The sequence below is a fragment of the Kineococcus deserti genome, assembly GCF_050871945.1.
Taxonomy (GTDB): domain Bacteria; phylum Actinomycetota; class Actinomycetes; order Actinomycetales; family Kineococcaceae; genus Kineococcus.
In genome coordinates this window covers 339,995-397,280 of record NZ_JBJLSI010000001.1, presented here as the reverse complement: position 1 = coordinate 397,280, position 57,286 = coordinate 339,995, and the positions used below count along the sequence as shown (strand labels likewise).

At 73.3% G+C, this 57,286-nt stretch carries 54 protein-coding genes and 2 tRNA genes (1 of these 56 only partly in view); 23 read left to right on the top strand and 33 right to left on the bottom strand.

Annotated features, from left to right (window positions below):
- Positions 1-99: 99 nt before the first annotated feature.
- Together ACRYR2_RS01975 and ACRYR2_RS01970 are read right to left on the bottom strand one after the other, a co-directional pair.
- On the bottom strand, positions 100-1,491 hold the full coding sequence (locus tag ACRYR2_RS01975; RefSeq protein ID WP_432561124.1) for a PhoH family protein: 1,392 nt from the start codon (positions 1,489-1,491) through the stop codon (positions 100-102).
- Positions 1,492-1,904: 413 nt separating this feature from the next.
- The gene (locus ACRYR2_RS01970) at positions 1,905-2,666 is read right to left on the bottom strand and encodes an isoprenyl transferase (RefSeq protein WP_432561123.1); all 762 of its coding nucleotides are present in this window, start codon (positions 2,664-2,666) and stop codon (positions 1,905-1,907) included.
- A 160-nt stretch (positions 2,667-2,826) separates the two neighbouring features.
- On the opposite strand from ACRYR2_RS01970, the gene ACRYR2_RS01965 reads away from it, so the two are divergent.
- Positions 2,827-4,155, top strand: a complete 1,329-nt coding sequence (locus tag ACRYR2_RS01965; RefSeq protein ID WP_432561122.1) for an extracellular solute-binding protein — start codon at positions 2,827-2,829, stop codon at positions 4,153-4,155.
- Positions 4,156-4,208: 53 nt separating this feature from the next.
- On the top strand, positions 4,209-4,889 hold the full coding sequence (gene trhA / locus ACRYR2_RS01960; protein ID WP_432561121.1) for a PAQR family membrane homeostasis protein TrhA: 681 nt from the start codon (positions 4,209-4,211) through the stop codon (positions 4,887-4,889).
- On the opposite strand, the gene ACRYR2_RS01955 is transcribed toward trhA, so the two are convergent.
- Positions 4,860-6,944, bottom strand: coding sequence for a thioredoxin domain-containing protein (locus tag ACRYR2_RS01955; RefSeq protein ID WP_432561120.1), 2,085 nt, complete (start codon positions 6,942-6,944; stop codon positions 4,860-4,862). The genes trhA and ACRYR2_RS01955 overlap by 30 nt on opposite strands.
- Before the next feature lie 55 nt (positions 6,945-6,999).
- Between ACRYR2_RS01955 and ACRYR2_RS01950 the strand changes: the two genes are divergently transcribed.
- Complete coding sequence (locus tag ACRYR2_RS01950; RefSeq protein WP_432561119.1) at positions 7,000-7,917, top strand: Gfo/Idh/MocA family protein; 918 nt, start codon at positions 7,000-7,002, stop codon at positions 7,915-7,917.
- Here ACRYR2_RS01950 and ACRYR2_RS01945 read toward each other — a convergent pair.
- Both ACRYR2_RS01945 and mca read right to left on the bottom strand, forming a co-directional pair.
- On the bottom strand, positions 7,908-8,159 hold the full coding sequence (locus tag ACRYR2_RS01945; protein ID WP_432561118.1) for a hypothetical protein: 252 nt from the start codon (positions 8,157-8,159) through the stop codon (positions 7,908-7,910). The genes ACRYR2_RS01950 and ACRYR2_RS01945 overlap by 10 nt on opposite strands.
- Complete coding sequence (mca, locus tag ACRYR2_RS01940; protein ID WP_432561117.1) at positions 8,156-9,046, bottom strand: mycothiol conjugate amidase Mca; 891 nt, start codon at positions 9,044-9,046, stop codon at positions 8,156-8,158. The genes ACRYR2_RS01945 and mca overlap by 4 nt, the downstream gene beginning before the upstream one ends.
- 127 nt (positions 9,047-9,173) lie before the next feature.
- Here mca and ACRYR2_RS01935 point away from each other — a divergent pair, with 127 nt between their 5' ends.
- Entirely contained in the window at positions 9,174-9,611 is a 438-nt protein-coding gene (locus ACRYR2_RS01935; protein WP_432561116.1) for a DUF4307 domain-containing protein, read from the top strand.
- A gap of 126 nt (positions 9,612-9,737) precedes the next feature.
- Positions 9,738-10,235, top strand: a complete 498-nt coding sequence (greA, locus tag ACRYR2_RS01930; protein ID WP_432561115.1) for a transcription elongation factor GreA — start codon at positions 9,738-9,740, stop codon at positions 10,233-10,235.
- Between the two features lie 157 nt (positions 10,236-10,392).
- On the opposite strand, the gene ACRYR2_RS01925 is transcribed toward greA, so the two are convergent.
- Entirely contained in the window at positions 10,393-11,583 is a 1,191-nt protein-coding gene (locus ACRYR2_RS01925; RefSeq protein ID WP_432561114.1) for an AI-2E family transporter, read from the bottom strand.
- A 98-nt stretch (positions 11,584-11,681) separates the two neighbouring features.
- Between ACRYR2_RS01925 and ACRYR2_RS01920 the strand changes: the two genes are divergently transcribed.
- Positions 11,682-13,109 (top strand): sigma 54-interacting transcriptional regulator, encoded by a 1,428-nt coding sequence (locus tag ACRYR2_RS01920; RefSeq protein WP_432561113.1) that lies wholly within the window; start codon positions 11,682-11,684, stop codon positions 13,107-13,109.
- A gap of 117 nt (positions 13,110-13,226) precedes the next feature.
- Here ACRYR2_RS01920 and ACRYR2_RS01915 read toward each other — a convergent pair whose 3' ends face one another.
- Positions 13,227-14,708 carry a CoA-acylating methylmalonate-semialdehyde dehydrogenase gene (locus ACRYR2_RS01915; protein ID WP_432561146.1) on the bottom strand — a complete coding sequence of 494 codons (1,482 nt, stop codon included), beginning with the start codon at positions 14,706-14,708 and terminating at the stop codon, positions 13,227-13,229.
- A gap of 234 nt (positions 14,709-14,942) precedes the next feature.
- Between ACRYR2_RS01915 and ACRYR2_RS01910 the strand changes: the two genes are divergently transcribed.
- Both ACRYR2_RS01910 and ACRYR2_RS01905 read left to right on the top strand, forming a co-directional pair.
- Positions 14,943-16,955: a vWA domain-containing protein gene (locus ACRYR2_RS01910; RefSeq protein ID WP_432561112.1), complete on the top strand. Its 2,013-nt coding sequence runs from the start codon at positions 14,943-14,945 to the stop codon at positions 16,953-16,955.
- Positions 16,956-17,016: 61 nt separating this feature from the next.
- Positions 17,017-18,303, top strand: coding sequence for an MFS transporter (locus tag ACRYR2_RS01905; RefSeq protein ID WP_432561111.1), 1,287 nt, complete (start codon positions 17,017-17,019; stop codon positions 18,301-18,303).
- A gap of 35 nt (positions 18,304-18,338) precedes the next feature.
- Here the strand turns inward: ACRYR2_RS01905 and ACRYR2_RS01900 are convergent, their stop codons facing one another.
- On the bottom strand, positions 18,339-19,520 hold the full coding sequence (locus ACRYR2_RS01900; RefSeq protein ID WP_432561110.1) for a cystathionine gamma-synthase: 1,182 nt from the start codon (positions 19,518-19,520) through the stop codon (positions 18,339-18,341).
- Positions 19,521-19,624: 104 nt separating this feature from the next.
- On the opposite strand from ACRYR2_RS01900, the gene msrA reads away from it, so the two are divergent.
- From msrA to ACRYR2_RS01875, 5 genes are all read left to right on the top strand, one after another.
- On the top strand, positions 19,625-20,266 hold the full coding sequence (msrA, locus tag ACRYR2_RS01895) for a peptide-methionine (S)-S-oxide reductase MsrA (RefSeq protein WP_432561145.1): 642 nt from the start codon (positions 19,625-19,627) through the stop codon (positions 20,264-20,266).
- Between the two features lie 256 nt (positions 20,267-20,522).
- On the top strand, positions 20,523-21,272 hold the full coding sequence (locus ACRYR2_RS01890) for a sigma factor-like helix-turn-helix DNA-binding protein (RefSeq protein WP_432561109.1): 750 nt from the start codon (positions 20,523-20,525) through the stop codon (positions 21,270-21,272).
- Between the two features lie 27 nt (positions 21,273-21,299).
- Complete coding sequence (locus tag ACRYR2_RS01885) at positions 21,300-22,526, top strand: ATP-binding protein (RefSeq protein WP_432561108.1); 1,227 nt, start codon at positions 21,300-21,302, stop codon at positions 22,524-22,526.
- Complete coding sequence (locus tag ACRYR2_RS01880) at positions 22,523-23,605, top strand: hypothetical protein (RefSeq protein WP_432561107.1); 1,083 nt, start codon at positions 22,523-22,525, stop codon at positions 23,603-23,605. The genes ACRYR2_RS01885 and ACRYR2_RS01880 overlap by 4 nt, the downstream gene beginning before the upstream one ends.
- Before the next feature lie 70 nt (positions 23,606-23,675).
- The gene (locus tag ACRYR2_RS01875) at positions 23,676-23,966 is read left to right on the top strand and encodes a hypothetical protein (RefSeq protein ID WP_432561106.1); all 291 of its coding nucleotides are present in this window, start codon (positions 23,676-23,678) and stop codon (positions 23,964-23,966) included.
- 17 nt (positions 23,967-23,983) lie between these two features.
- Here the strand turns inward: ACRYR2_RS01875 and ACRYR2_RS01870 are convergent, their stop codons facing one another.
- Both ACRYR2_RS01870 and ACRYR2_RS01865 read right to left on the bottom strand, forming a co-directional pair.
- Entirely contained in the window at positions 23,984-25,183 is a 1,200-nt protein-coding gene (locus tag ACRYR2_RS01870) for a dihydrodipicolinate synthase family protein (protein ID WP_432561105.1), read from the bottom strand.
- The gene (locus ACRYR2_RS01865) at positions 25,180-26,328 is read right to left on the bottom strand and encodes a Gfo/Idh/MocA family protein (protein ID WP_432561104.1); all 1,149 of its coding nucleotides are present in this window, start codon (positions 26,326-26,328) and stop codon (positions 25,180-25,182) included. Before ACRYR2_RS01865 ends, ACRYR2_RS01870 begins: the two co-directional genes overlap by 4 nt.
- 81 nt (positions 26,329-26,409) lie before the next feature.
- Here ACRYR2_RS01865 and ACRYR2_RS01860 point away from each other — a divergent pair, with 81 nt between their 5' ends.
- From ACRYR2_RS01860 to ACRYR2_RS01845, 4 genes are all read left to right on the top strand, one after another.
- The gene (locus tag ACRYR2_RS01860; RefSeq protein WP_432561103.1) at positions 26,410-27,162 is read left to right on the top strand and encodes a sugar phosphate isomerase/epimerase family protein; all 753 of its coding nucleotides are present in this window, start codon (positions 26,410-26,412) and stop codon (positions 27,160-27,162) included.
- A 114-nt stretch (positions 27,163-27,276) separates the two neighbouring features.
- Entirely contained in the window at positions 27,277-28,305 is a 1,029-nt protein-coding gene (locus ACRYR2_RS01855) for an efflux RND transporter periplasmic adaptor subunit (protein ID WP_432561102.1), read from the top strand.
- Positions 28,305-29,033 (top strand): ABC transporter ATP-binding protein, encoded by a 729-nt coding sequence (locus ACRYR2_RS01850; protein WP_432561101.1) that lies wholly within the window; start codon positions 28,305-28,307, stop codon positions 29,031-29,033. Before ACRYR2_RS01855 ends, ACRYR2_RS01850 begins: the two co-directional genes overlap by 1 nt.
- A complete protein-coding gene (locus ACRYR2_RS01845; protein WP_432561100.1) occupies positions 29,030-30,262 on the top strand; it encodes an ABC transporter permease in 1,233 nt (410 codons plus the stop codon). The genes ACRYR2_RS01850 and ACRYR2_RS01845 overlap by 4 nt, the downstream gene beginning before the upstream one ends.
- Before the next feature lie 49 nt (positions 30,263-30,311).
- Here the strand turns inward: ACRYR2_RS01845 and ACRYR2_RS01840 are convergent, their stop codons facing one another.
- From ACRYR2_RS01840 to ACRYR2_RS01805, 8 genes are all read right to left on the bottom strand, one after another.
- Positions 30,312-31,676 (bottom strand): cystathionine beta-synthase, encoded by a 1,365-nt coding sequence (locus ACRYR2_RS01840; protein ID WP_432561099.1) that lies wholly within the window; start codon positions 31,674-31,676, stop codon positions 30,312-30,314.
- Between the two features lie 130 nt (positions 31,677-31,806).
- The gene (locus ACRYR2_RS01835; RefSeq protein WP_432561098.1) at positions 31,807-32,214 is read right to left on the bottom strand and encodes a Uma2 family endonuclease; all 408 of its coding nucleotides are present in this window, start codon (positions 32,212-32,214) and stop codon (positions 31,807-31,809) included.
- A gap of 99 nt (positions 32,215-32,313) precedes the next feature.
- Positions 32,314-32,661, bottom strand: coding sequence for a hypothetical protein (locus ACRYR2_RS01830; RefSeq protein WP_432561097.1), 348 nt, complete (start codon positions 32,659-32,661; stop codon positions 32,314-32,316).
- A gap of 21 nt (positions 32,662-32,682) precedes the next feature.
- Positions 32,683-33,513 carry a Bax inhibitor-1/YccA family protein gene (locus ACRYR2_RS01825; RefSeq protein WP_432561096.1) on the bottom strand — a complete coding sequence of 277 codons (831 nt, stop codon included), beginning with the start codon at positions 33,511-33,513 and terminating at the stop codon, positions 32,683-32,685.
- A 94-nt stretch (positions 33,514-33,607) separates the two neighbouring features.
- Positions 33,608-33,691: transfer RNA gene (locus tag ACRYR2_RS01820), tRNA-Leu, on the bottom strand.
- 17 nt (positions 33,692-33,708) lie between these two features.
- Positions 33,709-35,040: an NAD(P)/FAD-dependent oxidoreductase gene (locus ACRYR2_RS01815; protein WP_432561095.1), complete on the bottom strand. Its 1,332-nt coding sequence runs from the start codon at positions 35,038-35,040 to the stop codon at positions 33,709-33,711.
- Between the two features lie 10 nt (positions 35,041-35,050).
- A complete protein-coding gene (locus ACRYR2_RS01810; protein ID WP_432561094.1) occupies positions 35,051-35,890 on the bottom strand; it encodes a uracil-DNA glycosylase in 840 nt (279 codons plus the stop codon).
- The gene (locus ACRYR2_RS01805) at positions 35,850-36,293 is read right to left on the bottom strand and encodes an SRPBCC family protein (protein ID WP_432561093.1); all 444 of its coding nucleotides are present in this window, start codon (positions 36,291-36,293) and stop codon (positions 35,850-35,852) included. The genes ACRYR2_RS01810 and ACRYR2_RS01805 overlap by 41 nt, the downstream gene beginning before the upstream one ends.
- Before the next feature lie 17 nt (positions 36,294-36,310).
- Between ACRYR2_RS01805 and ACRYR2_RS01800 the strand changes: the two genes are divergently transcribed.
- A complete protein-coding gene (locus ACRYR2_RS01800; protein ID WP_432561092.1) occupies positions 36,311-36,694 on the top strand; it encodes an MmcQ/YjbR family DNA-binding protein in 384 nt (127 codons plus the stop codon).
- Between the two features lie 90 nt (positions 36,695-36,784).
- On the opposite strand, the gene ACRYR2_RS01795 is transcribed toward ACRYR2_RS01800, so the two are convergent.
- Genes ACRYR2_RS01795 through eno form a run of 4 tightly spaced genes read right to left on the bottom strand, consistent with a single transcriptional unit; the run spans position 36,785 to position 40,222 of the window.
- Positions 36,785-37,729, bottom strand: coding sequence for a Ppx/GppA phosphatase family protein (locus ACRYR2_RS01795; protein ID WP_432561091.1), 945 nt, complete (start codon positions 37,727-37,729; stop codon positions 36,785-36,787).
- On the bottom strand, positions 37,726-38,256 hold the full coding sequence (locus ACRYR2_RS01790) for a DUF501 domain-containing protein (protein ID WP_432561090.1): 531 nt from the start codon (positions 38,254-38,256) through the stop codon (positions 37,726-37,728). The genes ACRYR2_RS01795 and ACRYR2_RS01790 overlap by 4 nt, the downstream gene beginning before the upstream one ends.
- 10 nt (positions 38,257-38,266) lie before the next feature.
- On the bottom strand, positions 38,267-38,890 hold the full coding sequence (locus tag ACRYR2_RS01785; RefSeq protein WP_432561089.1) for an FtsB family cell division protein: 624 nt from the start codon (positions 38,888-38,890) through the stop codon (positions 38,267-38,269).
- Positions 38,891-38,926: 36 nt separating this feature from the next.
- Entirely contained in the window at positions 38,927-40,222 is a 1,296-nt protein-coding gene (eno, locus tag ACRYR2_RS01780) for a phosphopyruvate hydratase (RefSeq protein ID WP_432561088.1), read from the bottom strand.
- 145 nt (positions 40,223-40,367) lie between these two features.
- Between eno and ACRYR2_RS01775 the strand changes: the two genes are divergently transcribed.
- On the top strand, positions 40,368-40,637 hold the full coding sequence (locus ACRYR2_RS01775) for a hypothetical protein (RefSeq protein ID WP_432561087.1): 270 nt from the start codon (positions 40,368-40,370) through the stop codon (positions 40,635-40,637).
- On the opposite strand, the gene ACRYR2_RS01770 is transcribed toward ACRYR2_RS01775, so the two are convergent.
- The 4 genes from ACRYR2_RS01770 to mfd all read right to left on the bottom strand — a co-directional run bounded on the left by ACRYR2_RS01770 (position 40,634) and on the right by mfd (position 47,184).
- Positions 40,634-41,581, bottom strand: a complete 948-nt coding sequence (locus ACRYR2_RS01770) for an ROK family protein (RefSeq protein ID WP_432561086.1) — start codon at positions 41,579-41,581, stop codon at positions 40,634-40,636. The two genes, ACRYR2_RS01775 and ACRYR2_RS01770, sit on opposite strands and share 4 nt — an antisense overlap.
- Before the next feature lie 10 nt (positions 41,582-41,591).
- On the bottom strand, positions 41,592-42,275 hold the full coding sequence (locus ACRYR2_RS01765; RefSeq protein ID WP_432561085.1) for a nucleoside triphosphate pyrophosphohydrolase: 684 nt from the start codon (positions 42,273-42,275) through the stop codon (positions 41,592-41,594).
- A gap of 164 nt (positions 42,276-42,439) precedes the next feature.
- A complete protein-coding gene (locus ACRYR2_RS01760) occupies positions 42,440-43,315 on the bottom strand; it encodes a glycosyltransferase family 4 protein (RefSeq protein ID WP_432561084.1) in 876 nt (291 codons plus the stop codon).
- Between the two features lie 281 nt (positions 43,316-43,596).
- Positions 43,597-47,184 (bottom strand): transcription-repair coupling factor, encoded by a 3,588-nt coding sequence (gene mfd / locus ACRYR2_RS01755; RefSeq protein ID WP_432561083.1) that lies wholly within the window; start codon positions 47,182-47,184, stop codon positions 43,597-43,599.
- Positions 47,185-47,299: 115 nt separating this feature from the next.
- Here mfd and ACRYR2_RS01750 point away from each other — a divergent pair, with 115 nt between their 5' ends.
- Together ACRYR2_RS01750 and ACRYR2_RS01745 are read left to right on the top strand one after the other, a co-directional pair.
- A complete protein-coding gene (locus ACRYR2_RS01750; RefSeq protein ID WP_432561082.1) occupies positions 47,300-49,117 on the top strand; it encodes a DUF4012 domain-containing protein in 1,818 nt (605 codons plus the stop codon).
- Between the two features lie 153 nt (positions 49,118-49,270).
- Positions 49,271-49,618 (top strand): hypothetical protein, encoded by a 348-nt coding sequence (locus ACRYR2_RS01745; protein WP_432561081.1) that lies wholly within the window; start codon positions 49,271-49,273, stop codon positions 49,616-49,618.
- Between the two features lie 363 nt (positions 49,619-49,981).
- On the opposite strand, the gene pth is transcribed toward ACRYR2_RS01745, so the two are convergent.
- From pth to ACRYR2_RS01720, 5 genes are all read right to left on the bottom strand, one after another.
- A complete protein-coding gene (gene pth / locus ACRYR2_RS01740; protein WP_432561080.1) occupies positions 49,982-50,578 on the bottom strand; it encodes an aminoacyl-tRNA hydrolase in 597 nt (198 codons plus the stop codon).
- 32 nt (positions 50,579-50,610) lie between these two features.
- Positions 50,611-51,240, bottom strand: coding sequence for a 50S ribosomal protein L25/general stress protein Ctc (locus tag ACRYR2_RS01735; RefSeq protein ID WP_432561079.1), 630 nt, complete (start codon positions 51,238-51,240; stop codon positions 50,611-50,613).
- Between the two features lie 233 nt (positions 51,241-51,473).
- On the bottom strand, positions 51,474-52,451 hold the full coding sequence (locus ACRYR2_RS01730; RefSeq protein ID WP_432561078.1) for a ribose-phosphate diphosphokinase: 978 nt from the start codon (positions 52,449-52,451) through the stop codon (positions 51,474-51,476).
- Positions 52,448-53,929 (bottom strand): bifunctional UDP-N-acetylglucosamine diphosphorylase/glucosamine-1-phosphate N-acetyltransferase GlmU, encoded by a 1,482-nt coding sequence (gene glmU, locus ACRYR2_RS01725; RefSeq protein ID WP_432561077.1) that lies wholly within the window; start codon positions 53,927-53,929, stop codon positions 52,448-52,450. Before glmU ends, ACRYR2_RS01730 begins: the two co-directional genes overlap by 4 nt.
- Positions 53,930-54,059: 130 nt before the next feature.
- A tRNA-Gln gene (locus tag ACRYR2_RS01720) sits at positions 54,060-54,131 on the bottom strand.
- A 96-nt stretch (positions 54,132-54,227) separates the two neighbouring features.
- Here ACRYR2_RS01720 and ACRYR2_RS01715 point away from each other — a divergent pair.
- Positions 54,228-54,857, top strand: a complete 630-nt coding sequence (locus ACRYR2_RS01715) for a TetR/AcrR family transcriptional regulator (protein ID WP_432561144.1) — start codon at positions 54,228-54,230, stop codon at positions 54,855-54,857.
- A gap of 56 nt (positions 54,858-54,913) precedes the next feature.
- On the top strand, positions 54,914-55,435 hold the full coding sequence (locus ACRYR2_RS01710; RefSeq protein WP_432561143.1) for a MarR family winged helix-turn-helix transcriptional regulator: 522 nt from the start codon (positions 54,914-54,916) through the stop codon (positions 55,433-55,435).
- 11 nt (positions 55,436-55,446) lie between these two features.
- On the opposite strand, the gene ACRYR2_RS01705 is transcribed toward ACRYR2_RS01710, so the two are convergent.
- Positions 55,447-56,892 (bottom strand): sugar transferase, encoded by a 1,446-nt coding sequence (locus ACRYR2_RS01705; protein WP_432561142.1) that lies wholly within the window; start codon positions 56,890-56,892, stop codon positions 55,447-55,449.
- 368 nt (positions 56,893-57,260) lie between these two features.
- Positions 57,261-57,286: the 3' end of an ABC-F family ATP-binding cassette domain-containing protein gene (locus ACRYR2_RS01700; protein ID WP_432561076.1), read on the bottom strand. 1,786 nt of this gene lie beyond the right edge of the window; only the last 26 of its 1,812 coding nucleotides appear in the window; its start codon lies off the right edge, out of view — the gene reads right to left on this strand; it ends in the stop codon at positions 57,261-57,263.

The window sequence follows — 57,286 nt, the reverse complement described above, 5'->3', positions numbered from 1 at the left end:
CGTCCGGGCGAGGGCCGGGGTTTCGACGCAGCGGCCGCGTGGAAGGTTCCGGACACCACGAGGACGCTGTGCCCGGAACCACCTCTCACACCCGTCCCGTCAGCCCCCGAAGTCGGACAGCAGTTCGGTGACGAGGGCCGCGACGGGCGAGCGCTCGGACCTGGTCAACGTCACGTGCGCGAACAACGGGTGCCCCTTGAGCGCCTCGACCACCGCCGCGACGCCGTCGTGCCGGCCGACCCGCAGGTTGTCCCGCTGGGCCACGTCGTGGGTCAGGACCACCTTGGAGTTCTGCCCGATCCGCGACAGCACCGTCAGCAGCACGTTGCGCTCCAGCGACTGCGCCTCGTCGACGACGACGTAGGAGTCGTGCAGGGAGCGGCCGCGGATGTGGGTCAGCGGGAGCACCTCGAGCATCCCGCGGTCCACGACCTCCTCCAGGACGTGCGGGGAGACCAGCGCCTCGAGGGTGTCGAAGACGGCCTGCCCCCAGGGCCCCATCTTCTCGGCCTCGGTGCCCGGCAGGTACCCCAGCTCCTGCCCGCCGACGGCGTACAGCGGGCGGAAGACGACGACCTTGCGGTGCTCACGGCGTTCCATGACGGCCTCCAGGCCGGCGGCGAGCGCGAGCGCGGACTTGCCCGTCCCGGCCCGGCCCCCGAGGGAGACGATGCTCACGGTCGCGTCGAGCAGGGCGTCCAGGGCGATCCGCTGCTCGGCCGAGCGTCCCCGGACCCCGAACGCCTCGCGGTCGCCCTTGATGAGCCGCAGCTGCTTGTCGGCCGTGACGCGGCCCAGCGCGTGCCCGCGCGGGGAGGACAGCACGACCCCGGTGTTGGCCGGCAGGTCGCGCACCTCGGCCGACTCCAGCGTTCCGGTGTCGTAGAGGCCGCCGACCTCCTCGGCCGTGACGGTCAGCTCCACCACACCCGTCCAGCCGGAGTCCGGGGCCAGCTCGGCGCGGTACTCGTCGGCGGTCAGCCCGACGGCGGACGCCTTGACGCGCAGCGGGACGTCCTTGGACACGACGGTGACGTCGAGCCCCTCGTCGGCGAGGTTGCGGGCGACGGCCAGGATCCGGGTGTCGCCGGCCGTGGCCAGCGGCCCGTTGCGCAGCGCCGACGGCAGCGTGGAGACCTCGGAGTGGTTCAGCTCCACGCGCAGCGTGCCGCCCTGCTCGCCGATGGGCATCGGGGCGTCGAGGCGGCCGTGCTGCACGCGCAGGTCGTCGAGCCGGCGCAGCGCCTCCCGGGCGAAGTAGCCCAGTTCGGGGTGGTGCCGCTTGCCCTCCAGCTCGCTGACGACGACCAGCGGCAGCACCACGTCGTGCTCGGCGAAGCGGAAGAGGGCGCCGGGATCGGACAGCAGGACGGAGGTGTCCAGGACGAAGGTCCGGCGGGCCGGACCGGGAGGTACCGCACCCGCACGTGCGGGGGTCGCGGGGGCGTTCGTCGGGGTGTTCGGCGCGGCGGGGTTGGGGCTGGTGACCACGGACGTCTCCCGTTCTCGGGAGCCCGGTGCGCGTCCGCGCCCGGACCCCCCTCAGCAGCGGCGGACCGGGACCTCAGGTCACCCTGCGGGCGACCCGGAGCCGGGTCTGCCTGCTGCGCTGGACAGCTCGCACGGTGACCTCCCGAGCGGGCGGCGGACGCCTCCCGTCTGCCTTCGACGCTAGCGGCACAACTGCTGTGACGGTTGATGAACACGCGATCCGGGGTGATCAGTGCGTGACATCCGGGTGACGCGGTGACGACGCGTTCCCGGCGCCCTTCCCCGTGTCACCGTCCGGGGCCGGTCGGGTTCGAGCGCGCTGTCACCGCGTGCCCGGTCATCGCGCGCGAGGTCACCGCGCGCCCGGTCATCGCGCGCGAGGTCACCGCGCGCCCGGACCCGGCAGCGCACCCTCAGGCGCCGAAGCGCCGCTCCCGTGCGGCGTACGACCGCAGCGCGCGCAGGAAGTCCACCTTCCGGAAGTCCGGCCACAGCACCTCGGTGAAGAAGAACTCCGAGTGCGCGCTCTGCCACAGCAGGAACCCCGACAGCCGCTGCTCCCCCGAGGTGCGGATGACGAGGTCGGGGTCGGGCTGGCCCTTGGTGTAGAGGTGGTCGGCGATGTGCTCGACGTCGACGACCTCGGCGAGGTCGGCCATCGAGGTGCCGAGCGCGGCGTGCTCGCGCAGCAGCGAGCGGACGGCGTTGGCGATCTCCTGCCGGCCGCCGTAGCCGATGGCGACGTTGACGACCCCGGTCGTGATCCCGGCCGTCTCCTCCGCCAGTTCACGCAGCCGCGACGCGCTGGCCTCGGGCAGCAGGTCCAGGGCCCCCACGGGGTGCACCTTCCACTGCTTCGTCGCGGCGACGCGGGCCACGGCGTCCTCGACGATCAGGATGAGCGGTTCGAGCTCGTCGGCGGGGCGGTTGAGGTTGTCGGTCGACAGCAGGTAGAGCGTGACGACCTCGATGCCCTCGTCGGCGCACCAGCCCATGACCTCGACGACCTTGTCGGCGCCGGCCCGGTGGCCGTGGGAGCTGGGGGCGCCGAACGCCTTGGCCCAGCGCCGGTTGCCGTCCAGGATGATGCCCACGTGGCGGGGCAGCACGTCCGGGTCCAGCGACCGTTCCAGCCGCCGCCCGTACGCGCCGTAGAGGAGTTCGCGGAGGCCCATCGGCGCTCACGGTATACCCGTCCGGACGACACCCCGCGCGGATCCTTGACCGGGTCCCGGCCCCGTCCCTACCGTCGGCTCACCGACGACGCCGTCGGTCCCCCGGCACCGTCCGGGGGTCTGCGCAGCCGCACGGTCGCGGCTCGTCCCGGAGGATGACATGCCCAGCAGCACCTCGCGTCGCTCCCTGCTCACCCTCGCCCTGGCGGCTCCCCTCGCTGGGGCGGCGCTGAGCGCCTGCGGCAGCGGCGGCCCCGGCCAGGCGTCCGGGGACGGCTCCGGTGCGACCATCTGGATCCTGACCGGCCCCCCCGGGGAGAAGATCCGCACCGACGCCGTCAACGCGTTCAACGACGCCAACCCCGACGAGGCGCTCACGATCGCCACCTACCAGAACGACGCGTACAAGCAGAAGGTGCGCACCGCCATCGGCGCCAACCAGGGCCCGACCGTCATCTGGACCTGGGGCGGCGGGGGTCTGCGCGACTACGTCAAGAACGGCCAGGTGGAGGACCTGACCTCCTTCTTCGAGGAGAACGCCGAGCTGAAGGACAAGCTGTTCGCCAGCGCCTTCGGGGCGGCCACCGTCGACGGCAAGATCTACGCCGTCCCGTGCGAGAACGTGTCGCCGATCGTCATGTTCTACAACAAGCGGGTCTTCGAGAAGGTCGGCGCGCAGATCCCCACCACGTGGGACGAGATGATGGCGCTCGTGCCCGTCTTCAACGCGGCCGGCATCGCCCCGTTCTCCCTGGGCGGGCAGTCGCGGTGGACGAACATGATGTGGCTGGAGTTCCTCTACGACCGCATCGGCGGCGCGGAGCTGTTCCAGTCGATCTACGAGGGCACCCCCGACGCCTGGTCGCACCCGGACTCGATCGACGCCCTGACCAAGGTGCAGGACCTCGTGCGCGCCGACGGGTTCGTCAACGGCTTCGCCTCCATCACCGCCGACTCCAACGCCGACCAGGCGCTGCTGCACACCGACCGGGCCGCGATGATGCTGCACGGCGCCTGGACCTACGGGGCCATGAAGGAGGAGGGCGGCGACTTCGTGACCGGCGGCCACCTGGCCTGGTCGACGTTCCCCACCGTCACCGGCGGCAAGGGCGACCCGACCGACACCGTCGGCAACCCCTCCTCCTACTGGGCGCTGTCCTCCAAGGCCGGCGAGGAGGCCAAGGCCGCGGCGAGGAAGTACCTCGCCGAGGGGCTGGTCACCGACGCGACGACCCAGGCGTGGGTGGACGCGGGCTCGGTCCCGATCGTCAACGGCAGCGACAGCATGTTCGCCGGCTCCGAGGACGAGGAGTGGCAGCAGTTCGTCTACGACACCGCCTCGGGCGCGGCGACCTTCCAGCAGTCCTGGGACCAGGCGCTGTCCCCGACCGAGGCCGAGGCGCTGCTGGACAACATCGAGAAGCTCTTCGGCCTGGCGATCACGCCGGAGGAGTTCGCCGCGAACATGAACGCCGCCATGGGGTCCTGAAGCACGTACGGTGACGGGTCCGGCCGCACAGCCGGACCCGTTACCGTCGCTGGGTGCACGCAGATCTTCCCCAGGAGGCCGCGGCCGTCCTCGACGCCGTCAAACCCCGGCTCCGGGGCTGGCTGCACGCCGGGACCTTCCCCGCGGCGCTCGTCGCGGGGACGGTGCTGGTCCTGCTGGCCCCCACGACCGCCTCGCGGGTGGCCTGCCTGGTGTTCGCGCTGAGCGCGGCGCTGCTGTTCGGCACGTCCGCGGTCTACCACCGCGGGACCTGGTCGCCGCGGTGGGCCGCGGTCCTGCGCCGGTGGGACCACAGCAACATCTTCCTGATCATCGCCGGCACGTACACGCCGCTGGCGGTGGCGACGCTGCCCGCTGCCGAGGCCCGGTTCCTGCTGACCCTGGTCTGGGCCGGCGCGCTGGCCGGGGTGGCCTTCCGGCTGCTCTGGCTCGGCGCACCCCGCTGGTTGTACACCCCGGTGTACGTCGCGCTGGGCTGGGTCGCGGTCGGCTACCTGGACGACTTCGCCGACGGCGGCGGGCTCGCCGTGGCCGTCCTGGTGGGCCTGGGCGGGCTCCTGTACTCCCTGGGCGCCGTGGCGTACGGCACGAAGCGCCCCAACCCCAGCCCGCGGTGGTTCGGCTTCCACGAGGTGTTCCACGCCTTCACGGTGCTGGGGTTCGCCGCTCACTACGCCGCCATCTCACTGGCGACGTACGCCCTCGCGGCCTGACACCGCACCCACGACCGCACCCACGGCCCGGGCCAGCTCCTGCGGGTCGGTCCGGGGCACGTCGCACACCTGCCCCCGGCACACGTACGCCGCCGCGCGGCCGTCGACGAGCCCGCGGTGGGCCAGCAGCTCGGGGACGTCCTCGCCCGGCAGGCCGCGTGTCACGACCAGCCCCGGCGCCGTCCCGGCCAGCGCGACCCGGTGCAGCGCAGCCGTTCCGGCGTCCCCCGCCGCACCGACGACGGCGACCTCGCGCGGACCGTCCGCGAGCGCCTCGGCGACCGCGAGGCCCCAGCCGGCGAAGCGCGGGGACGCGGCCGCCACGGCTCCGGCCACCCCCAGGGCGCGCACCGCGGCGTCGCGGAACCCGGCCTCGCCGGTCAGGGACCCCAGCGTCAGCAGCACTCCCGCCGCGGCGGAGTTCCCCGACGGGGTCGCCCCGTCGGAGGGGTCGCTCGGCGAGCCGGCACCGGCGCGCGCGGCCGACAGCGCCGGGTCGACGTCGGCGACGTCCACGAACCCGTCGGCGGCGGTGAACCGGTCGAGGACCTCCCGGCCGAGGTCGAGCGCCTCGTCGAACCACGACCGCTCCCCCGTCGCCGCGTGCAGGACCAGCAGCCCCTCGGCGAGGTCGGCGAGGTCCTCCAGGACGGCGGCCGGGGCGCCGACGGTCCCGTCGCGCGAGACCCGCCGCCAGCTCCCTCCGACCCGGTGCACGTCGAGCAGGAAGCGGGCCGCCTCGTGCGCGGCGAGCAGCAGGTCGGGCCGGGCCAGCACGGCACCGGCCTCGGCCAGCGCCGCGATCGCCAGCCCGTTCCAGGCCAGCACGACCTTGTCGTCGCGGGCCGGTTGCGGACGGTCGGCGCGGGCGGCGGCCAGCCGTTCACGCACCCGTTCCCAGCGCTCGACCTCCTCGCCGAGGTCCCGGGTCAGCCGGGCCGTGGAGGTGCCGTGCTCGAACGTGCCCGTCTCGGTCACCCCCAGCAGCTGCGCGGCCCACGGGCCGTCGTCGATCCCGAGGACCTCGACGAGGTCACCCGGTGTCCACACGTAGGTGGCGCCTTCGACCGCACGGAGGTGCCCCTCGGCGTCGAGGACCGGGGTGTCGGCGTCGAGGGAGGCCGCGAAGGCGCCTTGCGGGGTGCGCAGGTCGCGCAGCAGGAACTCGCAGGTGTGCTCGGCGACCCGGCGGTGCTCGACGTCCCCGCCGGCGCGGTAGGAGTGCAGGTACACCCGGGCCAGCAACGCGTTGTCGTAGAGCATCTTCTCGAAGTGCGGCACGACCCAGCCGGCGTCGACGGCGTACCGGGCGAAGCCTCCGCCGACCTGGTCGGCCATCCCCGAGCGCGCCATCGCCGTCAGCGTCCGGTCCACCAGCCCGGCCGCCACGGCCGAGCCGGTGCGCGCGGCGTGCCGCAGCAGGAACTCGCACACCATCGACGGCGGGAACTTCGGTGCCCCGCCGAACCCGCCGTGCACGGTGTCCTCCTCGGCCGCGAGCTGGTCCACGGCCGCGGTCAGCTCCTCGGCCCCGGGCACCGACCCCGCCGCCGGAGACATCGACCCCAGCGCCGCGGCGATCCGGCCGCTGGAGTCCAGCACCTGCCCGCGCCGCTCCCGCCACGCCTCGCTGACCGCGGCCAGCACCTGCCGGAAGGAGGGCAGCTGCGGGTGCGGGCGGTCCGGGAAGTAGGTGCCGGCGTAGAAGATCTGCCCGTCGGGGGTGCAGAACGTCGTCATCGGCCAGCCGCCCTGGCCGGTCAGGGCCGTGGTGGCGGCCATGTGGACGGCGTCGACGTCGGGCCGTTCCTCCCGGTCGACCTTGACGTTGACGAACCAGGCGTTCATCTCCGCGGCCGTGGCCGGGTCCTCGAAGGACTCGTGGGCCATGACGTGGCACCAGTGGCAGGCGGCGTACCCGGTCGAGACGAGCACCGGGACGTCGCGCTCGCGCGCCTCGGCGAACGCGGCGGGGCCCCACTCCTGCCAGTCGACGGGGTTGTCGGCGTGCTGGAGCAGGTACGGGCTGGTCGAGCGGGACAGTCGATTGGCCACGGACCTCACGGTGTCACGGGCTGCGTCCCGCGGCACCCGCCGGGATCATCGGGGCATGAGGTTCGGAGTTCTGGGCACCGGTCACTGGGCCCGCACCACGCACGGCACGGCGCTGGCCGAGCACCCCGAGGTCGAGCTCGTCGGCTTCTGGGGCCGGGACGCGGGGAACGCGCAGCGGGCGGCCGACGAGTGCGGCGGCACGGCGTTCACCGACGTCGACGACCTGCTGGCCGAGGTCGACGCGGTGGCGGTCGCGCTGCCACCGGACGTCCAGGCCGACCTCGCCGTCCGCGCCGCGCAGCGCGGCCGGCACCTGCTGCTGGACAAGCCGCTGGCGACGACCCTCGAGAACGCCGACGCGGTGGTCCGCGCCGTGCAGGAGAACGGTGTCGCCTCGATCGTCTACCTGACCTACCTGTTCCAGCCCGACATCACCGACTGGCTGGGCCGGATGCGCGACCTGGCGACCGAGCACGGCCCGTGGGAGGGCGGGGTGTTCCGCTGGGCGGGCACGATCGACGCGCCGGGGAACCCCTACGGGAACTCCCCGTGGCGCCGGCAGCGGGGCGGGCTGTGGGACAGCGGACCGCACGCGCTGTCGATCCTGCGGCCGGTGTTCGGCGACGTCGAGCGGGTCAGCGCCGGCCGCGGCCCGCGCGACGCCGTGGTCGCCGCCTTCGAGCACGCCTCCGGTGCGGGCACGTCGCTGTCCGTGACCGCCACCGCCCCCGAGGGCACGGGCGGGTCGTTCGCGACGATCTGGGGGCCCGGCGGCCGGCACGACCTGCCCCGGTTCACCGGCACGGCGCAGGAGGGTTTCCGCCGTGCGGTGGACCGGCTGCGGGACGCGGCGCGCACCGGGCGCCCGGACGCGCTCGACGTCGTGGACGCCCGGGAGACCGTCGCGGTCCTGGCCGCCGTCGAGGAACACCTCGCGCGGCCGGACCGGGCGACGGCCGTGGCTCACTCCTGAGGCGGTTCGTCCTTCGACGGCCGTTGCGGCGCAGCCGTTCCGGCCTTCTCCTCGGCCTCGGTGCGGGCGCGGTGGTTCACCTTCTGGATGCGCCGCGCCATGCTCCGGGCCAGGAAGTACACGGCGATCGCCGAGAGGAACAGCACGACGAACCCGGCCAGCCCGGGGGTGACCAGGTCCGCGTCGACCTCCGGCGTCGCCGTGGGCGACGGCGTCGCGGCCAGCAGGAACGCGGTGATCACGCCGTGCCCCGCAGACCGGCGAACAGGTCGTCCTCGGGGGTCGTCGTGGGCACGTGGCTGATGGCCAGGTGGAAGTCCTCGGTCGGCCACAGCTCACGCTGCATGTCCAGCGGCACCCCGAAGAACCAGCCGTCGGGGTCGATCTGCGTCGCGTGCGCCAGCAGCGCCTTGTCGCGGGTCTCGAAGAACTCCCCGCACTCCACGCGCGTGGTGATCTCCAGCTCCTTGCGCCGGGTCCCGTCGGGGTCCTCCTCGACGATGCGCTTCATCCAGTCCGCGAACGGCGACTCCTCGCCGCGAGCGAGGAACGCCTCGTGGAAGGTGCGCATCCGGTCGCGCGAGAAGCTGGCGTGGTAGTAGAGCTTGGAGGTCCGCCAGGCCTCGCCGGCCTGCGGGAACTGCTCGGCGTCGGCCGCGGCGTGGAAGGCCGCGAAGGACACCTTGTGGGTCATGATGTGGTCCGGGTGCGGGTACCCGCCGGACTCGTCGTACGTCGTCATGACGTGCGGGCGGAACTCGCGCACGACGTGGACGAGCGCGTTGACGGTGAACTCCTCGGGCGTCAGCGCGAAGCAGCCCTTCGGCAGCGGCGGCAGCGGGTCGCCCTCGGGCAGGCCGGAGTCGACGTACCCCAGCCACCGGTGCTGGACCCCGAGGATGCGCGCGGCCTCGGCCATCTCGTGCCGGCGGTACTCACCCATGTCGCGCAGCAGGGACGCGTTGTCCTTCAGCCGCGGGTTCAGCACGTCACCGCGTTCGCCGCCGGTGCAGGACACGACGAGCACCTCGACGCCCTCGGCCACGTACCTGGCCATCGACGCCGCACCCTTGCTGGACTCGTCGTCCGGGTGGGCGTGCACGGCCATCAGCCGCAACGTCTCCGCCACGGTGGCTCCTCTCACAGACGGTCGCGTCACCACCCCGACAGCTGGGGTGGGACGATCGGGGTCCATCCTCGCCGATCCGCGGCGCGCTCGGCGCACCGCCCTCGCCCACCCGCAGGAGCCACCCGCCGTGACCGACCGCCAGACGCCCGGTGAAGTTCCCGCTGACGTGCTGGCCGCGCGCTACGGCAGGCGCCCCGCCCGCGTCGGGCGTCCCTGGTACCGGCGGCCGGTGCCGCTGGCGGCGGCGGTCCTGGGGGCGCTGCTGGTCCTGGCCTACGGCGTCTGGCTGGCGGTCGACCAGAGCCGCGGGCCCGCCTACACCGAGATCAGCCACCGGATCGTGGACGACCGGACCGCCGAGATCCGGTTCAGCGTGACCCGCGGGGCGGGCGTGGCGGTGCGCTGCCAGGTCCACGCCCTGGACGACGGGTCGGCCGAGGTGGGTCTGCTGCAGGTCGACATCCCCGCCTCCGACGACACCGAGGTGCAGGAGTCGGTGCAGGTCAGGACGACGTCGAGGGCCGTCACGGTCGGGGTCGAGTCGTGTTCAGCGGTGGAGCCCTGAGCCGATCGGAGCTAGCCTGGCGCTTTCGAGTCGCTCGCTCCCGCGGTCGCGGGGCCGGGCGACTCGGTTTTTTGCGCCGGGAGGGCAGGAGGCCCGCCCGGAGAAGGCAGTGACAGGGAGCAGACCGTGAGCGAGACGACCACCGGCAGCGTGACGTGGCTGACGCAGGATGCCTACGACCGGCTCAAGGCCGAGTACGAGCACCTCTCCGGTGAAGGCCGCACGGAACTCGCCAAGCGCATCGAGCAGGCGCGCGAGGAGGGTGACCTCAAGGAGAACGCCGGCTACCACGCGGCCAAGGAGGAGCAGGGCAAGCAGGAGCTGCGCATCCGTCAGCTGCGCCAGCTGCTCGAGACCGCCCAGGTCGGCGAGGCACCCGCCTCGACCGCGGGCGAGGTGTCCCTGGGGCACGTGGTGACCGTCGAGCTCGCCGGTGACGAGATGACGTTCCTGCTGGGCAGCCGCGAGATGGGCGACGCCGCCGGCCTGGACGTCTACTCCGAGAAGTCCCCGCTGGGCTCGGCCATCCTCGGCAGGAAGCCCGGCGACGAGGTGACGTACACCGCGCCGAACGGCCGGGAGTTCCCGGTCAAGGTCGTGGACACCAAGCCGTACTCCGGCTGAGGCGCGCCTTTCGAGCGCGCGGTGACCTCGCGCGCGATCATCGGGCGCGACGTCACCGCGTGCCCACTCCCGCCGTCGCCGCGGTTCGAGCGCGATGTCACCACGTGCGCGGTGATCGCGCGCGAGGTCACCGCGCGCCCTCCCGCGGGCCGGCGCCTCACCGCTTGACGTCCGCCTCCCCGCGCTCGGCGTGCTCGGTCGCGTCGTTGGGTCGAGGGGTGTCGGGCGCCAGCGGGGCGTCGGAGGCCTCGATCTCGGCGACCTCCTCGGTCGGGCGACCGCCTCGGGCCAGCGCCCCGATGCCCGTCTTTAGCACCGCCACCAGCGGCACGGCGAACAGCGCGCCGACGATCCCGAAGACCGTCGCCCCACCGGCGACGGCGAGGATCACGGCCAGCGGGTGGACGGCGACGGCGCGGCCCATGAGGAACGGCTGCAGCAGGTGGCTCTCCACCTGCTGCACGAGGATCACGACCCCGAGCATGATCAGCGCGGTCACGAAGTCGTGCGCCACGAGCGCCACCAGCACCGCGACGGTGCCGGACAGCAGCGCCCCGACGATGGGGATGAACGCGCCGAGGAAGACGACCAGGCCCAGCGACGTCGCCAGCGGCACCTGCAGGATCGCCGCCCCGATCGCCACCCCCAGGCCGTCGACGAACGCGACTGCGATGGTCGCCCGCATGTAGTGGGTGAGGGTGACCCAGGACTGCCGGGAGGCGTCGTCCACCGGCTCCCGGGCGGGCTCGGGCAGCAGGTGCAGCAGCCAGGACCAGATCCGGCGGCCTTCGAGCAGGAAGAAGAAGGACGCGAACAGCGCGATGAAGAATCCGGCGACGACGTGCCCGGCGGTGGACACGACGCCCGTCGCACCGGCGATCAGCGTGTCGCGGTTCTCCGCGACGGCCTGCTCGGCCTGCTGGATGTAGTCCGAGATCGCCGTCGACGTCAGGTTCAGCGGCCCCTCCGACAGCCAGGTCTCGACCTCGGTGACGCCCTGGGTGGCCGACCGCTGCAGTTCGGGCCACTCGTTGGCGGCCTGGGTGCCGACGATGCCCACGAGGCCGGAGACGATGCCCGCGGTGAGCAGCATGGACAGCAGGACCCCGACCGCCTGCGGCACGCGCAGGCGGTGCGAGAAGTTCGCCAGCGGGGCCAGCAGCGCCGTGACGAGCAGGGCGACCAGGACGGGGATGACGATCTCGCTGACGAAGCTCAGCCCGTAGGCGAGCACGACGACCCCGGCCAGCACGACCAGGAACCGCCACGACCAGGACGCCGCCAACCGCAGGGCGGGACTGACGTAGGGCTGGTGGGGGTGGGACGCCGGGGACGGGGGGCGGGGCATGCGCTCATCCTGCCCCCGCCGTCTCGAGGCGGCGCGCGCGGGAAACCGGCCACCGAACCCCGTCGCCAACCGGACCGACGGGACGTAGGTTCGGGCGGGTGAGCATCAGCCAGACTCCCGCGCTCCCCCTCGAAGCCCCCGCCGACCTCCCCCGCACCCTCGGCGCGCTGCGCGCCTCCGGCCACCGGCACGTGTCGGTGAAGGAGGAGCTGCGCGCCAACCTCGTCGCCCGCATGCGCGCCGGTCAGGACCGCTTCCCCGGCGTCGTCGGCTACGAGGACACCGTCGCCCCCGAACTGGAGCGGGCCCTGCTCGCCGGCCACGACGTGGTCCTGCTCGGCGAACGAGGTCAGGGCAAGACCCGGTTGCTGCGTTCGCTCGTGGGCCTGCTCGACGAGTGGACGCCCGTCATCGAGGGGTCGGAGCTCAACGAGCACCCCTACGCCCCGCTGACCCCGGCCTCCCGCCGCCGGGTCGCCGCCGAGGGTGAGGACCTGCCCGTGGCCTGGTTGCACCGGTCGTTGCGCTACGGCGAGAAGCTGGCCACGCCCGACACCTCCGTCGGCGACCTCATCGGCGACGTCGACCCCGTCAAGGTCGCCGAGGGCCGGGCGCTGGGCGACCCCGAGACCATCCACTTCGGCCTGGTCCCGCGCACCAACCGCGGCGTCTTCGCCATCAACGAGCTGCCCGACCTGGCCGAGCGGATCCAGGTCTCGCTGCTGAACGTGCTGGAGGAGCGCGACATCCAGGTCCGCGGCTACCAGCTGCGGCTGCCGCTGGACCTGCTGCTGGTGGCCAGTGCGAACCCCGAGGACTACACCAACCGCGGGCGCATCATCACCCCGCTCAAGGACCGGTTCGGCGCGGAGGTGCGCACGCACTACCCGCTGGAGGTCTCGCTCGAGGTCGACCTCGTCCGGCAGGAGGCCGCCACGGTCGCCGAGGTGCCCGGGCACCTGCTCGAGGTCCTGGCCCGGTTCACCCGCGCCGTGCGGGAGTCCCCGGCCGTCGACCCCGCCTCCGGGGTGTCGGCGCGGTTCGCGATCGCGGCCGCCGAGACGGTCTCGGCCGCAGCGCTGCGCCGGCACGCCCTGTCGGGGGAACGGACCGAACCGGTCGCCCGCGTCGGCGACCTGCACACCGTCGTCAGCGTGCTCGGCGGCAAGGTGGAGTTCGAGCAGGGCGAGGAGGGCCGGGAGATCGAGGTCCTGGAACACCTGCTGCGCACCGCGATCGCCGAGACGTACCGGTCGCTGCTGGGTGGTGCCGAACTGTCCGGGTTCTCCGAACTGGTCACCGACGGCCGCACCATCGAGACCGGGGACCTGGTGCCCGCCGAACGGCTGCTGGAGCAGGTCGGCAAGGTCCACGGGTTGTCGCAGGTGCTGGAGCGGCTGGGCCTGGAGGACGCCACCCCGGGCCGGGCGGCCAGCGGGGTGGAGTTCGTGCTGGAGTCCCTGCACCTGACCCGCCGGCTGGACAAGCTCGTCCTCGACGACGGCCGGACGGTCTACGGCAGCTGAGGGGTCCCGGCTGGGCGCCACGCGGCGGGAACCCGGCGGGCAGCACGCCGCCCCGCACCGTGGTCGGTGCGGGGCGGCGTGTCCGGACCTCGTTGTCCGTGCGGTCGTGCCCTGCGGTCAGTCGTTCTGCGGGAAGCCCAGGTTCAGGCCGCCGTGGGAGGGGTCCAGCCACCGCTCGGTGACGACCTTGCCGCGGGTGAAGAAGTGCACGCCCTCCACGCCGTGGGCGTGGGTGTCACCGAACAGCGACTGCTTCCAGCCGCCGAAGGAGTAGTAGGCCACCGGCACCGGCACCGGCACGTTGATGCCGATCATGCCGACCTGCACCTCGTTGCGGAACTTGCGCGCCGCGCCGCCGTCGTTGGTGAAGATCGCCACGCCGTTGCCGTACTTGTTGCTGTTGATGAGGTCCATGCCCTCGTCGTAACCGGCCACGCGCACGACCGACAGCACCGGGCCGAAGATCTCGTCGGTGTAGATCGACATGTCGGTGCCGACCTTGTCGAACAGCGTGGGGCCCAGCCAGAACCCGTCGGCGTCGCCGTCCGGGACGACCTCGCGGCCGTCGATGACGAGTTCGGCGCCCTCGCTCACGCCGGCGTCGACGTAGCCGGTGACCTTGTCGCGGTGGGCACCGGTGACCAGCGGGCCCATGTCGCAGCCGCGGCGGCCGTCACCGGTGCGCAGGGTGGCGACGCGCTCCTTGATCTTGGCGATGAGCTCGTCGGCGACCGAGTCGACCGCCACCAGCGCCGAGACGGCCATGCAGCGCTCACCGGCGGAGCCGAAACCGGCGTTGACGGCGGCGTCGGCGGCCAGGTCCAGGTCGGCGTCGGGCAGGACCAGCATGTGGTTCTTGGCCCCGCCCAGGGCCTGCACGCGCTTGCCGTGCTGGGTGCCGGTCTCGTACACGTACCGCGCGATCGGGGTGGACCCCACGAACGAGACCGAGGCGACGTCGGGGTGGGTCAACAGCCCGTCGACGGCGACCTTGTCGCCGTGCAGGACGTTGAACACCCCGTCGGGCAGGCCGGCGTCCTTCCACAGCTGGGCGATGAAGTTCGCCGCCGAGGGGTCCTTCTCGCTGGGCTTGAGGACCACGGTGTTGCCGGCGGCGATGGCGATGGGGAAGAACCACATCGGGACCATGGCCGGGAAGTTGAAGGGGGAGATGATCGAGACCACACCCAGCGGCTGGCGCACGGAGTAGACGTCGATCTTGGTGGAGGCGTTCTCGGTGAACGCGCCCTTGACCAGGTGGTTGATGCCGCAGGCCAGTTCCACGACCTCCTGGCCGCGGGAGACCTCACCCAGGGCGTCCGAGAGGACCTTGCCGTGCTCGGCGGTGATGATCTCGGCCAGTTCGCCCTTGCGCTCGTTGAGCAGCTCGCGGAACTTGAACAGGACCGTGGTGCGGCGGGCCAGGGAGGTGTCGCGCCACTTCGGGAAGGCGGCCTTGGCCGCACCCACGGCGGCCTCGACGTCGGCCGGCGAGGCCAGGGCGACGGTCTTGGTGCGCTTGCCCGTCGCGGGGTCGTACACGTCCGCCGCCCGGTCGCCGGACCCCGACGTCGGCGCACCGGCGATCCAGTGCTGCACGACGGGCAGGTCTACGGCACCAGCGTCTGCGGTGGTGCTGGCGGTGGTGGTGGTCACGAATGCCCTCCTCGGACGTCATCGGCGGGACGACTCCCGCCGGGTAGTCGAACGCGGCCATCATGCCACCCCACCGACCCCCTTTGTCCAGACAAACTGTCATGGATCTCCCGTCAAGTCCGACGGGCCGGCGAGAAGGCCGTGGCGTCCCGGCGGGTCCGGACGTAGCGTGCCGACGTGGCACGGGATGCGTGGAGCAGGCGACGCGGCGGGCGGTACCGGTACGGCGAGTGGGCCGGCGGCCCCGATCCGCTGGCCCCGCCGTACGACGTGCGCGCGGCCCTGGACCGGGTCGGGCACGAGGTCCTGTCCGGCGGCTCGCTGCGTGAGGCGCTGCGCGACCTGCTGCGCCGCGGCCCCGACGGCCGCTCCGGACTGGAGGACCTGCGCGCCCGGGCCGCGCGGATGCGTCGCGAGGCCGCCCGCCGCGGCGACCTCGACGGCTCCCTGACCACGGCGCGCGCCCGGCTCGACCAGGCGCTGGCCGCCGAACGCGAGGAGCTCGCCGGCCGCGACGGCGACGACGCCCGGTTCGCCGAGGCGCGCCTGGATGCCCTCCCCCGCTCCACGGCGCAGGCCGTGCGCGACCTCGAGGACTACCAGTGGGCCTCGTCGGAAGCCCGGCAGCAGTACCAGCAGATCCTCGACGGCCTGCGCGACGACGTCGTCGGCCAGCAGTTCCGCGGCATGAAGCAGGCGCTGCAGAACGGCAGCCCCGAGACGATGCAGGCGCTCAAGGAGATGATGAGCGACCTCAACGACCTGCTCGCCAAGAAGGCCCGGGGTGAGGACACCCCCGAGGACTTCGCCGAGTTCATGGCCGAGCACGGCGACACCCTGGGCGAGGAGGGCGTCGAGAACCTCGACGACCTGGTCGACGCCCTGGCCCGCCGGGCCGCCGCGGCCTCGCGGCTGATGCGTTCGCTGTCGCCGCAGCAGCGCGAGGAACTGGCCTCGCTCATGGCGCAGGCCCTGGGCGGGGATGTGGACCTGCAGGCGCAGATGGCGCAGCTCAACGACAACCTGCGCGCCCTGCGGCCGGACCTGGACTTCTCCCGCGGCGAGCGCGTCCGCGGCCAGGGCGAACCCCTCGGTTACGGCGAGGCCGCCGACGCCCTGCAGGACATCTCCGAACTCGACGACCTGCTCGACTCCCTCGGTCAGGAGCACCCGGGCGCGACGCTGGACGACGTCGACGTCGACGCCCTCGAACGTCAGCTCGGCCGGGGCGCGGCCGACGACCTGCGGCGCCTGCGGGAACTGGAACGGGAACTGCAACGGCAGGGCTGGCTGTCCCGCTCCGCAGGTGGACTCACCCTGTCCCCCAAGGCGTTGCGGCGTCTGGGGCAGACGGCGCTGCGCGAGGTGCTGGGCCGGCTGGACACCGGTGGACGCGGCGACCACGAGAACACCGACGCCGGCGCCGGCGGCGAACCGACCGGGGCGACGCGGCGCTGGCAGTTCGGCGACGAACAGCCCCTGGACGTCGTGCGCACCGTGTCGAACGCGTTGAAGCGCGGGGCCGCGTCGGGTGGCGCCGTGAAGCTGTCCTGGGAGGACTTCGAGGTCGTCGAGACCGAACGCCGGGCCGGCGCGGCCGTCGCGCTGTGCGTGGACCTGTCCTTCTCGATGGCCGCCGAGGGGCGCTGGGGGCCGATGAAGGAGACGGCCCTGGCCCTGTCGCACCTCATCTCGACCAAGTTCCCCTACGACGAACTGCAGATCATCGGGTTCGGTCTGCACGCCCAGCCGATGAGCGTGGGGGAACTGGCCGAGGTCGAACCCGACTTCGTGCAGGGCACCAACCTGCAGCACGCCCTGAGCATCGCCCGCCGGCACCTGCGCAAGCACCCCGACGCCGAACCCGTCGTCCTCGTCATCACCGACGGCGAGCCGACGGCGCACCTGGTCGAGGGCCGCGACGCCACCGAGTCGTTCTTCCAGTGGCCCCCGACGGCCGAGACGATCCGCGCCACCGTCCACGAGGTGGACCTGCTGACGCGCTTCGGTGCGACGATCAACCTGTTCATGCTGGGTGAGGACCCCGGGTTGCGGCGGTTCGTCGACGCCGTCGCCCGCCGCAACGGCGGCCGCGTGCTCTCCCCCAGCCCCGACCGGCTGGGCCAGTACGTCGTCGACGACTACCTGCGCTCGCGCGCCGGCCGCGGCTCGTCCCGCCGCGCCTCCTGAGGGCGCCCGCGCCCCCGGAAAACCGTGGCCGCGGCACGCACGGCTGTGCCACGGTGACGACGTGTTCGCGCGGGTCGTCGAGGTCGTCCTCCCCCGCCGCCTCGGCACCGGGTTCCGCTGGTTCATCGCCTCCAGCTGGGCGAGCAACCTCGGCGACGGGCTGGCCCTGGCGGCCGGTCCGCTGCTGGTCGCCTCCCTGACCGACGACGCGTTCCCCGTGGCGCTGGCCGCCCTCGCCGCGTGGCTGCCGCCGCTGCTGTTCGGGCTGAGCGCCGGGGTGCTGTCGGACCGGGTGGACCGGCGGCTCGTGGTCGTGACGGTCGACCTCGTGCGCGCCGTCGTGCTGGTGGCGCTGGCGGCGGTCGTGCTGACCGGGCACGCGACGATCCCGCTGGTGCTGGCCGCGTTGTTCCTGCTGGCCACGGCCGAGGTCTTCGCCGACAACACCGCCGGCACGCTGCTGCCGGTGCTGGTGGCCCGCGACGACCTCGCCGTCGGGAACGCGCGCGTCCAGACGGGTTTCATCACGGTCAACCAGCTCGCCGGTCCCCCGCTGGGTGCCGCGCTGTTCACGGTGGGCGCCGCGACACCGTTCGCCGCCCAGGCCGGGTTGTGCGCGCTGGCGGCGGTCTTCGTCGGCCGGCTCCGGCTGCCCGCCCCCGACGCCCCGAGGACGCCCACGACCCCGTGGCACGACGTGCTGGAGGGGATCCGCTGGACCGCCCACCACGCCGCGGTCCGGGTGCTGGTCGTGACGATCTTCGTCTTCAACATCACGTTCGGCGCGGCGTTCTCGATCCTCGTCCTGTACGCCACGCAGCGGCTGGGGCTCGGCGCGGTCGGCTACGGCCTGGTGACCACGACGAGCGCGGTCGGCGGGATCGTGGGCGTGCTCGCGTACGGGTGGATCACCCGGCACGTCAGCCTCGGCAACCTGATGCGGATCGGGCTGGTCGTCGAGACGCTGACCCACCTCGCGCTGGCGCTGATCACGTCCCCGTACGCGGCGCTGCCGGTGTTCCTGGTGTTCGGCGCGCACGCGTTCGTCTGGGGCACGACGTCGATCACCGTGCGCCAGCGCGCCGTCCCGCACGCCCTGCAGGGCCGGGTCGGCGCCGTGAACACCGTCGGCACCTACGCCGGCCTGGCGCTGGGCAGCGGGATCGGCGGCGTGCTCGCCCAGCACCACGGTGTGACGGCGCCGTTCTGGTTCGCCTTCGCCGGCTCAACCGTGTTCGTCGTGCTGGTCTGGCACGCCCTGCGTCACGTCGCGCACGCCGACGAGGCGCCCTCCGTCGCCGCCATCCCGCGGAAACAACAGTCTCCGTCCTCGGAGACGGCCTCCTGAGGACGGAGACTGTTGTTTCCGCGGGGATCCGGGACTCAGCCCAGCGCCTGCGCCAGGTCCGCGACGAGGTCGTCGGCGTCCTCGATCCCGACGGACAGGCGCACCAGGTCGTCCGGCACCTCCAGCAGCGACCCCGCGACCGAGGCGTGGGTCATCTTCCCCGGGTGCTCCACGAGCGACTCGACGCCACCGAGCGACTCCCCCAGGGTGAACAGCTCGGTCGCCTTGCACACGGCCAGCGCGTCGTCGACCGAGGCCGTGCGGAAGGAGATCATCCCGCCGAAGCGCTTCATCTGCTTCGCCGCGACGTCGTGGTTGCGGTGCTCGGGCAGGCCCGGGTAGAGGATCTTCGTCACCCGCGGGTGCGACTGCAGGAACTCCACGACCCGCTCGGCGTTGTCGCAGTGGCGTTCCATGCGGACGGCGAGGGTCTTCAGGCCGCGCTGCACCAGCCAGGAGTCGAAGGGCCCGGCGATCGCGCCCATGGAGTTCTGGTGGAAGCCGATGCGCTCGGCGAGGGAGTTCCCGCGGCCGTCGTCGCCCTCGCGCACGACGACCGCGCCGCCGACGACGTCGGAGTGCCCGCCGGCGTACTTCGTCGTGGAGCTGACGACGAGGTCGGCGCCGAGGGTCAGCGGGGTCTGCAGGTACGGGGTGGCGAAGGTGTTGTCGACGACGAGCAGGGCGCCGGCGGCGTGGGCGACCTCGGCGAGGGCAGCGATGTCGGCGATGGTGAGCAGCGGGTTGGTGGGGGTCTCGACCCAGAGCAGCCGGGTCGTGCCGGGCCGGATCGCGGCGCGGACGGCGTCGACGTCGGCGAGATCGACGGGGGTGTGCTCGACGCCCCAGGGCTCGACGACGCGCTTCACGAGGCGGTAGGTGCCGCCGTAGGCGTCGTTGGGGACGACGACGTGGTCGCCGGGCCGGAGCAGGGCCCGCAGGATCGCGTCCTCGGCGGCGAGGCCGGAGGCGAAGGCGAACCCGGCGTCGCCCTGTTCGAGGGAGGCGAGCTGGGCCTCCAGGGAGGCGCGGGTGGGGTTGCCGGAGCGGGAGTACTCGTAGCCGGCGCCGAGGCCGGTCCGCAGCGCACCGACGCCGTCCTGCTTGTAGGTGGAGACCTGGTAGATCGGCGTCACGACCGCACCGGTGGCCGGGTCGGCCTCCTGGCCGGCGTGGATGGCGCGGGTGGAGAAGCCGGGCTGCTGAGCGTCAGTCACCCCCAGAGCCTAGGGAACGTCCGGACCGGCGTCGTGGTTGACGGGGGTACGACAGACGGAGGGAGCGAGACGTGGTGCTGTTCGGCAACCCGTACAAGACGCAGATGGTGACCGCGGACGAGGCGCTGAAGGGCTCGGCCACGCGGCGTTTCGAGGTGCCGCGCGAGCACGCCGTCCTCGGCACCCCGCTGGAGGGCCCGTGGCCCGAGGGCACCGAGGTCATCTCGCTGGCGATGGGCTGCTACTGGGGCGCGGAGCGCATCTTCTGGCAGCAGCCGGGCGTCGTGACGACGGCGGCCGGCTTCCAGGGCGGGTTCACGCAGAACCCGACCTACGAGGAGTCGACGACCGGCCGCACCGGCCACGCCGAGACGGTCCTGGTCGCCTACGACCCCAGCGTGACCGGCCCCGAGCAGCTGCTGAAGGTGTTCTGGGAGAACCACGACCCGACGCAGGGCTTCCGGCAGGGCAACGACCGCGGGACGGAGTACCGCTCGGCGATCTACACGACGACCGACGAGCAGTGGGAGGCGGCGCAGCGCACGCGGGAGACCTTCCAGCGGGAGCTGACCGAGCACGGTCACGGCCGGATCACCACGGAGATCCGGCGCGCCGAGGAGGCGGGCCCGTTCTGGTACGCCGAGGACTACCACCAGCAGTACCTGCACAAGGTCCCGAACGGGTACTGCAACCACGGCCCCAACGGCCTGACCTGCCAGATCGGGTTGGTCTCCTCCGGGGAGTGAGCCCGGGCGGAACGGTGTGAGACGCACGAGAGGGGACGGTGCCCACGGGCACCGTCCCCTCTCGTGCGCGTACGCCCCCCAGGCGCAGGCCGGGCCACCCGTCCCCCCGGCGGGGTGCCCTCGGACGATCCTCGCAGAGGTCCGTGGCACGTGGTGACCATCCGCCACCCCCCTTTCGAGGCGCTTCTGCCGCACCTCCGATCAGCGGGACTTATGGGACCTGGATAACCTTCGCCCACAGGAAGGAGTCCACCCCGTGGCTGCCACCACCGAGTCCAACCCCGGGCCGGTCCGCCGGACGGTGCGCATCGCCGCCGTCGACGACCACCCCGCGCTGCTGTCGGGCCTGCGGCTGGAGCTCGCACGCCTGGACGCGTCGTTCGTCTTCGTCGCCACCGCGCCCACCGTCCCGGACCTGCTCGCACAACTGAGGTTGCCGCACCACGAGGCGCCGGACGGGGTCGCGCCCGACGTCGTCCTGCTGGACCTGCGCCTGGGCGACGGCTCCCGGCCCGCCGACAACGTCCGTGCGCTCGTCGAGGCCGGGTCCCGCGTGCTCGTCTACACCGAGGGCCGTCAGCACGCCGAGGCGCTGGAGGCCATGCGGGCCGGCGCCCAGGGCGTGCTGCTCAAGGACCGCCCCGTGGCGACGGTGGCCGGGGCGTTGCGGGCCGTGGCCGAGGGCGAAACCGTCTCCTCGGCCGAGACGGCCGCCGCGTTGCAGGTCGACGAGTCCCTGACCTCGCACCTGTCGCCGCAGGAACGGCGGGTGCTGGAGCTGTACGCCGGCGGCATGCCCGCCCGCTCGGTCGCGCTGCGGCTGGGGGTGACGCTGGAGACGGCCAAGAGCTACCTCAAGCGCATCCGGGCGAAGTACGCCGCCCTGGACCGGCCGGCCTACACCCGCATGGAGCTGTACAAGCGCGCCGTCGAGGACGGCGTGCTGGCCCCGCTGTCCTCGCCGCTGGCGTCGCAGCCGCCGGCCGAGCCGCGTGACGACGACTGACCCGGTCGACGGCCGCGGGGGCCGGGGGTGACCCGGCGCGGCGCCCAACGGCTGCTCGCCCTCGTGCTGGCGCTGGCGCTGGTCTCGGTCGCCCCCACGATCGCGGCGAGCCTGCTCACCGGGCGCTCCCAGGCTCCCCCGGTCTGGTCGGCCGTGGTGTGCCTGGCGTACGCCGTGGTCTTCGTGCTGCTGCTGGTGCAGGCGGTGCGCCGGGCGACGTGCTGGGTTCCGGCGTGGGCGCTGGTGGTCGTCGGGAACGCGGTGCTGGCCACCTACCCGCTGGTCGTGACCGGGGCCGGCGGTGAGGCGGGGCGGCAGGCGCCGTGGGTGCTGGCGCTGTCGCCGCTGACCGTGGGCGCCGGGGCCGTGGCGCTGCCGTCGCCGCCCCGCGCGCTCGCGCTGACCGCGGTGCACCTGGCCCTGCGCGCGGTGCTGCAGCTGGAGGGCACCTGGGTGGTCTCGCCGGACACGGCCGCACTGGACGCCGTGGGCCTGCTGGTCATCGCCACCGCGGCCTCGGTGGCCGTGATGGCCGTCCACGGAGCCGCCGCGCAGGTCGAGGCGGCCCGCGTCGGGGCCGAGCGCGCCGCCGCCGCGGCCGCCGCCGCCCGGGCGGTGGAGCTGGAGAACTCCCGGTGGGACGGGATCGTGCACGACGACGTGCTGGCCGCGCTGTCCATGACCGCCCACGCACGCGACCGGGCCGAGCGGCTGCGGGCCCGGGCCGCGGCGGGTCGTGCGCTGACCAGCATCGAACGCGACCCCGACGGCGACCAGGGCCCGGTCCCGCTGGCCGAGGTCACCTCCCGGCTGGCCGGCACCGTGCTGGCCCTGCACCCCGAGGCCGCCGTCACAACACCCGACGACACGTCCGGAACGGCCGGCGGGCTGCCGGGCCACGCCGTCGACGCGCTCGTCGCCGCGACGGCCGAGGCCGTGCGCAACGCGGTGCAGCACGGCGGACCGCCCGGCGAGGGACCACCGTCCCTGCGCGTGCGGATCCGCACCGGCCCCGGTCCCGGGGGCGCCGGGCGGCTGAGCGTGGAGGTCCGTGACGACGGGGTCGGGTTCGACACCCGCCGCACCGGCCCCCGGCTGGGCCTGGCCGTCTCGGTGCGCCGGCGCGCGGACGTCGTGGGCGGCCGGGCGCTGGTGCGTTCGGTCCCGGGCGTGGGGACGGTGGTGCTCCTGAGCATCCCCCTGGCCGACCCGGAGGCCGCGACGGACGTCGCCTCCGGAAGGGGCACGGCGTGAGGGGGATCCGGCGGGCCTGCCTCACCGGAGCCCTGCTGTGGCTGTTCTCGCACGGGCCCCTGGTGGCGCTGCTGTCGCTGCCCGACCACCGCGCCCCCTGGTTGGCGCTGCTGGCGCTGGGGGTGGTGCTGACGGTCAGCGCCGTGGCCGTCAGGCCGCTGCTCGGCGGCCCGCTGCACCTGTCGCGGCCGGCGGCCCTGGCCATGGCCGCCGTGGTGCCGCTCAGCGGGCTGGCCGTCACCCCCTTCCTGGACCCGGAGCTGTGGCGGACCTACGCGAACTGGTGGCCGGGCCTGACGCAGGTCCTCGTCGCGGCGCTGGTCATGCGGCGGCACCGGCTGGCGGCGCTGGTCGCCGAGGGGGCGTCGGCACTCGTGCTGGGGGCCTGCCTGCTGTCCTCGGACCTGCCGGACCGGGACGTCGACTTCGCCGCGCTCAACCAGCCGGCCATCGTCTGGTTCACCGCGAGCCTGGGGGTGAGGCTCCTCTTCGACCGCACCGCGCGGGACGTGGCGCGGTTCGAGGCCGACGCCGGGCGCTCGGTGGCGGCCCGGGCCGGCGCCGAGGCCCGCGAGCGCAGCGCCCGCCAGCGCCGGGCCGACCTCGAGCACAGCGTGGTGCCCCTGCTGCGGCGCGTCGTCGAGACCCGTCCTGACGACTGGCCGGCCCTGTCCCGCTCGGCCCTGGCGGTGGAACGGCGGCTGCGCGACGACCTGCGCGCCCGCGACCTGCTCGACGAGGTCGTCCGGACGGCCCTGCGCGAAGCCCGCGACCGCGGCTGCGAGGTCGACGTCGTCGACGACCGGGGTCCCGCGCAGACCGGACAGGACTTCACCGCGGAACTGCGCGCCGTCCTGGCCCCGGTCCTGACCGCCTGCGGCACGGCCCGGGTGACGCTGCGCCTGCCGCCCGGCGGCCGGCTGGCGACCCTGTCGGTGGACGGTTCCCGACGGGAGGCCGAATCCGTGGCCGACGTCCTGCGGGCCGCGCGGCACGCCGGCCCGCGGCTGGACGTCACGAGCGACCTGCAGGTCGACGACCTCGGCGGTTCGCTGTGGGTGGAGTTGCGCCCCCGCTGAGGCGGCTGGTGCGGGCTCAGCCGGCACGAGGCCGTCTGGTCGCCCCCGCACGACCCGCGCGCTGGGCAGGGTGCTCGGTGAGCTCGCGCGGGAGTGCGTCTCCGACGTCGCCCCGAGGCACCCCGCGGCGCTGCGGCTGTCGCAGGAGGCGGTGACCTCACCACTGCCGCTGGACGAGCTGGCCCGGGCCCGGCTCGACGTGGCCGCCGAGCACCTGCTCAGCGGTGCAGGGGTGAGCACGGCCGCGCGCCGGGCCGGTTCCGCGACCCGGGCGGGGTTGTTGCGGGCCCTGAGCCGGGAGACGGGGCTGAGCACCCGGGAGATCGCGCTCGACCCCCCGGGTGCGCTGCCCAGGCCGTGATCCCGCCGACGGTGCGGTCAGGCGATCCCGTGGACGGCCAGGAACTGCCGCATCCGCCGCGCGGCCAGCGCCGGGTCGGCCAGCACCCCGGCCTCGTCGGCCAGCCGGAACGTCTCGGCCTGGTGCACGGCGCTGCGGGCGGAGTGCAGGCCACCGACCATCGCGTACCCCGGTTGCCGGCCGTCGAGCCAGTTGAGGAACGCGATCCCCGCCTTGTAGTAGGGCGTCGGCGCCCCGAACACGTGCCGGGCCAGCGGGAGCGTCGGGTCGAGCGCCGCCCGGAAACCCGTCACGTCGCCGGCGTCGAGGCGCACCAGCCCCGCCGCGGCGACGTTCGCGATCCCGGCGAAGATCCCCAGCAGGGCGTCGGAGTGGAACTGCCCGTCGCCCTCGATGAGTTCGGGGTAGTTGAAGTCGTCGCCGGTGTAGAGCCGGACACCGGCCGGCAGCCGCCGCCGCAGTTCCTTCTCGTGCTCGGCGTCGAGCAGCGACACCTTCACGCCGTCGACCTTGGCGGCGTTGGCGTGGACGAGGTCGACGAACACGTCGGTCGCGGCGGCCACGTCGCGCGCGCCCCAGTAGCCCGCCAGCGCCGGGTCGAACACGTCCCCGAGCCAGTGCAGGACGGCGGGTGTGCGCACCTGGGACAGCAGACCCGCGTAGAGCTCGAGGTACTCCTCGGGCCCGGCGGCCGCGGCCGCCAGGTGCCGGGAGGCCATGAGGATCGGCTGGGCGCCGGTGTCCTCGACGACCTGCAGCTGCTCCTCGTAGGCCGCGCGGATCACGTCCACCGGATGGATCCCGGGGTCGAGCTGGTCGGTGCCGACCCCGGCGGCGATCCGCCCGCCCACGGCGGCGGCCTCGGCCGCGCTGCGGCGCACCAGTTCGGTCGTCGCGGCGAAGTCCAGCCCCATCCCCCGCTGGGCGGTGTCCATGGCCTCGGCCACGCCGAGGCCGAGGGACCACAACCGGTGCCGGAACGCCAGCGTCGCGTCCCAGTCCAGGTCGGCCGGGGCACCCGGGACGTTCTCCGCGCCGACGCGCGGGACGACGTGCGCGGCCGCGAACACCGTCCGGGTGCGGGCCGGCCCGCTCGGCACCTCCCAGGCCACGGATTCGCGGACGGCGTGCTCGAGGAGTTCCACCGAACCGTCGGGGTTCCTGCGCGGCAGTGCCAGGACGTCCCCGGTGAGCGCACGGTCGACCGTGACCGTCACAGCGAGATCTCCGGCAGTTCCACGCGCCGGCCCTGCGCCGACGACTGCAGGCCCGCCTGCGCCAGCCGCACCCCCCGTGCGCCGGAGAGGAAGTCGTACGGGTGCGGGGTGTCGGCGACGACGTGCCGCACGAACTGCTCCCACTGGGCCTTGAACCCGTTGTCGAACCGGCCGTTGTCGGGGACGGGCAGCCAGTCGTCGCGGTAGCGGTGCTGTTCGGGCAGGTCGGGGTTCCACACGGCCTTCGGGGTGGCCGAGCGCGGCTGCACCCGGCAGTTGAACAACCCCGCCACGGCACTGCCGAGGGTTCCGTCGACCTGGAACTCCACCAGTTCGTCGCGGTCGACGCGGACGGCCCACGAGGAGTTCAGCTGCGCGACGACGCCGCCCTCGAGTTCGAAGATGGCGTAGGCGGCGTCGTCGGCGGTGGCCTTGTACGCCTCGCCCTTCTCGTCGTAGCGCACCGGTAGGTGCGTGACGGCCTTGGCGGTGACGGCCTCCACCGGCGCGATCGTCTGCTCGAGCACGTAGTTCCAGTGGCAGAACATGTCCGCGACGATGCCGCCGCCGTCCTCGGCACGGTAGTTCCAGCTCGGCCGCTGCGCCGGCTGCCAGTCGCCCTCGAACACCCAGTACCCGAACTCACCGCGGACCGAGAGGATCTCGCCGAAGAACCCCGAGTCGACCAGGCGCTTCAGCTTCACCAGCCCCGGCAGGAAGATCTTGTCGTGGACGACGCCGTTCTTGACCCCGGCCCGCGCGGCGGCCCGGGCGAGCTCGATCGCACCCTCGAGCGTCTCGGCGGTGGGTTTCTCCGTGTAGACGTGCCGGCCCGCGGCGACCGCCTTGAGGATCGCCTGCTCCCGCGCGGAGGTGAGCTGGGCGTCGAAGTAGAGCGGGTAGTCGTTGTCGGCCAGGGCCGCGTCGAGGTCGGTGGTGAAGTTCTCCAGGTCGTGGCGGCGCGCGATGTCGCGCAGCTTCTCCTCCGACCGGCCCACGAGCAGCGGCTCGAGCTGCACCTTCGAACCGTCCGGGAGTTCCACGCCGCCCTGCTCGCGGATGGCCAGGACCGACCGCAGCAGGTGCTGCCGGTACCCCATCCGACCCGTGACGCCGTTCATGACCACACCGAGGCGTTGCACCATCGCTGCCTCCTCCAGTCCAGGTTGGGAATGCGCTTTCCAGAGGCTAGGCCAGGCCGGCCGGTCCGTGCAAGGATCCGCCGCGTGCTGATTCCAGGGTTGTGCTCGGTCACCTACCGGAACCTCGACGCCGACGGCGTCCTGGACCTCGCCGCCCGGGCCGGGCTGCGCACGGTCGAGTGGGGCGGCGACGTCCACGTCCCGGTCGGCGACCTGGCGACGGCGCGGTCGGTGGCGGCCCGCACGGCCGAGGCGGGACTGACCGTGGCCTCCTACGGGTCCTACTTCCGCGCCGGCGTCCACGGGGGGTTCTCCGACGTCCTGGCCACCGCCGTCGCCCTCGGGGCGCCGCGGATCCGGGTGTGGGCCGGCGACCAGGGTTCCGCGGGAGCCGACCGGGCGCCCGTGGTCGCCGCCCTGGCCGACGCCGTCCGCCAGGCCGCCACCGACGGCGTGCAGATCGGCACCGAGTCGCACGGCGGCACCCTCACCGACACCACGGCCTCCACCCTGCAGCTGCTGGCCGAGGTCGACGACGCGGTCGGCGCCCCCCTGCTGACCACCTACTGGCAGCCGACGGTCGACGAGGACGACGACGCAGCCCTGGCCGAACTGGCCACCCTGCTCGACCGGGTCAGCACCGTCCACGTCTTCTCCTGGCTGCCCGGCACCGACCGGCGACCCCTGAGCGCCCGGGACTCCTTGTGGCAGCGTGCCTTCACCCTGCTGCGCCAGCAGGGACGGCAGCACGACGCGCTGCTGGAGTTCGTTCCCGGCGACGACCCCGCGGTGCTGGGCCGGGAGGCCGCGACCTTGACGGGGTGGCTGAACCCCTGACCGCCGACGGCGGGTTGTGAAGGTTTCCGGCACCGCCCTCAGGGCGCGCTCAACCGCTGCTAGGTTCCGGCACAGCCGTTCGGGGAGCTCCCCGGAACCGACCGGAGGTCCCCCGTGGGTGTCGCTCGCACCGTCGTCTTCCCTGCCCTGCGCCTGGTCGTCTGGGCCCTGATCGCCGTCGCCCTGCTGTACATCGCCTTCGGCCGCTCGGCGACCGCGGACGCCGACCCGGCCGCCGGCCCCCACGCCGTCGTCGAGCCGCCCGCGGCCGCCGTCACCCGCGGCGACGTGACCAACACCGTGACCCTGCAGGGCACGATCGAGGCCGACGCGGCCACCACCGTGAAGGCGACGGCGAACGGCGAGGTGGGCCGTCTGCGCGCCGAGGTCGGTCAGGTCGTGGACGAGGGGACCCCGCTGTTCTCCGTCCTCGTGACCGTCGAACCGCCCGCCCCGACCGACCCGCTGGCCCCACCGGCCGCCCCCACGACGAAGACCGTCACCGTGACGGCCACCGTCCCGGGCACCCTGATGACGCTGGACGTGCTGGCCGGGCAGTCGGTGACCATCGGTCAGGAGGTCGCGCGGATCAGCCCCGGAACCCTCACCGCGACCGCCTCGATGACCCAGGCGCAGCAGTTCCGGCTGCTGGAGCCCCCGACCACGGCGCAGATCACCGTGCCCGGCGGCCCGGGCACCTTCGAGTGCACCGGCCTGCGCACCGGCACGCCGGCCGCGGGGCAGGAGACGCCGAGCGGCCCGGACCAGGGTTACGCCGACCCCTACGCCGACCCCTACGCCGACCCGTCCGCCGCGCTGACCGGCGCGCAGGTCTCCTGCGCCGTGCCGCAGGGCGTCCAGGTCTTCGCCGGGCTCTCGGCGACGATGGAGGTCACGGCGGGGTCGGCGACGGGTGTGCTGCTGGTGCCCGTGACGGCCGTGCAGGGCAGCGTCGGGATGGGAAAGGTGTGGGTCGTCGCCGACGACGGGACCCGGACCGAGACCGACGTCACCCTCGGCCTGACCGACGGGCAGAACGTCGAGATCACCCAGGGCCTGACCGAGGGCCAGCAGGTCCTGCAGTTCGTGCCGAACACCGACACCCCGGTCGACGCGTACGGGACGTACGGGATGGGCTACTGATGGATCCGGTGGTCTCCCTCACCGGGGTGAGCCGCAGCGTCCGGCTGCCCGACGGCACCGACCTGCACATCCTCACGGGCGTCGACCTGCACGTCGCCCGCGGCGAGCACGTCGCCGTCGTCGGCCGCTCGGGGTCGGGCAAGTCGACGCTGCTGAACATCGTCGGCCTGCTCGACGCGCCGACGACCGGGCAGTACCTGCTCGACGGCAGGCCCGTCGCGGGGCTGTCCGCCCGGCGCACCGCGCGGCTGCGCGGGCAGACCTTCGGGTTCGTCTTCCAGCAGTTCAACCTGCTGCCCGGGCGCACCGCCACGGAGAACGTCGCCAACCCGTTGCTGTACGCCAGTGGCCGGGAGTTCCTGCAGCGCAGACGCATCGCCCGCGACATGCTGGACCGCGTGGGGCTGGGGCACCGGCTGGACACCATGCCGGAGAAGCTGTCCGGCGGGGAGCAGCAGCGCGTCGCGCTGGCCCGCAGCCTGGTCCGTCGGCCGCGGGTCCTGCTGGCCGACGAACCCACCGGGGCGCTCGACGTCGACACCGGCAGCGCCGTCATGGACGTCCTGGAGGACCTCGTGCGGACGGACGGGACGACCCTGGTGACCATCACGCACGACCTGTCGGTGGCCGCGCGCGCCGACCGGCAGTTCCGGCTGGACCACGGCGTGCTCACCGAGATCACCGGTGACGCCGTCGCGGCCGCCACGGCCCACCGGGAGACCTCGTGATCGGTCTCCTCGCGGCGATCTCGGAGGCCTGGAGCGAGATCCGCGTCCACCGCGTCCGCGTCGTCCTGTCGCTGGTCGGGGTGTTCCTGGCCGTGTTCGCGATGACGACCGTCACGGCCGTCGGGAACATGGCCCGGCAGATGGTCGGCGAGAGCACCGAACGCTCCTCGGGTCGTCCGGCGACCATCCGGGTCGAGGCCTCCCCGATGGGCACCCCCAGCGCCGGGAGCGCCCAGCAGGCCCAGGAGGCGCTGCGCAGCGCGGCGGTGCGCCACGAGGCGACGTGGTGGGGTCTGGCGTCCTCGCCGTACGGCGGCGGCGGGCAGCTGACCGTCCGCTTCCCCGCGGGCACCCAGTTCGTCAGCGCCACCACGGTCGACCCCAGCTACGGCACGATGCACCGCATCATCACCGACCAGGGCCGGTGGTTCGCGCCCGCCGACACCGACGCGTTCTCCCCGCGCATCGTGGTCAACCAGGTGTTCGCCGACCAGCTCGGCGGCTTCGACCCCGCGGCCCCGCCCACCGTCGTCCTCGGCGGCCAGACCCCCGTGACGGCGACCGTCGTCGGGATCTCCGGTTCGGCGGGCTACGACGCGACCGTTCCCGGCGCCTACGTCCTCAACGCCGACGTGCAGCGGTGGAACCTGCTGGGCGAGACGGGGAGCCTGTACCCGCCGGGGCTGGAGTTGTGGGTCCCCGACACCGACGCCGAGGCGCTCGTCGCGGCGCTGGAGTCGGAGGTCGCGGCCAGCCTGCCGGGGTACTCGGTCTGGGTCCAGCGCCAGGACGCCGGTGACGAGCTCGGCGTCGTCGACACCGTCCTGGCCTACGGGGTGCGGGGCGTCGGCGTCTTCGCGCTGGTGCTGGGCGGGATCGGCGTGCTCAACGTCGGGCTGGTGACGGTGCGGCAGCGGATCCGGGAGATCGGTGTGCGCCGCAGCTTCGGCGCGACCGGGGCCCGGGTGTTCTTCGCCGTGCTGCTCGAGAGCGTGGCGGCCACGTTCGTCGCGGGGTTCGCAGCGGTGATGCTGTCGATCATCCTGATCTCGAACTTCCCGCTGGAGGCCGTCCTGCCCGCGGGTCTCACGCTGGAGGACGTTCCGCCCTTCCCGGTGCAGGCCGCGGTCGAGGGGCTGCTCGCCGCGACCGCCGTCGGCGCGCTCGCCGGTCTCGTCCCCGCGACGATGGCGGTGCGCGCCAAGGTCATCGACGCCATCCGCTACTGACCCGCCCGCCGTGGTCGAGCACCGTCGTGCTCGACCACGGCGGGGGTCGTCAGTGCGACAGCGCCAGGTAGGCCAGGAGGTCGTGGCGGGTGATGACGGTGACGGGCTTGCCGTCCTCGACGACCACGGCCGCGTCGGCGCTGGAGAACACCTCGCGGGCCTCCTCGACCGACTGTCCCGACCCGACGAGCGGCAGCGCCGGGCCCATGTGCGAGCTGACGGCGTCGGACATCTTCGCCTTGCCGGTGAACAGCGCGTCGAGCAGTTCCCGCTCGTTGACCGACCCGGCGATCTCCCCGGCCATCACGGGCGGCTCGGCGCCCACGACGGGCAGCTGCGAGACGCCGTACTCGCGCATGATCCCGATGACGTCGTGCACGGTCTCGGTCGGGTGCGTGTGCACCAGCGCCGGCAGCCCGTCGGACTTGTGCCGCAGCACGTCGCCGACGGTGCGGCCGTCCTCGCTGTCGAGGAAGCCGTAGGACGACATCCAGTCGTCGTTGAAGATCTTGCCCAGGTAGCCGCGGCCGCCGTCGGGCAGCAGCACCACGACGACGTCGTCCGGGCCGAGGTCCTTCGCCGCGCGCAGCGCCGCGACGACGGCCATGCCGCACGACCCGCCGACCAGCAGGCCCTCCTCGCGCGCCAGGCGCCGGGTCATCTGGAAGGAGTCGGCGTCGGAGACGGCGATGATCTCGTCCGGGACGGAGGGGTCGTAGGCGGTGGGCCAGAAGTCCTCCCCGACGCCCTCGACGAGGTAGGGGCGACCCGTCCCGCCGGAGTAGACCGACCCCTCGGGGTCGGCGCCGATGACGCGGACGTTCCCCTGCTCCTTGAGGTAGCGGCCGGTGCCGGTGATGGTGCCGCCGGTGCCGACGCCGGTGACGAAGTGCGTGACCTTGCCCTCGGTGTCGGCCCAGATCTCCGGGCCGGTGGTCTCGTAGTGGCTGCGCGGGCCGTGCACGTTGGCGTACTGGTTCGGCTTCCAGGCGCCCTCGATCTCGCGCACGAGGCGGTCGGAGACCGAGTAGTAGGACTGCGGGTCCTCCGGCGGGACGGCCGTCGGGCAGACCACGACCTCCGCACCGTAGGCCTTCAGGACGTTGCGCTTGTCGACGCCCACCTTGTCCGGGCACACGAAGACGCACTTGTAGCCGCGCTGCTGGGCGACCAGGGCGAGCCCGACGCCGGTGTTGCCGCTGGTGGGCTCGACGATCGTCCCGCCCGGCTTCAGCGCCCCCTCGGCCTCGGCGGCCTCGATCATGCGGGTGGCGATGCGGTCCTTCACCGACCCGCCGGGGTTGAGGTACTCGACCTTCGCCAGCACGGTGCAGGCCAGGCCCTCGGTGACGCGGTTGAGCTTGACCAGCGGGGTACCGCCCACGAGGTCGACGACGGTCTCGGCGTAGCGCATGGGCCCATCATCCCGCACCGGCCGGACGCCGCCGACGGGCTACCGCCGGAGGGCGGGCACGTCGATCCCGCCGAGCTGCTCCCAGCCGGGAGCGATCGCGGGCCCCGCTCCGTGGACCACCTCGTCGTCCTCACCGTCCCGCGAACGCGTGCAGGGCGTGGTCACGGTGGTCCAGGATCCAGTGGTGCCGGGCGCCGAACCGGGCGTCGTCGCGCACGTCGCGCACCCAGTCCGCGGAGGCGTCCCCGGGTGAGGTGACCCCGACGACGAGCGTGGGGGCCGTCCCGGTCCAGTTGACCCGCGGGTCGGCGGGCGTGCGGTCGAGGACCACCACGTCCGGCTGGTACTCGCGCTGCGTGCCCGGCGGACGCCAGGCCCACTCCGTGACGGTGACGAGGCCCGCCCCCTGGAGCACGGCCCGGAAGTCGTCGGCGGCGTTCTGGTGTTCGAAGGTGCCCCGGGGAATCACGAGCAGGTGGCCGCCGACGTGCTCGCCGTGGACGTCGTCACCGAGCGCACAGAAGTCCTCCCAGGTCATCGGAGCCACCTGGGCAGACCCGCTCACCTCCGCCGCCACGCCCGTCACAGCAGCTGCGAGCCGGCCTCCGTGACGGCCCGCGCAGGTGGGCCGTGGACGTCACAGCGCCCGCCGCAGCGTCGTCAGCACCTCCTGCGCGGCCGCGAGCGCCGCATCGTCGCCGAACCGCACGACGTCCCCGCCGACGACGGCGAGCTGGTCGCCGATGCCGTGGGTCGCGAGCACGGGCAGCGGCCGCCGGGGCTGTCCTTCGGCGTCGGCGGCCAGGTCGGCCAGGGCCTGCGCGGCGGTCCGCACGACGTCGGCGGGGCTGGTGCCCTCCCCCGGCCGGGGCCGGTCCAGGCGGCTCAGCGGCAGGCCCCGGATGCGGTCGGCCTGCAGGGTCAGGAAACGCGAGAGCTCGGCACGCCGGACCTCCGGCGTGCCGAGCTCTGGGACGGTGCTCACCGTGTCAGTGAAGCACCGGTGTCAGTCGTTGCCGCGCAGGATCGCGATGAGGCGCAGGATCTCCAGGTACAGCCAGACCAGCGTCACCATCAGGCCGAAGCCGGCGCGCCAGGACTCCTTGACGGGCAGGCCGTTGCGGATGCCCTGCTCGATGTAGTCGAAGTCCAGGACCAGGAACAGCGAGGCCAGGACGACGCCGAAGGCGCTGACGACGATGGCGAGCAGGCCACCGCCGGCGTAGACGCTGCCGAAGCCGAGCAGGGCCGAGCCGAGGTTGACCAGCGCGAAGACCAGGTACCCGATCCCCGCGATCATCAGGACCTTGGTGAAGCGCGGGCTGTTGCGGACCACGCCCGTCTTGTAGGCGATGAGCATGCCGCCGAAGGCCGCGAGCGTGCCGATGACGGCCTGCCCGATGATCCCGTCGTACAGCGAGGCGTACATCGCCGAGATCGCACCGACGAACACGCCTTCGAGGACCGCGTAGGCGAACATGACGCCCGGGCGGACCTTGCGGGACACCTGCGCCCAGATGCCCAGCACCATCGCGACGAGAGCCGGGACGATGACCGCCCCGAAGCCGAGCGAGCCGTTGCGGACACCGAGGTACCCGCCCGCGGCGCCCACCAGCAGGACGGCGAAGAGCGACGCCGTGCGGACCACGACGTCGTCGAGGGTCATCCGGCGCGACTGCGCCGGGGTGGCGGACGGCTTCTGGTACCAGTCCTCGAGCGTGCGCGCGGAGGCGTCGGCGGGCGCCGCCTGACGCGACGAGGTGGGTGCGTCGAACGTCGCGTAGCCGTTCTGCTTCCACTCGTTGCTACGCGCGAAGACCGGGTTCTTGCTCTCCATGGCTCCCCTCCGGAGCAGTGTTCAGTCAACCCTTGCAACGGCCAAGCACCTGCTCGCGTTCCCCTGCGGGGTCACGAAGGGATCACGATGGGAGTACCCGGGACGGGGATCGAACCCGCACGCCGCGAACGGCCCGGGGGTTTAAGCCCCGTGCGCCTACCAGTTACGCCACCCGGGCAGGGCGACGCCATCATCTCAGCCCCGGGGCGAGGACCGCGCGGCCCGTTCGAACTCCGCGAACGGGTGCGACAGCGCGCCCAGCGCGACGGCCTCGCGGTGGAACAGTGCGGCCTGCACCCAGCCGAGCAGGACCCCCGCCTTGCGCCCCGGGGTCGGCACCTTCGACAGGTGGTACAGCCGGTGCACCAGCCACGCCGGGTAGCCGCGCACCCGCAGCCCGTGGATCTGCGCCACCCCCTTGTGCAGCCCGAGGGAGGCGACCGAGCCCGCGTCGGCGTGCCGGTAGTCGCGCGTGGCCCTCCCGCGCAGCTGCGCGAGCAGGTTGTCGGCCAGCACGCGCGCCTGCCGGACGGCGTGCTGGGCGTTGGGCGCGCAGAAGGTCCCCGGTCGCGTCAGGTCCGGGACGGCGCAGCTGTCCCCGGCGCCCCACGCGGCCTGCACCCCCGGCACGCGCAGGTCCGCCCCGACCCGCAGCCGCCGCTGCTCGTCCACCGGCAGGTCGGTGGCCTCCAGCAGCGGGTGCGCCTTGACGCCGGCGGTCCACACGATCGTGCCCGCCTCCAGCTCCCGGCCGTCCGACAGCACGACGCGCCCGTCGAGGCAGGAGGTCATCGTGGTGCTCAGGGCCACGTCGATGCCCCGCGAGCGCAGCACGTCGGCCGCGTACCGGCCGAGGCGGTCCCCCACCTCCGGCAGGATCCGGTCGGTCGCCTCCACCAGCACGAAGCGCAGGTCCGCCGGGCGCAGGCCGCGGTGGAACCGCATGGCGTAGCGGGCCATGTCCTCGATCTCGGCGATGGCCTCCACGCCGGCGTACCCGCCGCCGACGAACACGAACGTCAGCGCGCGGCGGCGGACGTCGGGGTCGGCGCTGGACTCGGCGAGGTCGAGGTTGGACAGCACCCGGTTGCGCAGGTGCACGGCCTCCTCCACCGTCTTGAACCCGATGGCCTGCTCGGCCAGCCCGGGGATCGGCAGCGTCCGCGACACCGAGCCGGGGGCGACGACGAGCACGTCGTAGTGCAGGTCGCGTTCGGCGCCGTCGGCCGCCCGGACCCTGGCGACGCGGTCGGCGTGCCGGACCGCCACCACGTCCCCGGCCACCACCTCGGCCCCGGCCCCGGCGTGGGACAGGGTGCGGCGCAACGAGACCACGACGTTGCGGGCGTCGATGGACCCGGCCGCGGCCTCGGGCAGGAACGGGTGGTAGGTCATGTAGCCGCGCGGGTCGACGAGGGTGAGGTGCAGCTCGCCGGGGCGGGCCCGCCGCAGCAACCGCAGGCAGGTGTTCAACCCGACGTAGCCGCCGCCGACGACGAGGATCCGCACGGGGGCCGGGGCTGACACGGTGCTGACACTAACTGCCGAGGTCCGCCGCCCTCGCGATCACGTCGTCGAGCATCTGCACCGTGAGCCGGCCGGTCGAGGTGTTCTGCTGGCTGACGTGGTAGCTGCCGAGCAGGACCACCGGCCCGTGCGGGCCACCGAGTTCGGCCTGCGCACCGTGCCCGAACCTCGGCTGCGGGCGCGGCACGGCCCATCCCGCGCGCCGGGCCGCACCCAGCGTCGAGGCCCACGCGAACGCGCCCAGGGCCAGCACGACCTTCAGGTCACCGGCGACGAGGCCGAGTTCGGCGTCCAGCCAGCCGCTGCAGGTGTCCCGTTCGGCCGGGGTGGGTTTGTTGTCCGGCGGAGCGCACCGCACGGGCGCGACGATCCTGGTGCGCCGCAACGTCAGCCCGTCGGCGGCGTGCAGCGACGTCGGCTGGTTCGCCAGCCCCGCGCGGTGCAGACCGGCGATGATCCAGTCCCCCGAGCGGTCCCCGGTGAACATGCGGCCGGTGCGGTTCCCGCCGTGCGCGGCCGGGGCCAGGCCCACGACGAGGATGCGGGGGTCGGCGACCCCGATGCTGGGCACGGGCCGGCCCCAGTACGGCTCGGTGCGGAACGCGCGCCGCTTGAGGCGGGCGACGTCCTCGCGCCAGGTCACCAGCCGCGGGCAGGCCCGGCAGACGCAGGCGCGGGCGGACAGTTCGGCCAGGTCGGTCCGGGCGAGCTCGTGCACCTCGTCGGCGGTGTGCGCGACGGGGGTGTCCGGACGCGAGGGGTCCCCGGGCCAGCCCGTGCCGGGCGCGACGGGCGAGCCGAAGGCGCCCTCAGCGGGCGACGTCGTTGGCGAGGTTGTCGAGGAGTTCACCGTAGATCCGGTCCAGTCCGCGCGGGGCGAAGGTCCGCTCGAAGAAACCGCCGATGCCCGAGGCGCCGTTCCACTCGCTGGTCACCACGACCTCGGAGGCGTCCGGCCCGTCGGACTCCACGCGCCAGGTCGTCACCATCGAGGAGTTCTCGTCGTTCTCCACCAGGGCGTGCCGGTCGGTCGAGGTGACCGTGGCCAGGACGTCGCGCACCCGCTTCTTGGTGGCGTGCAGCTTCCAGCGGACCACCGTTCCCGGACCCTGGCCACCTTCGAGCACCTCGTAGTCGGTGAACTGCTCGGGCAGCAGGTGTGGCCGCGTACCGCGGTAGTCGGCCAGTGCGGCGAGGATGCGCTCGGCGGGCGCATCGATGCGTCGAGTGGTCGTGGCGGTCACGGTGCTCATGCTTCCCACCCTGCCAGATGTGCGGTTTGCTGCAGGTCATGGTGACGCCGGACCAGGTGCGCGGCTGGGCGCTGGAACTGCCGGAGGCCCACGAGGAGGAGACCTGGGGCGCGGCGACGTTCCGCGTCCGCACCAAGATCTTCGTGATCCTGCGCGAGGACGTGGGCGTCGCCTCGGTCAAGGCGAGCCTGGCCGACCAGGCCGAGCTCATCGCCGGCGACGGCCGGACCTGGGCCGTCGCCCCGCACACCGGCCGGTTCGGGTGGGTGCAGGCGACGCTGGCCGGCGCCGACCCGACCGAGCTGCGCTCGGTCGTGCTGGAGGGCTGGCGGCGCACCGCCCCCCGGCGCCTGCAGCTCGCCCTCCCCGACGACCTGCGCGCCCTGCTCCCCCGGCGCTGAGGGCGGCCGGGGGGTCGGGGGGTCGGGGGGTCGGGACCGTTGTGACAGCGGGCCGGTAGGTCCGGCCCTTCGTCACAACGGTCCGAACGCTCAGAGCGTCCGCGCCATCGCGACCGCGATGCCGTCGAGGATGTCGTGCTCACTGGTGACGACCTCGGTGATCCCCGCCTGCGCGACGACCCGGTCCAGCACCGTCTCCCACACCAGCGCGCCCGCACCGATGACGTCGACGCGGCCCGGATGCACGAACGGCATCGCCGCGCGCTCGGCCCTGGTGACGTGCAGCAGGCGCTCGCACGCCTCACGGACCTGCCCGACCGGCAGCCGCACCCCGTGCAGGCAGCCGGGCGTGTACTCGGCCAGCTCGATGGCGGCGGCCGTGATGGTCGTGATGGAGCCGGCGACGCCGACGAGGGTGCGCGTCCGCTCCAGCGGGACGTGGCTGCCCGCCAGCACGGACTCGACGTCGGCGCGGGCGGCGGCGACCTGGGCGGCGCTGGGCGGGTCGTCGTGCAGGTGGCGTTCGGTCATCCGCACCGAGCCCATGTCCAGCGACCGCGCGGCCTCGACCTCGCGGCCGCCGAGGACGAGTTCGGTGGACCCCCCGCCGAGGTCGACGACGAGGAACGGCGCCTGCTCCGCGGGCAGCTCGGCGGTGGCGCCGGCGAAGCTCAGCGCGGCCTCCTCGTCGCCGGTGACGACGTCGGGCGAGACTCCGAGCCGCTCACGGATCCCGGCGAAGAACTCCTCGCGGTTGGACACGTCGCGCGAGGCCGACGTCGCCACGAACCGCACCGCCCCGGGGCGGTGGCGGGCGATGAGTTCCGCGGCGTTCTCGACGGCGGAGAAGGTGCGCTGCAACGCCTCCGGCGCGAAGGTCCCCGTCCTGTCGACGCCCTGCCCGAGCCGGACGACCTCCATCGTCCGCTCGAGCTCGCTCGTCCGGCCGGTGGCCGGGTCGACGTCGGCGACGAGCAGGCGCAGCGAGTTCGTGCCGCAGTCGACGGCGGCGACCCGCACGGTCTGCGCGCTCACGCGTCCTCGGGGGTGTGCGGGCAGACGGCGGGCCAGCCGCCGTCGGCGCTCAGCAGGGCGAGGGTCTCGTCGCCGATCGGGTTCACGCCCGGGCCGGCGGCCAGCGCGTGCCCGACGAGGGCGTGCAGGCACTTGACGCGGGTGGGCATGCCCCCGGCGGAGATGCCGGCGATCTCGGGCACGTCGGCGTCACCGAGCGCGGCGCGGCGGCGCAGGAAGTCCTCGTGCGCGCGGGCGTACGCAGCGCCCAGCTCGGGGTCGGTCTCGACGCGCCGGGTCATCTCCCGCATGAGCCCGGAGGCCTCGAGGGTGCTGATGGCGCCGGCGGCGATCGGGTCGACGAGGTAGTACGTCGTCGGGAACGGGGTGCCGTCGGGCAGCCGCGGGGCGGTCTCGACGACGTCGGGACGGCCGCAGGAGCACCGGTGCGCGATGGCGACGACGCCGCGCGGCACCCGGCCGAGCCGGCCGGCGATGCTGTCGAGGTCGGCCTGGGTGGCGGGGGTCGCGCCGGGGTTGGAGGTCACGTCCTGCTCTCTAGTTCGTGCTGGAACTGCTGCTGCCGCCCAGTCCGGGCGTCCGGGCCGGTGCGACGTCGTCGGTGTTGCCGGCCAGCCGCAACGACTCCCAGATGTTCTCGTACCAGGCGGCCGAGGGCTTCGGCACGCTGGTGGCGGCCTCCTGGGGGGAGACCGCGTCGGCGTCGGACTCGCCGTCGACGACGTAGGGGACCTCGCCGGGCATGACGAACCGCAGCCGCTCACGCGCCTGCGTGATGACGTACGCGTCGTCGTCCCAGCGGTCCTCCTGCGCCCGGGCGGCGGCCAGGTCGTCGGTCTGCTGGGAGATCTGCGCCTCCAGCCGGCCGATCTCGGAGCGCTGCTCGAGCCACTTCTGCAGACTCGGGACGAGGAAGATCGCCAGGAGCAGCACGACGGCGGACAGGACCAGGGCGCGCGGGCCCCGGGTCCGGCGGCGGTCGGCCGCGGTGAGCGTGGCGGCGCTGCGCCCGCGGGCCGCGGGTGCCGGCCTGCTGGAGGTCGCCCGCCCCCGGGCGTTCCCCGGCCCGCGACCGGCCCCCTGGCGCGGCGCAGCACTGCGCCCCGCGGCCCCCGCCGAGCGGGAGGGGCTGCGGGGCGCAGTCGGACGTCGCGTCGCCATGGGTCCTAGCTTCTCCCGGACGCGCCGATCACCGGCTCAGGCGCGCCCGGTGAAACCCGCCGAGCGCGGGAAGGCCTTGGCGCCGGCGTAGCGGCCCGCGTCGTCCAGCTCCTCCTCGATGCGCAGCAGCTGGTTGTACTTCGCGACGCGCTCGGAGCGGGCCGGAGCGCCGGTCTTGATCTGACCCGAGCCCACCGCGACGGCCAGGTCGGCGATCGTGGTGTCCTCGGTCTCGCCCGAACGGTGGCTCATCATGGTGGTGAACCCGTTGCGGTGCGCCAGGTCGACGGCGTCGAGGGTCTCGGTCAGCGAACCGATCTGGTTGACCTTGACCAGCATCGAGTTGCCGGCGGACAGGTCGATGCCCTTCTGCAGGCGCTCGGGATTGGTGACGAACAGGTCGTCGCCGACGAGCTGCAGCTTGTCGCCCAGCGCGTTCGTGATGTGCTGCCAGCCGTCCCAGTCGTCCTCGGACAGCGGGTCCTCGATGGAGACCAGCGGGTACTCGGCGACCAGGCCCTCGTAGTAGCCGGTCATCCACTCCGCCGACCGCTTCGAGCCCTCGAAGTCGTAGCCCTCGGCGCCGTAGAACTCGGTCGCCGCGACGTCGAGCGCCAGGGCGATGTCCGAGCCCGGGGTGAAGCCGGCCTTGCCGATGGCCTCGAGGATGAGGTCGAGGGCTTCCTTGTTGTTCGGCAGGTCGGGGGCGAAGCCGCCCTCGTCGCCCAGGCCGGTGGCCAGGCCGCGGGACTTCAGCACCGACTTCAGCGCGTGGTACGTCTCGGCACCCCAGCGCAGCGCCTCGCGGAAGGAGGACGCGCCGACGGGGGCGATCATGAACTCCTGGATCGCGACGCCGGTGTCGGCGTGCGCACCACCGTTGACGATGTTCATCATCGGCACCGGCAGCAGGTGGGCGTTCGGGCCGCCGAGGTAGCGGAACAGCGGCAGGTCGGCGGCCGAGGCGGCGGCCTTGGCCACGGCCAGGGAGACGCCGAGGATGGCGTTGGCGCCCAGGCGGTTCTTGTTCGGGGTGCCGTCCAGGTCGAGCATGACCTGGTCGATGATCCGCTGCTCGTGGGCGTCGTGACCGACCAGGGCCGGGCCGACCTCCTCGATGACGGCCTCGACGGCCTGCTCGACACCCTTGCCCAGGTACCGGCCCTTGTCGCCGTCGCGGCGCTCGTTGGCCTCGTAGGCGCCGGTGGACGCGCCGGACGGCACGGCCGCCCGGGCGAAGGTTCCGTCGTCGAGCAGGACCTCGACCTCGACGGTGGGGTTGCCGCGCGAGTCAAGGATCTCGCGAGCTCCGACGGCCTCGATGGTGGCCACGCGCACTCCTCGTGCTTCTCGATGTCGTCTTGGGTCGTCTTGGGTCTTGCGGCCCGAGCCTAGTCGCCTCCCCCGCGGCGGGAACCACCACCCGAGTCCGGGCGTCACCTGGAGAGGGATCACCGTCGAACGAAGGGTGCTGGTTGTGAGCGAGGCCGACAACGCCTGGCGGTTCGAGGTCGACGGCGTGCAGCACGACGTGGACGTCGACGTGAGCACGATGAGCGGGAAGATCGTCGTCCGGCTGGACGGCGAGGTCCTGGAGGAGGACCGCATCTGGTTCTCCGACAAGGAGATCCGCTTCCCCCTCGGCGGGCACGAGGTGCAGGTGGACGTCGACCTGGCCTACGGCGGCTTCTCGACGCGGTCCTCCCTGCGCCTGGACGGCCGGCACGTGGAACCGTTGCGGCGCTAGCCGGCGAGCCGCGTCCAGCCCAGCCGGCCCGCCCCCACCAGCCCCGACCCGCGAGGCAGGTCGGAGGTGCTGATCCGCACGTCGGCCAGGTGCGGGTAGACCGCGAACTCCGCGTACGCCCGGCGCAGCGGGTCCATGAGCACGTCCCCGGCCGAGGCCACTCCCCCGCCGACGACGATGTCGCTCAGGTCGAACAACGCCGCCGTGGACAGGAACGCCGAGGCCAGCGCGCGGGTCCCGGCGGCGATGACGGCGGCGGCGATCGGGTCGCCCGCGCGGGCGTCGGCGGTGAGGACCTTCGCGTCGACCTGCTCGCCGACCCGCCAGCCCTGCGCGTGCGCCGCGCGCACCATCGCGGGTCCGCTGGCGTACGCCTCGACGACGCCCAGCGCCCCCGACCCGGGCAGCAGCTCCCCGTCGAGGACGACACCGACGTGGCTGATGAACCCGGCGTTGCCGGTCTTGCCCGCCAGGATGCGACCGTCCAGGACGATGCCGCCGCCGATGCCGGTGGACACGACGACGCCGAGCATCGACGGTGAGCCGGCCGCGGCGCCGATCCACTGCTCGGCCGCGGCGAAGCACTGCCCGTCCTGCGCGAGCGCGGCGTCCACGTCGCGTCCCAGCACCTTCGACGCCGTCGACGCCACGTGCTCCACGAGCGGGAACCCCCGCAGCGAGGCGATGTTGACCGGGTGGACGGTGCCGCTGGCGGTGTCGACCGGGCCGGCCGACCCGACCCCCACGACGTCGGCCACCTCCAGGCCGGCCTCGCGGGCGTCGGTCAGGACGCCCTCGACGAGGCCGGCGAGCGCCCGGGCCACGGCACCGGCGTCGGTGGCCTCGGTCGGCACCTCACGGTCGTGCCGCACCGATCCGTCGTCGGCGACGAGGCCTGCGGCGAGCTTGGTGCCACCGATGTCGATGGCCAGCACGTGGGTCACGACGCGGACCCTACCCAGCCCGCTCCGCTTCCCGGGCTGCCGTCTCCAGACGCCGGGTGGCCGTGCGCAGGGCCGCCTCGGGGTCGACCCCGGCCGCGTGCGCCCGCCGGACGAGCGCCAGCAGCTCCTCGCCGATCCGCTCCTCACCGGCCCGCTCCTCACCGGCCCGCTCCTCACCGGCCCGCTCCTCACCGGCCTCGGCCTGCGTCGTCCCGTCCAGCCCGTTGCGCTGCAGCCGGCCGAGCACCTTGTCGGCCCGGGCCAGCGCCGGCAGCTGCAGCGGGATGCCGTCGAGCACGCTCTCGCGGGTCTTCTCGGTCGCCTTGATGGCGTCCCACCCCGCCTGCAGGTCCGCCGCGACGGCCTCCCCGGCGAAGACGTGCGGGTGCCGCCGCTCCAGCTTGGCCACGATGGCCGCCGCGACGTCGTCGATGTCGAACGGCTCCTCGGGGTCCTCCTGCGCCACCCGGGCGTGGAAGACGACCTGCAGCAGCAGGTCGCCCAGCTCGTCGCGCAGCTCCTCCCGCGTCCCCGTTTCGACGGCGTCGACGACCTCGTAGCTCTCCTCCACGAGGTACCGCAGCAGGCTCTCGTGGGTCTGCTGCACGTCCCACGGGCAGCCGCCGGGCGAGCGGAGGCGGTCCATGACGGCGACGAGGTCGAGGAGGGTCCTGCCGGGCGGCGTCGCGCTCATGGACGCAAGCTACCTGCACCCCGGTACGCGCACGGGTGGACGCGTCCCCCGACGCGACGACCGGAGTGGCTCTCGGCGGGGTCGACGCCCCCGCGTGCGGCCGGTTCCGGAGGGGCGCCCGATCGATCGAGGCGCCAGTGCTGATGACGACCACGGCGGAGGGATCAGGGCGTGCCGATCACTCGTCGGACCTGCCGCGCGACGACCGCTGCATCGAGGTTCGTGCGGACGAAGTCGCGGCCTGCGCGACCCAGGGCCGCTGCCTCCTCGGGTGCCGCCAGCAGCCGACTGATGGCCTCGGCCAGATCTGTTGCCGAGGGCGGCGAGGGCAGGAGGACACCCGCCCCTCCTGCCGCCACCGTCTCCGGGATCCCGCCCACGTCCGAGGCGATGACGGGGACCGCGTGGGCCATCGCTTCGGCGAAGGTCCGTCCGGCGGGCTCGGCCCACGTGGAGGGCCCGACGAAGACGTCTGCCCCGCAGTAGAAACGGGACAGTTCCGTCGGCGGTACGAACCCGACGAACTCCACGACGTCCGACACCTCGTGCGCCGACCGTCTCAGGCCCCGTGAGTACGCGGTTTCCGTGTCCGTCCCGAAGGCTGCGGAACCGACGATGAGCACCCGGACCGGCGGGAGGCGGCCGGTCGAGCGCAGGAGCTTCACCGCCTCGACGAGGAGGTGCACCCCCTTCTCCGGCACGAGGCGACCCACGAACAGCAGGCAGGCCGACCCCTCGACACCGAGTTCCCGACGAGCCTGCTCGCGCAGTTCCCGCGACGGCGCCTCCGAGGGAGGCGTCACGCATTCCGGCGTGACGGTGGTCGCACGGATCCCCGGCACTGCCCGCGTCAGTTCCTGCTCCACGAACGAGGAGCAGCAGTCGACGAGGTCAGCCGCCCGCAGTCCCGCTGCCGGACGAAGGTGGAGGTTGCCCATCCGCAGCACGATCCGGGCATCGGGCAACTCGCGTCTGAGCCACGGGACGAACTGCGCCCGGTTGAAGACGTAGACGACGTCGGCGTCACGGAGATGCTCCACCGCACGACGCATGTAGTGCCGCTGGGTCCACACCACCTCTACCCGGTGGCCGAGCTTCGGCACCTTCGACAGCAGCCTTCGCCCGCGGCGCAACACCCGTGGTTCGCGCACGTAGCGAACGTCGGGATGCGTCACCGATGGATCTGTCCCAGCCGTCGCCACGATCCGCAGGTCGACGTCGTCGAGGTGTGGGAGCAAGGCTTCGAGCCAGATCTGGAACGCACCGCCGGCCGTGGCGGGGAAAGTCAGCCTCTCGGGGAGGAGGAAGGCGACTCGAGGGTTCACCGCGCGTTCCCCGCGGCCACCGCCGCCTTCTGGTCCAGCAGCACAGCGTTGACGAACTCCGTGACCCACGCCAGCATCTCGGCGTCCCGCAACGGCTTGCCGCCGATCCGCGCGGTCATCGGCGCCGGCACCAGCGCGACGTCGAGGGCCGGTTTGAGGATCGTGCCCGGGTACAGCCGCTTGAGCCGCAGCTCCTTGGACTCGGGCAGGTTGATCGGCGCGAACCGGACCTGCTTGCCCATGAGCGCGACCTCGCGCAGCCCGCCCTGACGGGCGACGATGCGGAACTTCGCCACCTCCAGCAGGTTCAGCACCGGCTGCGGCGGGGTGCCGTAGCGGTCGACGAGTTCGGCGTGCAGTTCGACGAGGTCGGTCGCCGAGTCGGCCGCGGCCAGCCGGCGGTAGGCCTCCAGGCGCAGCCGCTCGGAGGGGATGTAGTCGTGCGGGATGTGCGCGTCGATCGGCAGCTCGATCTTGACCTCGGTGGGTTCGGGCTCGGCGTCCTCGTTCTCCGCCCCCGGCACCTTGTTGCGGACGTCGGCGACGGCGTCGGCCACCATCCGCATGTACAGGTCGAAACCCACGCCGGCGATGTGACCGGACTGCTCCCCGCCCAGCATGTTGCCCGCCCCGCGGATCTCCAGGTCCTTCATCGCCACCGCCATGCCGGACCCGAGGTCGGTGTGCTGGGCGATGGTGGCCAGGCGGTCGTGGGCGGTCTCGGTCAGCGGTTTCTCCGGCGGGAACAGGAAGTAGGCGTACGCCCGCTCCCGGCCGCGACCGACACGGCCGCGCAGCTGGTGCAGCTGCGACAGGCCCATGGCGTCGGCGCGCTCGACGATGAGGGTGTTGGCGTTGGAGATGTCCAGACCCGTCTCGACGATGGTCGTGCAGACCAGCACGTCGAACCGCTTCTCCCAGAAGTCGAGCACGACCTGTTCCAGCCGGTGCTCGCCCATCTGACCGTGCGCCGTCGCGATGCGCGCCTCGGGGACGAGTTCCTTCAGCCGCGCCGCCGTCCGCTCGATCGAGGACACCCGGTTGTGGATGTAGAACACCTGCCCCTCGCGCAGGAGCTCACGCCGGATCGCCGCGGCGATCTGCTTCTCCTCCTGCCCACCGACGTAGGTGAGCACGGGGTGCCGCTCCTCCGGCGGGGTGGCCAACGTCGACATCTCGCGGATGCCGGTGACGGCCATCTCCAGGGTGCGCGGGATCGGTGTGGCGCTCATGGCCAGCACGTCGACGTTGGTGCGCAACGTCTTCAGCGCCTCCTTGTGCTCGACGCCGAACCGCTGCTCCTCGTCGACGATCACCAGGCCGAGGTCCTTGAACTTCACCTCGCCGCTGATGAGCCGGTGGGTGCCGATGACGACGTCGACCGAGCCGTCGGCCAGCCCCGCGATCGTCTCCTTCGACTCCTTGCCGGGTGTGAAGCGGGACAGCGGCTTGACCGAGACCGGGAACTGCGCGTACCGCTCGGCGAACGTCTTGAAGTGCTGCTGCACCAGCAGCGTCGTCGGCACGAGCACCGCGACCTGCTTGCCGTCCTGGACGGCCTTGAACGCCGCGCGCAGCGCGATCTCCGTCTTGCCGTACCCGACGTCGCCGCAGATGAGCCGGTCCATCGGGATCGGCTTCATCATGTCGGCCTTCACCTCGTCGATGCTCACGAGCTGGTCGGGCGTCTCGACGTAGGCGAACGCGTCCTCGAGTTCGCGCTGCCACGGCGTGTCGGGGCCGAACTGGAAACCCTTGGTCGCCATCCGCGCCGAGTACAGCCGGATGAGGTCACCGGCGATCTCCTTGACGGCCTTGCGGGCCCTGCTCTTGGTCTTGGCCCAGTCCGAGCCACCCATCTTCGACAGCGTCGGGGCCTCGCCGCCGGTGTACCGGGTGACCTGGTCGAGGGTGTCGGTGGGCACGAACAACCGGTCGCCGGGCTGGCCGCGCTTGCTGGAGGCGTACTCCAGGACGAGGTACTCGCGCGTGGCGCCCTGGATCGTGCGCTGCACCATCTCGACGAACCGGCCGATGCCGTGCTGTTCGTGGACGACGAAGTCGCCGGGCCGCAGCGACAACGGGTCCACGGCGTTGCGCCGCCGGCGCGGGGCCATCCGCCGCATGTCCTTGGTGGACTGCCCGCCGACGCCGGTGATGTCGGACTCGGTGACCAGCGCGGTCCTCAGCGCCTCGGCGACGAACCCGTGCTCGACGCTGGCCGTGGTCACCGTCACCACCGACGGGACGGGTTCCTCGACGAGGTCGTCGACCAGCCGGGCGGGGACGTCCTCGCCCGAAAGCATCTCGACCAGGCGCTTGGCCGGGCCGTGCCCCTCGGTCGTCACCACGATGCGCCAGCCGGCCGAGGCCAGGTCACGCAGTTCGTGCAGCGCCTTCTCGGTCTCCCCGCGGTACCCGGCGACGTCCCGGGCGCCCACGCGCAGGATGCGCACGTCCTCCAGGTCGCGCAGTTCCTCGTCCTCGACCAGCGAGGTGATGGACCACCACGGCCGGCCGGTGGCCTCGGCGTGCGCGCGCACCTCGGCCAGCGTCGCGAACGAGGAGGCCCCCAGGTCGACGGGCGTCTGCCCGCCGGCGGCGGCGTTCATCCAGGCGGCGTCGAGGAACTCCGCGCCGGTGGCGACGAGGTCGTGCGCCCGGGCCCGGACCTTCTCGGGGTCGGCCAGGACGACGTGCGTGCCCGCGGGCAGCACGTCCAGCAGCGGTTCCATGCCGTCGACCAGGGCCGGGGCCAGGGACTCCATGCCCTCCACCGCGATGCCCTCGGCCAGCTTCGCCAGCACGTCGGCGGCCCCGGGCAGCGTCTCCATGAGCGCGCGGGCCCGTTCGCGCACGACGTCGGTGAGCAGCAGTTCCCGGCACGGCGGCGCCCAGACCCCGTCGGGCTCGACCTCCAGGGTGCGCTGGTCGGCGACGGAGAAGGAACGGACCTCCTCGACCTCGTCGCCGAAGAACTCCACGCGCAGGGGGTGCGGGCGGGTGGGCGGGAAGACGTCGAGGATCCCGCCGCGGACGGCGAACTCGCCGCGGCGCTCCACCATGTCGACCCGCGTGTAGGCCGCAGCCGCGAGCGCCTCCACGGTCGCGTCGAGCCCGACGTCGTCGCCGGCGCGCAGGCGGACGGGTTCGAGGTCGGCCAGTCCCTTGACCAGCGGCTGCAGCACCGCCCGGACGGGGGCGACGACGACCCGCACCTCCCCCGTGGTCGGGTCGTCCGGGGAGGGGTGCGCCAGCCGGCGCAGCACGGCCAGCCGCTGGGCGACGGTGTCGCTGCGCGGGGACAGCCGTTCGTGCGGCAGCGTCTCCCAGGCGGGGAACTCCGCGACGGTGTCGGCGGGCAGGTAGCAGCGCAGCCAGGTGGCCAGGTCCTCGCACTCGCGGCCGGTGGCGGTCACGACCAGCAGCGGGCGCTCGGCGGCGAAGGCCGAGAGCAGCGCGGGACGCACGCCGAGGGGCGCCACGACGTCCAGGGCGCTGCTGCCACCCTCGCGGGCGGTCTCGACGGCCGCGCGGACGGCCGGTTCGGTGCGCAGGACGTCGAGCAGGCCGGTGAGGCTCACGAACACTCCGGTAGTCGTCGTGGAGGGGTGCGACCACCCTACGTCCGGCGTCCGACACCAGCTCCGCGTGCGCGGCCGCTGTGGACGCCGGTCCCGGCTCGCTACTGTGCGCCGCGTGTCCGGCCACTCCTCGCTGTCCTCCGACCAGCCGCTGCCGAGTCGACGGTCCCGGCTCGAGGAGCGCCGCCGCCGCCGCGAGGCACGCACCCGCCGCGGTGCCCTCTGGGTCGTCGTGTGGGTGGTCGTGCTGCTGGTCGTGGCGTGGGTCGTGGCGGTCGTGGTGTCGGGAGCCCAGGCGGCCCGGGCGCTGCAACGGGTGGCCGACCAGGTGCCGGTCCTCGAGCAGCAGGTGCGGGACGAGGACTTCACCGCGGCCACGGCCACGGCCGCCGGGCTCGACGAGGACGCCGCGGCGGCCGACCGGGCCACCCGGCAGTTCCCCTACCGCCTGGCCGAGCACGTGCCGTGGGTGGGCGACCAGCTGTCCGCCGTGCGCGGAGGAGCCCACGCGGCCGCCCTGCTCACCGCCCCGCTGCCGCAGGCCCTGCAGACGGCCGGGAACGTCGTCAGCGACGGGCTCGTCTCGGCCGACCAGGCGGTGGACGTGGCCGGCCTGGCGCAGCTGACCCCGATCGTCACCGACTACCGGACGCGCATCGCGCAGGCCCGGGAGTCGCTGCACGCCGGGGAGAGCCCGGCCGTCCTGTCCCTCATCAGCGACCGCCTCGACCCGGTGACGGCGCAGCTGGACGAGATCGCCGGCCCCCTCGACACCGCCGCGCAGGTGCTGCCGCAGCTGCCGTCCCTGCTCGGGGCGGACGGAGCCCGCACCTACCTCGTCGCCTTCACCAACCCGGCCGAGATCCGGCCGGTGCAGGGCATCGTCGGTGCCTACGCCTACCTGTCGGTGGACCAGGGGAAGATCTCGCTCACCACGACCGGCACCGACGGAGACCTGTACGACGCGCGGGCCGACGTCTCGGCGGTCGGCCCCGAGTTCGCGGCCCTGTACGGCGAGGACGCCTCGCTGGTGCAGAACCTGACCGTCGGCGGCAGCGCCGACGAGGCGGGGGTGCTGGCGTCCTCGTTGGTGACCGACGCCGGGCTGCCCGCACCGGACGTCGTCGTCTTCGTCGACCCCGTCGGGCTGGGACAGCTGCTCGGCCCCGACCACGCCGCCCTGGAGCTCGGCCCGTTCGGGCAGGTCGCCACCGCCGACGTCGCCCGCGTCCTCATGTACGACGCCTACGTCACCTACGGCGCGAACCAGGCCGCCCGCAAGGCCTTCCTCGCCGCCACCTCCGCGGCCGCGTTCCAGGCCGTGCTGTCGGACGGGTTGTCGACCGCCACCCTGGACGGTGCGCAGGAGGCCGTCGACTCCGGTCACCTGGCCGTGTGGTCCTCGCGCCCGGCCGAGCAGGCCGCGCTGGAGACCGCGGGGGTCGCCGGTGTCCTCGGCGAGCCCGTCGACGGCACCGTCCACGTCGGCCTGACCAACACCGAGCCCTCCAAGCTCGACTACTGGGTGCAGCCGGCCTTCGACCTCTCGGCGCCCTGCGCCGCCGGGGGCACCGCGCGCGGCTCGCTGACGCTGACGCTGACGAACACCGTGCCGGAGGACATCCCCGACTACGTCGCCAACGCCACCGCGCGCACCGCGCTCGGCGAGCGCACCGCCCAGCAGACCGTGTCGCTGTGGGTGGCCCCCTGGGTGGGGCTGGAGGGGGCGAGCGTGAACGGGCAGCCCGTCGCCACGGCCGTGGACAGCGAGGGGGGCTGGCGACTGGTCCGGCTGACCGTCGACGTGCCGCCGGGCGCACCCGCCGTCGTGCAGTGGACCTTCAGCGGCTCCGCCGAGTCGCTGCCGCGCACGGTGACCGGCCCCACCACGGCGCTCGCACCGACCGTGACCGCGGCGGCCTGTACCCCGTGAGGGTGCACCCGAACGTGCGCGGACCATCACGGAAGGGCAACACGTCACACGATTCGCCCAGATCGGCTGGACTCAAGGGGTGACGTTCCGTCATCCTGGGGCGGCCTCGCGATCACAGGGTTCGCTGGGGCATCGAAAGTGGGGGGAACCACCGTGCGCACTACCGCCCGCCTGGCTGCTGCCGGGGCTCTGACCGTCGCCGTCCTCGGCGCCACCTCCGGGGCGGCCTTCGCCGACACCTACGCTCCGTCGACCCCGACGCCGTCCGTGTCCGACGTCGTGACCCCGTCCGCGTCCCCGACGACCGGTGGCTCGACCCCGTCGGCGTCCGTGGCCGACACGGCCGACTCCACCACCCCGGCCGCCGTCGGCGACTCCGGCGACGAGCTGGCTTACACCGGCGCCGACGTCCTGCCCTGGGCCGCGGCCGGCACCGTGCTGGTGCTCGGTGGCGCCGCGATGGTCGTGGCGAGCCGTCGCAAGCCGGGTCGCTCGCACTGAGCTGAAGCCCTCACCGCGAAGGGCCGCCGAGTCGTCTCGGCGGCCCTTCGCGCGTTCTCGGTCCAGGAGCAGGTCGGGCAGTCCGCTCGGGATCCCCTCCGGGGAGCAGTGCGTGGACCTGGCTCGCGCACAGCACGTGGTGGCGACGGCAGCCACAGGTTGCCGGGCGGCACCACTCCGTCGTCCAGGCGGCGGCCCGGTGAGCGCGACGGCGGACGTGCGTCGAGGCCGAACTCCGCGAACTCGTCGAACACCGCAGGCACAGTGCCCCGGACCAACCGCGGGCGCGCCGGGGATCCGCTCGAACCTGCGGACCGGGACGTCGACGACCTGACGCGGAACCCGCCCGTCCACGGGGTGTTCTCAGGCGGGCGCGTGGAACCTCTGCTGCGCGGCCTCGAGGCCCTTCCCGACGAGTTCCTCGACCGCGTCGGCCGCGTCCATCAGCAGGAACGGCAGGTCCTTCTTCTCCGTGCCGGAGAACTCCTTGAGCACGAAGTCGGCCGGGTCCTGGCGTCCCGGGGGACGGCCGATCCCGACCCGTACCCGCAGGTAGTTCTTGTCCCCCAACGACTTCGAGATGGAACGCAGGCCGTTGTGGCCGCCCTCGCCACCACCGCGCTTCAGGCGCACGGCGCCGAAGTCGATGTCGAGCTCGTCGTGCACGACGACCAAGCGCTCCGTGGGGACCTCGAAGTACTTCGCCAGCCCGGCGACGGGGCCACCGGAGACGTTCATGTACGACGTCGGGGCCGCGAGGACCACTCGCGGCCCGGGTGCACCGCCGGGCAGGACGCCGAGGCGGACCTCGGCGATCCTGGCGCCGGAACGGTGCCGTTTGAAGGAACCCCGTGTGCGCGACGCCAGCTCGTCGAGCACCATCTGGCCGACGTTGTGCCGGGTGCGTTCGTACTCGGCGCCGGGGTTTCCCAGGCCGACGACGAGCCAGGCGTCGCTCACGGGGTCAGTCCTCCTCGATCAGGCGAGCAGGCTCAGGCCTCTTCGCCCTCGACGGGGGTGTGCTCCTCGCGCACGATGCCGGCCTCGGCCTCGGCGGCCTCCAGCTCGGCCTCGGCCTGGGCGGCGCTGGCGGCGGCGGTGACGACGACGACCAGCTGCTCGGCGTCACCGGCGAGGGAGACGCCCTCGGGCAGCGAGATGTCCGAGGCGGCGACGTGCGAACCGGCGGCCAGACCCTCGACCGAGACGGTGACCGACTCGGGGATGTGGGTGGCCTCGGCCTCGACGGACAGGGTCGTCAGCTCCTGCTGGACGACGGTCTCCGGGCCGGCCTCGCCCTCGAGGTGGACGGGCACCTCGACGGTGACCTTCTCGCCACGGCGGACGACCAGCAGGTCGACGTGCTCGATGAAGCCCTTGATCGGGTCGCGCTGGACGTCCTTGGGCAGGACCAGGTGCGACGCGCCGTCGAGCTCGACGGAGAGCAGCGCGTTGGAGGCGCGCAGCGCGATCATGGTGGCGTGCCCGGGCAGGGCCACGTGGATCGGCGCTTCGCCGTGGCCGTAGATGACCGCGGGGATCTTGTCGGCGCGACGGATGCTGCGGGCAGCGCCCTTGCCGAAGCTGGTGCGCGCCTCGGCGGTGAGCTTGGTCTCGGCCACGGTGGAACTCCTCGATCTCGGGGGCTGGTGCTTCACAGGCCCCGGGAGAGCACGACGACGTCGAGACTTCCACCGCGTCGATCACGGTGACGCTCGCGCGTCACCCTCGCCGAGGCAACCGGCGACAACTGTACCTGCTGCGAGCGCCCCTCAGCGTCCGCGCAGGAGTGGACCGTTGACGCACCGGGCCGGACCTACCGGCCCGATGCGTCAACGGTCCCCACGCGGAGCCGTCAGCTGTGCCCGTCGAACAGCGAGGTGACCGACCCGTCGTCGAAGACCTCGCGGATGGCGCGCGCGAGCAGCGGGGCGATCGAGAGGACCTTCAGCTGCGGGAACTGCTGGGACTGCTGGATGGGCAGCGTGTTGGTCACGACGAGCTCGGAGATCGGCGAGTTCTTCAGCCGGTCCACGGCCGGGCCGGACAGCACGGCGTGCGTCGCGGTCGCGATGACGTCGGCGGCGCCGTTGGCCTTGAGGGCCTCGGCGGCCTGCACGATCGTGCCGGCGGTGTCGATGAGGTCGTCGACCAGGACGCAGGTCCGGCCCTCGACGTCACCGACGACCTCGTGCACCTTCACCTGGTTGGGCACGTTGGGGTCGCGGCGCTTGTGGATGATCGCCAGCGGCGCGCCGAGGCGGTCCGACCACAGGTCGGCCACCCGCACGCGCCCGGCGTCCGGGGACACGATGGTGATGTTCGAGCGGTCGACGCGCTTGCCGACGTGGTCGGCCAGCAGCGGCAGCGCCCACAGGTGGTCGACGGGGCCGTCGAAGAAGCCCTGGATCTGCGCGGTGTGCAGGTCCACCGACATGAGCCGGTCGGCGCCGGCGGTCTTGAACATGTCGGCGATGAGCCGGGCCGAGATGGGCTCGCGGCCGCGGCCCTTCTTGTCCTGACGGGCGTAGCCGTAGAACGGCGCGACCACGGTGATGCGCTTGGCGGAGGCCCGCTTGAGCGCGTCGACCATGATCAGGTGCTCCATGATCCACTGGTTGACGTTCGAGGTGTGGCTCTGGATGACGAACGCGTCCGAACCGCGCACGCTCTCCTCGAAGCGGACGTAGATCTCGGAGTTGGCGAAGTCGTAGGCGCTCGTGGGAACCAGTTCCGCGCCGAGCGCGGCCGAGACCTCCTCCGCCAGCTCCGGGTGCGCGCGCCCCGAGATGAGCACCATGCGCTTCTCGCCCGTCGTGGTGATGCCGGTCATGCCTGGCTCTCCTGCCCTTCAACACTGCCGTTGAAACCGTTCTGAGCCCGCTGCGCCGCCTCGGCCGCGGGAGTTCCTGGACGCTTGGTGAGGGTCCAGCCCTCGAGGTTGCGCTGCGGCGCCACGTTGATCGCGAGCGCCCCCGGGGGGACGTCCCGGCGGATCACCGTGCCCGCGCCGGAGTAGGCGCCGTCGCCGATGGTCACCGGGGCGACGTACATGTTGTCCGACCCCATGCGCACGTGGTCCCCGACGGTCGTGTGCGACTTCGACACGCCGTCGTAGTTCACGAAGACGGAGGCGGCCCCGATGTTGGAGTGCTCCCCGATGGTCGCATCCCCGACGTAGGACAGGTGCGGGACCTTCGACCCGCGGCCGATGCTGGCGTTCTTCGTCTCGACGAAGGTGCCGATCCTGCCGTCGGCGCCGAGCCGGGTCCCGGGGCGCAGGTAGGCGAAGGGCCCGACGTGCGCGCCGTCGCCGATGACGGAGGAGGAGCCGTGCGTGCGCTCGACGACCGCGCCGGCGCCGACCTCGACGTCGGTCAGCGTGGAGTCGGGGCCGACGACGGCGCCGGCCCCGACGCGGGTGGTGCCGTGCAGCTGCACGCCGGGGCGCACGGTCACGTCCTGCTCGAGCTGGACGTCGGCGTCGATCCAGGTGGTGGCGGGATCGACGATCGTGACGCCGGCCAGCATCCACCGGCGCAGCGTGCGGCGGTTGGCCTCGGCCGACGCCTCGGCCAGCTGGGCGCGGTCGTTGACCCCGCGGATCTCCCACTCGTCGTCGAGGGCGAGCGCCTCGACGCGACCGCCGTCGGCGCGCACGAGCGCCAGGACGTCCGTCAGGTAGACCTCGCCGGCGGCGTTGTCCCGGCCGACGCGACCCAGCGCCGAGCGCAGCGCGGCGACGTCGAAGGCGTAGATGCCGGAGTTCACCTCCCGCACCGCGCGCTGCTCGGGGGTGGCGTCCTTCTGCTCCACGATGGCCGTCACGCCGGTGTCGTCGCGCAGCACGCGACCGTAGCCGGTGGGGTCGTCCAGGACGGCGGTGAGCACGGTCATGGCGTTGCCCGCACTGGTGTGGGCGTCGGCGAGCCGGTTCAGCGTGGCCCCCGCCAGCAGCGGCACGTCGCCGTAGGTGACCAGGACGGTGCCGCTGAGGTCACCGGGGAGGGCCTCGAGGCCGCACTGGACGGCACGGCCGGTGCCGGGCACCTCGTCCTGCAGGGCGACGACCACGTCGGGGTGGGAGGCGGTCACGGCCTCGCGCACCCGGTCGGCCTGGTGGCGCAGCACGACCACGAGGTGGCCGGGGCCGGTGGCGCGGGCGGCGTGCAGGGCGTGCGCCACGAGCGGGCGTCCCCCGAGCGGGTGCAGCACCTTGGGGGTGGCCGACTTCATCCGGGTGCCCTCGCCGGCGGCGAGCACGATGACGGCGGCGGGCGGGACGGCGGTGGGCTCAACGGTGGTGGTCACGCGGTGCGCGCTCCTCGCGGCTGGACCTGTCGACTCTGCCGGGGTCACCGGACTGGTGAGTCGGCCGGTGGCGTCGGCGGACAGAGGCGAGGATAACGGTCCCGGCGGCGGCTTCCGGACCAGCCGGCAGCTCCCGGGAGAGGATTCGAACCCCTACTGGACGGGACCAAAACCCGCCGTGCTGCCGTTACACCACCCGGGACGGCTGCTGCGGGGCCCATCCTGCCAGCTCCCCCGCCGGGCTCGATCACCCGTCCGGCAGGATGGTCCCGTGACCCCAGGACGTGCCCGCCCCCGCATGACCGGTGGGGAACGCCGGGAGCAGCTGATCGGTGTGGGCCGCTCGCTGTTCGCCGCCAAGGGCGTCGAGGGCACCACCGTGGAGGAGATCGCGGCGGCGGCCGGCGTGTCCAAACCCGTGGTCTACGAGCACTTCGGCGGCAAGGAAGGCCTGTACGCCGTGGTGGTGGACCGCGAGATCGCGGCCCTGCTGGGCGACATCACCCGGGCGCTGTCGGGCCGCGGCAGCCCGCGCACGCTGCTGGAGCGCGCCACGATCGCCCTGCTGGACTACATCGAGGGCTCCACCGAGGGCTTCCGGATCCTCGTGCGCGACTCCCCCGTGACGCAGACGACCGGCAACTTCGCCAGCCTCATCTCCGACATCGCCCGGCAGGTCGAGCACCTGCTGGTCGACGCGTTCGCCGCGCGCGGGTACGCCCCCGAACGGTCGGGGATGTACGCCCAGATGCTCGTCGGGATGGTCGCGATGACGGGTCAGTGGTGGCTGGACACCCGCGAGCCGGACAAGGAGGAGGTCGCCGCGCACCTGGTGAACCTCGCCTGGAACGGCCTGACCGGTCTGGAGCCCGAACCCCGCCTGTCGGCCCGGGCCGGGTCCCGGCGATCGCTGGAGTTCCCGGGGTGAGCACACCGCAGACGCCGGGCGACCGACCCCGGGTGGGTGCAGGAACGAGTGCGGGGATCGAGGCGGAGGGCGAGGCGGGGGGCGACGCGGGGGTCGACGAGGTCGACCTCATCGTCGCCGCCTGGCGCCGGGAGGCACCTCAGCTCGACGTCGAGCCGCTGGAGGTGCTGTCCCGGGTGGCTCGGCTGGCGCGCCACCTGGACCGGCTGCGGCGCAGCGCCTTCGCCGCGCACGATCTGGAGACCTGGGAGTTCGACGTGCTCGCCGCGCTGCGCCGGGCCGGCGCCCCGCACGAGATGTCCCCCGGTCAGCTGCTGGTGGAGACGCTCGTGACCAGCGGCACGATGACCAACCGGGTGGACCGCCTGGCCGGCCGCGGCTTCGTGCAGCGCCGCCCCGATCCGGACGACCGGCGCAGCGTCCGGGTGCGCCTGACGAGCGCGGGGTCGGACGTCGTGGACGCGGCGCTGGCCGACCTGGTCCAGGCCGAGCACCGCATGCTGGACGTCCTGGGACGCGAAGAACGCCGAGCACTCGCGACGCTGTTGCGTCGGGTGTCGGCGCCCTTCGAGCACTGAACCTCTTCGGCTCAGTACGCCCCGCGCCCGCGGAGCACGGCCCCGGCGGTCTTCCACAGGATCATGAAGTCGAACGTGAAGGACCAGTTCTCCACGTACCGGACGTCGAGGCGCACCGACTCGTCCCAGTCCAGGTCCGAGCGGCCGTTGATCTGCCACAGACCGGTCAGGCCGGGCTTGACCAGCAGGCGGCGACGCATGTCGTAGCCGTACGCGTCGACCTCCTTCTGCAGCGGCGGCCGCGGGCCGACCAGCGACATCTCGCCACGGACGACGTTGATGAGCTGGGGCAGCTCGTCGATGGAGTAGCGGCGCAGGACGCGGCCGACGCGGGTGATGCGCGGGTCGACCTTCATCTTGAACAGGACGCCGTTGCCGTCGGTGGAGTCGCGCAGGTCGATGAGCAGCTTCTCGGCGTCGGTGACCATCGAGCGGAACTTCATCATCGGGAAGGTCTTGCCGTCCTTGCCGACGCGCTGCTGCTTGAAGAAGACCGGGCCGGGGTTGTCCAGCTTGATGGCGATGGCCAGGAACAGGAACAGCGGACTGAGCACGATCAGCGCCAGACCGGCGCTGACGCGGTCGACCGTGGTCTTGGCCAGCCGGCGCACCCCTTCCAGCTCGGGGCGCTCGACGTGCAGCAGCGGCAGGCCGCAGACGGGACGGATCGCCACGCGCGGGCCGATGACCTCGGTCAGGGCCGGGGCCACGACGAGGTCGGCGCGGGTGGCCTCCAGCTCCCAGCCCAGGCGGCGCAGGCCGGGACCGTCGAGCTCGGGGCAGGCCGTGACGGCCACGACGTCGGCGTCCACGCTGGTGACGGCGTGCCGGACGTCGTCGAGGCTGCCGATGACGGGGATGCCCAGTTCGCGCAGTTCGGCGTCGTCGGCCTCGCTGCCCCGGCCGCCGGGGACGCAGGCCCCGACGATCCGCATGCCGTGGTAGCTGGCGCGGTGCAGCTGGCGGGCCATCCCGGCGACCGCGGCGCGGTGCCCCACGGCCACGACGGTCTGCCCGGCCTCACCGCGGGTACGGCGGGAGTGCAGCTGCTGGCGCAGCGCGTACCGGCCCACCAGGGTGAGCAGGATGGCGATCGGGAAGGCCACGACGACGTACCCGCGGGCGATCTCGAGGCCGAAGGCCCACGAGCTGGTGCCGACCAGGGCCACGACGGCCAGCCCCGCGGTCAGGACGCGGTGGAACTCCTCCGAGCCGACCCCCAGGAAGCGGGGTTCGTAGGTGCGCAGCGCGCCCATCGCGACGACCCAGATGACCGGCAGCAGCACCGCGCAGGCCACGACCGCACGACCGGAGGTCGTCGCCAGGTCGGCCGGGGAGTCGTTGAAGCGGGCGAAGAAGCCGACGAAGGCGGCGAGGGCGGCCGACAGGGCGTCGACCGCGACGATCTTCTGGACGTAGGTGCGCTGCCAGGCCGGTGTCCGCTCGGCCAGTCCCATGGCGCCCCGCTGACGCGGGACCAGCAGACGCTCCCGGCGGACCGGGTCGACGATCTCGTCCGCTGGTGAGGTGCCGAGGAGTTGGTCGTCCAGTTCGCCCGGTGCCGTTCTGGCGCCGGGCACGTCGCTGATGCTCAAGGTCCCCCCTGGACTTGGTGCGTCGGCCGCCGATCACCGGCGGCGGCCCCGGAGTGACGCCCCCACGTCAGACCACCGGTGCGTGGCTCAGAGTAGGGGAAAGCCACCCGAACGACGCAAGGGGTGACAGCGCGCGTCACGGATCCCGTGCACGATTGGACCCGATGGGCTCACCCGTTCAGCGTAGTGATCACGGTCGACCACGCTGAGTGATCGAATCGGTGAAGCGGTCACTCCACCAGTTCCGAGGCCGTCA

Excerpts from the sequence above, each read along its gene's own strand:
- ACRYR2_RS01925 (WP_432561114.1), bottom strand. The coding sequence starts at position 11,583 with ATGCCCCGCCCCCCGTCCCCGGCGTCCCACCCCCACCAGCCCTACGTC.
- ACRYR2_RS01835 (WP_432561098.1), bottom strand. The coding sequence starts at position 32,214 with ATGACCTGGGAGGACTTCTGTGCGCTCGGTGACGACGTCCACGGCGAG.
- ACRYR2_RS01825 (WP_432561096.1), bottom strand. The coding sequence starts at position 33,513 with ATGGAGAGCAAGAACCCGGTCTTCGCGCGTAGCAACGAGTGGAAGCAG.
- ACRYR2_RS01785 (WP_432561089.1), bottom strand. The coding sequence starts at position 38,890 with ATGGCGACGCGACGTCCGACTGCGCCCCGCAGCCCCTCCCGCTCGGCG.
- ACRYR2_RS01850 (WP_432561101.1), top strand. The coding sequence starts at position 28,305 with ATGGATCCGGTGGTCTCCCTCACCGGGGTGAGCCGCAGCGTCCGGCTG.
- ACRYR2_RS01805 (WP_432561093.1), bottom strand. The coding sequence starts at position 36,293 with ATGAGCACCGTGACCGCCACGACCACTCGACGCATCGATGCGCCCGCC.
- ACRYR2_RS01765 (WP_432561085.1), bottom strand. The coding sequence starts at position 42,275 with ATGAGCGCGACGCCGCCCGGCAGGACCCTCCTCGACCTCGTCGCCGTC.
- ACRYR2_RS01970 (WP_432561123.1), bottom strand. The coding sequence starts at position 2,666 with ATGGGCCTCCGCGAACTCCTCTACGGCGCGTACGGGCGGCGGCTGGAA.
- ACRYR2_RS01705 (WP_432561142.1), bottom strand. The coding sequence starts at position 56,892 with ATGGGACTGGCCGAGCGGACACCGGCCTGGCAGCGCACCTACGTCCAG.
- ACRYR2_RS01840 (WP_432561099.1), bottom strand. The coding sequence starts at position 31,676 with ATGCGCTACGCCGAGACCGTCGTCGACCTCGTGGGCGGTACCCCGCTG.
- ACRYR2_RS01715 (WP_432561144.1), top strand. The coding sequence starts at position 54,228 with ATGACCGGTGGGGAACGCCGGGAGCAGCTGATCGGTGTGGGCCGCTCG.
- msrA (WP_432561145.1), top strand. The coding sequence starts at position 19,625 with ATGGTGACCGCGGACGAGGCGCTGAAGGGCTCGGCCACGCGGCGTTTC.
- ACRYR2_RS01730 (WP_432561078.1), bottom strand. The coding sequence starts at position 52,451 with ATGACCGGCATCACCACGACGGGCGAGAAGCGCATGGTGCTCATCTCG.
- ACRYR2_RS01865 (WP_432561104.1), bottom strand. The coding sequence starts at position 26,328 with ATGGTGCAACGCCTCGGTGTGGTCATGAACGGCGTCACGGGTCGGATG.
- ACRYR2_RS01800 (WP_432561092.1), top strand. The coding sequence starts at position 36,311 with ATGTGCGGTTTGCTGCAGGTCATGGTGACGCCGGACCAGGTGCGCGGC.
- ACRYR2_RS01950 (WP_432561119.1), top strand. The coding sequence starts at position 7,000 with ATGAGGTTCGGAGTTCTGGGCACCGGTCACTGGGCCCGCACCACGCAC.
- ACRYR2_RS01965 (WP_432561122.1), top strand. The coding sequence starts at position 2,827 with ATGCCCAGCAGCACCTCGCGTCGCTCCCTGCTCACCCTCGCCCTGGCG.